The following is a 57,671-nucleotide window of genomic DNA, read 5'->3' as shown; positions in this document are numbered from 1 at the left end:
CATGTCCAGCCTCAATCACCCGACGACACTGCCCTTGCCCGGCGGCCGTCGCCTCGGCGCCGATGAAACCGAACGCCACCTGAGCCTGATGCTCGAAGGCGCGCCGCTGATCCGGCTGCGCCTTGCGCGCGGTCCCGAGTTGCACGTGCACTTGCAGGAAATCAACGACCGCCCGGTGGGCCCGGCGCTGTGGGCGGCCTGCTATTGGCTGTTTGCTCGTGATCCCGACTGCCAGCGCCTGACCTGGCACCTCGACGAGCGCCCCGGCGAAGCCTTGCTCAGTGGTTTGTTGACGGCCACTGAGCGTGCCGGTGAATACGTTTGCGAGCGCACGATGTTCTGGCAACTGCCGCAGCCCTGGCTGGGAGTGTCGTTCAACGGCAGTTACCCGCAACACATGGTCATCACCGATGGCCAGCGCCATCCGCGCCGGCCGACGAAGCCGCGTGGCGAGGTGTACCGGCGTTTCGATGCGCGGCTGGGGGCCTGGGTGTCCTTGCGCACCTTGGAAATCGAGCAGGACCTTACGCGTTTCAACCGCTGGCAGAACAGCCCGCGGGTGGCGAGTTTCTGGCAGGAGGAGGGCAGCCTGGAACAGCATCGCGAGTACCTGGGCAAGCTGCAGGCCGACCCCCGGGTCTTGACCCTGATCGGCTGTTTCGATGACCAGCCGTTCGCTTACTTCGAAGCCTATTGGGCCAAGGAGGATCGGATCGCGCCGTTCTATGACGCCGGCAACTACGATCGCGGCATCCACATGCTGGTGGGTGAAGAGCAACACCGGGGACCGCACAAGGTGGCCAGTTGGCTGTCGGCGCTGGTGCATTACCTGTTCCTGGACGATCCGCGCACCCAGCGCGTGGTCGCCGAGCCCCGGGCCGACAATGCCCGGATGATCGGGCACCTGCACAACCAGTGCTTCCATTGTGAAAAGGAATTCGATTTCCCCCACAAGCGCGCGGCGCTGATGATCCTGGGGCGTGAGCGGTTTTTTGATCGGTGTGGGTTGATGTAAGGTTTGACATGGGGCAGGTGGTGGTCATCAGGCCGCCATCGCGGGCAAGCCTTGCTCCCACAGGCCCCGGGCTTCATACACTATTTGCCCGCCAGAAAAATCTTTGGGAGCAAGGCCTTGCTCCCATAGGCTCTGGGCTTCACAAGCTATCTGCCTGCCAGAAAAACCTGTGGGAGCAAGGCTTGCCCGCGATGGGGCCGGAACTGACATTTCATATCACCGCCGGGCGAAGGTATCTCCTCGAACCCCCGACACCTTGCGGCAATGCACCAGGGCATCGCGGATCATGAAGTTCACCAGCGTCGGCGAAACGCCCAGCTCCTTGGCGATGTCCTTCTGTGGCACGCCATGCAGGCGGTACATCTCGAAGGCATAGCGGGTGCGGCTGGGCAATTCGGTCAGCGCGTCGGCGATGTGCTCCAGCGTGGAGAAGTTGATATGGGAGGTTTCTGGCGAAGCACCCTGTATCACCACGTTCAACCCTTCCTCTTCCGGCCCCGAGTATTTCTGTTCCAGCGCCTGCTTGCGGTAGTGGTCGATCGCCAGGTTGCGCACGATCTGGAACAGGTAGCTGAGCTGGGCCTTGAACGAGGAGGTGATCTGCGGCGCCGATTGCAGCCGGAAAAACGCGTCCTGCACCACATCTTCCGCGCGGGACCGGCAGCCGGTAATGCGCGCCGCGATCTTGACCAGGATCAATCGGTTGTCCACGAATGCCTGGAGTAACGGTGAGTCGCACCTGCTTGTGGATACTTGTTCCGTCATGGAATTCACCTTGCTGCAAAAAGTTAGCAGGGCGTCCGGATGCCGGCCCCGTCCTGCACATCGAGCGCCAAATTAGGCTTAATGATAATGATTGTCAATTGAGAAAAAGAATTATTGCTGTAATAAAGCCCAGCCTCGGCCCTGCGACCCATTGCCGCGGCGCTGGGCTGTCGGCTGCTTCGGTGCGCAGGCTTCGCGACTAATTATTTGCCGCTGCTATCCGTTCCCATGGGTGACAACTTGCAAGCCGAATCCAGGCAGGAAACCCCATGACCGACGCGTTCGAACTCCCCAGCACCCTGGCTCATGCCCTCCAGCGCCGCGCCGCGTTGACGCCGGACCGGGTGGCCCTGCGCTTCCTTGCCGACACCCCGGAGCAGGGGGTGGTGTTGAGTTATCGCGACCTGGACCTGCGCGCCCGGACCATCGCCGCCGCCTTGCAGGCCGAAGCGGAGCTGGGTGATCGCGCCGTGCTGCTGTTCCCCAGCGGCCCGGATTACGTCGCGGCATTCTTTGGCTGCCTCTACGCCGGGGTGATTGCCGTGCCGGCCTATCCGCCGGAGTCTGCCCGCCGCCATCATCAGGAGCGCTTGCTGTCGATCATTGCCGACGCCGAACCGCGCCTGTTGCTCACCAGTAGCGATCTGTGCGAGCCGTTGCAGGCTATCGAATCGGCACCGCCGGTGTTGTGCGTCGATACCCTCGACCTGGCCCGCGCCGGGCAATGGCGGATGCCGACGCTGCTGGACGATGACATTGCCTTCCTGCAATACACCTCCGGCTCCACCGCGCTGCCCAAGGGCGTGCAGGTCAGCCACGGCAACCTGGTGGCCAACGAATTGCTGATCCGTCATGGCTTCGGCATCGACCTGAATCCCGATGACGTCATCGTCAGCTGGCTGCCGCTGTACCACGACATGGGCTTGATTGGCGGCTTGCTGCAGCCGGTGTTCAGCGGCGTCCCCTGCGTATTGATGTCGCCGGCCTACTTCCTGGCCCGGCCCCTGCGTTGGCTTGAAGCGATCAGCGAATACGGCGGCACCATCAGCGGTGGCCCGGACTTCGCCTATCGGCTGTGCAGCGAACGGGTCAGCGACTCGGCCCTGCAGCGTCTCGACCTGAGCGGCTGGCGCGTGGCCTATTCCGGTTCCGAGCCGATCCGCCTCGACACGCTGGAGCGGTTTGCCGAGAAGTTCGCTCCGTGCGGCTTCACACCGGACAATTTCATGGCCTCCTACGGCCTGGCCGAAGCGACCCTGTTCGTCGCCGGCACGCCACGCCGCCACGGTATTCCTTCGCTGCGGGTGGATGATGGGGCACTGGCGCAAAACCGAGCCGAGCCGGGGCAGGGCAGTGCGGTGATGAGTTGCGGTGTCAGTCAGCCTGGGCACGCGGTGCTGGTCGTCGAGCCCGCTACGGTGCAGCCGTTGGCCGACAATCAGGTCGGTGAAGTCTGGGCTGCTGGCCCGAGCATCGCTCTGGGTTACTGGCGCAACCCTGAAGCCAGCGCCAAGACCTTTGTCCAGCACGATGGCCGGACCTGGCTGCGTACCGGTGACCTGGGTTTCCTGCGCGACGGCGAGCTGTTCATCACCGGTCGTCTGAAAGACTTGCTGATCGTGCGCGGGCATAACCTCTATCCCCAGGACATCGAGCAAACCATCGAGCGTGAAGTGGAGGTGGTGCGCAAGGGCCGCGTGGCCGCGTTCGCGGTCAACGATAACGGCGAGGAAGGCATCGGCATCGCTGCGGAAATCAGCCGCAGCGTGCAGAAAATCCTGCCGTCCGAAGCCTTGATCAAAGCCATTCGCCAGGCCGTGGCCGAGGCCTGCCAGCAAGCCCCGAGCGTGGTGGTGCTGCTCAATCCCGGCGCGTTGCCCAAGACCTCCAGCGGCAAGTTGCAGCGCTCGGCGTGCCGCAGTCGATTGGCCGACGGCAGCTTGGACAGTTATGCGCAGTTCCCATCAGCCGAGGCAGAAGTCGCTGACGAGTCTGTGCCGTCCTCCGAGCTGCAAACACTCATCGGCCAAATCTGGCGGGAGCAGTTGCAGGTCGAACACGTCCAGGCTGACGATCACTTCTTCCTGCTGGGCGGTAATTCCATCGCCGCCACCCAGGTGATCGCACGGCTACGGGAAAGCCTGGGGCTGGAGTTGAACCTGCGCCTGCTGTTCGAAGCCCCGACCCTGGCCGCGTTTGCCGCAGCGGTGGCGAACCAGCAACAGGACGGCGGCCAGCCTCAAGGCGCGATCAGCGCATTGTCGCGCGACGATGCGTTGCCGCAATCCCTGGCCCAGAACCGTTTGTGGATCACCTGGCAGCTCGACCCGGCGAGCCATGCCTACAATATTCCCGGCGCCTTGCACCTGCGCGGCGAGCTGGACGAAGACGCGCTGCGCGCCAGTTTCCAGCAACTGATCGAACGCCATGAGTCCCTGCGCACGCGGTTCCTGGAGCGGGATGGCGTGCCCCTGCAACAGATTGATCCGGCCGGTGAATTCAAGCTGCGTGTCATCGATCTCGGCGACCTGCCTGCCGACTCGCGCGAAGCCCGGGCGCGGCAGGTTCGAGAAGACGAAGCGGCCACGCCGTTCGATCTGGAGAAGGGGTCGCTGCTGCGGGTCAGCCTGTTGCGTCTCGACGAGGATGACCATCAGCTGCTAGTGACACTGCACCACATCATCGCCGACGGCTGGTCGATGAATGTATTGATCGAAGAGTTCTCCCGGGTGTACGCCGCAGCCTCCCAAGGCCAGGTCGCTGAGCTGGCGCCGTTGCCCTTGCAATACGCCGACTACGGCAGTTGGCAGCGCCAGTGGCTCGCCCAGGGTGAGGCCGAGCGCCAACTGAGCTACTGGAAGCAGCAACTGGGCGCGGAACATTCGGCTCTGGTGCTGGGCACGGATCACCCGCGCAGCGCTCAACGCCAGCGCAGTGCCACGCGGCATAGCCTGCGCCTGGACAAGGGCCTCGGCGAGGCCCTGCGCCACGTGGCCCAGGCCCATGACGCGACGCCGTTCATGCTGTTGCTGGCAGCCTTCCAGGCGCTGTTGCAGCGTTACACCGGCCAATCCGACCTCCGCATCGGCGTGCCCAACGCCAACCGTCCGCGCCTGGAAACCCAGGGACTGATCGGCTTCTTCATCAACACCCAGGTGCTGCGCGGGCAGGTCGATTCACGTCAGCCATTCGCTGCGCTGCTGGCCCAGGCCCGGGAAGCCACGCTCGGTGCCCAGGCCCATCAGGACCTGCCGTTCGAACAACTGCTCGAAGCGTTTCCCGAGGCGCGTGAGCAAGGCCTGTTCCAGGTGATGTTCAACCATCAGCAGCGTGACTTGAGCGCCTTGCGGCGCCTGCCGGGGTTGCTGGCCGAGGCGTTGCCGTGGCACAGCCGCGAAGCCAAGTTCGACCTGCAACTGCACAGCGAAGAAGATCGCAACGGCCGTTTGACGCTGTCGTTCGACTACGCCGACGAACTGTTCGAGGCGGCGACCATTGAGCGGCTGGCAGCGCATTACTGCAACCTGTTGCGGGCGGTCTGTACCGATCCGCAACAAGCCATCGGCGATGTGCCGTTATTGGGCGCCGATGAGCACAGCCAACAGCAGCAATGGAGCGCAGCCCCGTGCGAGCCGGCCAGCCAATGGCTGCCGGAGCTGTTGAACGAACAGGCCCGCGGCACGCCGCAACGCACTGCGTTGCGCTGGGACGGTGGTCAACTCGATTATGCCGAGCTGCACACCCAGGCCAATCGCCTGGCCCATTACCTGCGGGACAAGGGCGTTGGCCCGGACGTATGCGTGGCGATTGCCGCCGAGCGTTCGCCGCAGTTGCTCATCGGTGTGCTGGCCATCATCAAGGCCGGCGGTGCCTATGTGCCGCTGGATGCGGACTACCCGGCCGAACGCCTGGCCTACATGCTCCACGACAGTGGCGTCGATCTGCTGCTGACTCAAACCGCGCTGCTCGAACGTTTGCCGGCGTGCGACGGCGTCAGTGTCATCGCCATGGACGCCCTGCACCTGGAGCAATGGCCAAGCAATCCACCGGGCCTGCACCTGCACGGCGAACACCTGGCCTACGTGATCTACACATCTGGCTCCACCGGCCAGCCCAAAGGCGTCGGCAATACTCACGCGGCCCTGGCCGAGCGCCTGCAATGGATGCAAGCGACCTACGGGCTGGATGCCAGCGATGTGCTGATGCAAAAAGCACCGATCAGTTTCGACGTGTCGGTCTGGGAGTGCTTCTGGCCGCTGATCACCGGCAGCCAACTGGTACTGGCTGGCCCCGGAGAGCACCGTGACCCGCACCGCATCGCCCAGTTGGTGCAGCAGTTTGGCGTGACCACGCTGCACTTCGTGCCGCCGTTGCTCAGCCTGTTTGTCGATGAGCCGCTCAGCGCCCGCTGCAGCAGCCTGCGCCGGCTGTTCTCCGGTGGCGAAGCCTTGCCCGCCGAACTGCGCAACCGGGTGTTGGCGCAACTGCCGGCGGTGCAATTGCACAACCGCTACGGCCCGACTGAAACCGCGATCAACGTCACCCATTGGCATTGCACCGAGGCCGATGGCGAGCGCTCGCCGATCGGCCGTCCCCTGGGCAACGTCCTGTGCCGGGTACTCGACAGCGAGCTCAATCCCGTGCCGGCCGGTGTGCCGGGCGAGCTGTGCATCGGCGGCCTGGGCCTGGCCCGGGGTTACCTCGGCCGCCCGGGCCTGAGCGCCGAGCGCTTCGTCGCCGACCCATTGGGGCCGGCCGGTGCGCGGTTATACCGCACCGGCGACTGCGCGCGTTGGAACGCTGACGGCGTGATCGAATACCTCGGCCGCCTCGACCAGCAGGTCAAGCTGCGCGGTTTCCGGATCGAACCGCAGGAAATCGAAGCGCGCCTGCTGGCCCAGGACGGCGTCGCCCAAGTGGCGGTGCTGGTGCGCGACACCTCGGCCGGCCCGCAGTTGATCGGCTATTACACCGCCCCGGATGTCGCTCAGGACCAGGACGAGTTGAACATTCGACTCAAAACCGCCCTGGCCGCCGAGCTGCCCGACTACATGGTGCCCACCCAACTGCTGCGCCTGGACACCATGCCCCTGGGCCCGAGCGGCAAGCTCGACCGCCGCGCCTTGCCCGAACCGCAGTGGCAGGTGCGCGAGCACGTCGAGCCGGCCAGCGCCCTGGAGCAGCAAATCGCTGGCATCTGGCGCGACGTGCTGGGCCTTGCGCGCATCGGCCTGCGGGACGATTTCTTTGCCCTCGGCGGCCATTCGCTGCTGGCGACCCAGATCATTTCCCGCACCCGCCAAACCTGTGACGTCGAACTGCCGCTGCGCACTTTGTTCGAAGCCAGTGAACTGGGCGCCTTCGCCGAACAAGTGCGCTTGATCCAGGCCAGCGGCCAGACCAACCGCCAGCCGCCCATCGAGAAGGTCGACCGCAGCCAACCAGTGCCGCTGTCCTATTCCCAGCAGCGCATGTGGTTTCTCTGGCAGATGGAGCCGGACAGCCCGGCCTACAACGTCGGTGGCATGGCGCGCTTGCGCGGGGTGCTGGATGTCGGGCGCTTCGAGGCGGCCTTGCAGGCGTTGATCCTGCGCCACGAAACCCTGCGCACCACGTTCCCGAGCGTCGACGGCGTCGCCCGTCAGCAGGTGCACGGCGAGACGGGCCTGCGCATGGGCTGGAAGGACTTTTCGCTGCTGGCCGCCGACATTCGCCAGCAGCGGGTGCAACAACTGGCCGACAGTGAGGCCCACCAGCCTTTCGACCTGGAAACCGGGCCGCTGCTGCGGGCTTGTCTGGTCAAGACCGCCGAGCATGAGCATTACTTCGTGCTGACGCTGCACCACATCGTCACCGAAGGCTGGGCGATGGACATTTTCGCCCGTGAATTGAGTGCGCTGTACGAAGCCTTTATAGACGACCGTGAATCCCCGCTGGAACCGTTGCCGGTGCAGTACCTGGACTACAGCGTCTGGCAACGTCAGTGGCTGGAGTCCGGCGAGCGTCAGCGACAACTCGACTATTGGACCGCGCAACTGGGCCGCGAACACCCGCTGCTGGAGCTGCCCGGTGACCGTCCGCGTCCATCGGTGCAAAGCCATCGCGGCGAACTGTTCCGTTTCGATCTCAGCGATGAATTGGCGGCGCGGGTCCGCGCCTTCAACGCACAACAGGGCCTGACCCTGTTCATGACCATGACCGCCGCCCTGGCCGTGTTGCTCTATCGCTACAGCGGCCAGACCGACCTGCGCATCGGCGCGCCGGTGGCCAACCGTATCCGCCCGGAAAGCGAAGGGCTGATCGGGGCGTTCCTCAACACCCAGGTGTTGCGTTGTCAGCTCGACGGGCAGATGTCGGTGGGCGAACTGTTCGAGCAGGTGCGCCACACCGTCATCGAAGGCCAGTCCCATCAGGATTTACCGTTCGATCATCTGGTGGAAGCCTTGCAACCACCGCGCAGTGCGGCCTACAACCCACTGTTCCAGGTGATGTGCAACGTGCAGCGCTGGGAATTCCAGCAGAGCCGCACGCTGGCCGGCATGAGCGTCGAATACCTGGTCAACGACGCCCGGGCCACCAAGTTCGACCTCAACCTGGAAGTCACCGACCTGGATCAGCGCCTGGGTTGCTGCCTGACCTATAGCACCGACCTGTTCGACGAACCGCGCATCGCGCGCATGGCCGGGCACTGGCGCAATCTGCTGGAAGCGTTGCTGGTCGATCCGGCCCGACGCCTGAGCGAACTGCCGTTGCTGGACACCCGCGAGCAGCAACAGCTGCTCGACAGCCTGGGCGTCGAGCCCGGTGAGCATCGCCTAAACCAATGCCTCCACGAACTGTTCGACGAACAGGCGCGGGCGCGTCCCGACGCACCGGCCCTGACTTTCGCCGGGCAGACCCTGACGTATGCGCAACTGGACAGCGGCGCCAATCGCCTGGCCTGGATGTTGCGCGAGCGAGGCGTCGGGCCGCAGGTGCGGGTGGGCCTGGCCCTGGAGCGTTCGCTGGAAATGGTCATCGGCCTGCTGGCGATCCTCAAGGCCGGCGGCGCCTACGTGCCGCTGGACCCGGAATACCCGCTGGACCGCTTGAGCTACATGATCGAGGACAGCGGCGTCAGTCTGCTGCTCAGTGACCGGGCGATGTTCCAGGCCCTCGGTGCGTTACCCGAGGGCGTGGGCTGCTGGTGCCTGGAAGATGATTCGGCGGCCCTGGCCCAATACCCGGATCACTCGCTGCCGTTGATCAACCTGCCGCAGCACCAGGCGTACCTGATCTACACCTCCGGCTCCACCGGCAAGCCCAAGGGCGTGGTGGTGTCCCACGGTGAAATCGCCATGCATTGCCAGGCAGTGATCCAGCGCTTCGGCATGCGTCCAGACGACTGCGAGCTGCATTTCTACTCCATCAACTTCGACGCGGCCACCGAACGTCTGCTGGTGCCGTTGCTCAGTGGCGCCCACGTGGTGCTGCGGGCCCAGGGCCAATGGGACGCCGAGGAAATCTGCGGGCTGATTCGCCAGCATCGCATCAATATTCTTGGCTTCACCCCCAGCTATGGCAGCCAGTTGGCGCAGTGGCTGGCGACTCAGGGCCAGACCTTGCCGGTGCGCATGTGCATCACCGGCGGCGAGGCCCTGACGGGCGAGCATTTGCAGCGCATTCGCGCGGCGTTCAGCCCGAGCCTGTTCTTCAACGCCTATGGCCCGACCGAAACCGTGGTCATGCCGTTGGCGAGCCTGGCTCCGGAGCGATTGGAAGAGGGCGCGGCCAGTGTGCCGATTGGCAGCGTGATTGGCGCCCGCGTGGCGTACATTCTCGACGCCGACCTGGCGTTGGTGCCGCAAGGCGCCACGGGTGAGTTGTATGTGGGCGGCGCCGGTCTGGCCCAGGGTTATCACCAGCGTCCGGGCATGACCGCCGAGCGTTTCGTCGCCGACCCGTTCGCCACCGAGGGTGGACGCCTCTATCGCACCGGCGACCTGGTGCGCCAGCGTGCCGACGGTCTGGTTGAGTATCTGGGACGGATCGACCATCAGGTGAAAATCCGCGGCTTCCGCATCGAATTGGGAGAAATCGAAAACCGCCTGCTGGAACATGACGCGGTGCGCGAGGCCGTGGTAGTGGCCCTCGACACGCCCGGCGGCAAGCAACTGGCCGGCTACTTGGTGAGCGACCTCGCCAGCCAGGACGGCGAGCAACAAGCGACCCTGCGCGAAGCCTTGAAAAATCACCTCAAGGCCCAGCTGCCGGACTACATGGTGCCCACACACCTGATCCTGCTGGCGAGCATGCCGCTGACCGCCAACGGCAAGCTCGACCGCCGCGCCTTGCCGATGCCCGATCCTGAACTCAATCGCCAACACTACGTGGCGCCGAGCAATGCCCTGGAGCAGACCCTGGCGGCGATCTGGTGCGACGTGCTGAACGTGGCGCAGGTAGGCCTCAACGATAACTTCTTCGAGCTGGGCGGCGACTCGATCCTGTCCATCCAGGTGGTCAGTCGCGCCCGGCAGCAGGGCATTCATTTCACGCCCCGGGACTTGTTCCAGCACCAGACCGTACAGACCTTGGCTGCCGTTGCCACGCGTAGCCAGCAGGTGCTTGCCGAGCAGGGCCTGTTACAGGGTGAGTCCGGGCTGACGCCGATCCAGCACTGGTTCTTCGAGCGCCAGATCCCCAACCAGCACCACTGGAACCAGGCGCTGGTGCTGGCGCCGACCACGGTCCTGGCGCCGCAACCGCTGGAACAGGCACTGCGCAGCGTCTTCCAGCACCACGATGCCTTGCGCCTGGGCTTCGACGAAAGCACCGGGCACTGGCGGGCCGAGCACCAGCCGTTGTCTGACGCGGCGCTGTTGCAGCACGTGTCCGTGGACACCGCGCAGGATTGCGAAGCGTTGTTTGCCGAGACGCAGAGCCGTTTCAATCTATCAACCGGGCCATTGCTGCGCGCAGTGCTGGCGCAGTTACCCGATGGCCGGCAACGGTTGCTGATCGTCATCCATCACCTGGTGGTCGACGGTGTGTCGTGGCGGGTGCTGATGGACGATTTGCAAACCGTCTACCGCCAGCTCACCACTGGGCAGGAGGTACAACTGCCGGCCAAGACCAGCCCATTGCGGGACTGGGCCGCGCGCTTGCAGGCTTACGCCGGCAGCGAATCCCTGCGCGAAGAACTGCAGTGGTGGCAAGCGCAGTTGAGTGGCGCGCAGGTGCAACTGTCGTGCGCGAATCCCGAGGGCGGGCTGCAGGAGCGTCATGCTGAAACTGTCAGCGTGCGCCTGGACGTCGAGCGCTCCCGGCAACTGTTGCAACAGGCGCCGAGCGCCTATCGCACCCAGGTCAACGACCTGCTGCTTACCGCGCTGGCCCGGGTACTGTGCCGTTGGAGCGGCCATGCCTCGGCCCTGGTCCAGCTTGAAGGCCACGGCCGCGAAGCGCTGTTCGACGACATCGACCTGACCCGCACCGTCGGTTGGTTCACCAGCGTCTACCCCGTGCGCTTGAGTCCAGTGGGTGACGACTTCAGCGCGTCGATCAAGGCGATCAAGGAACAACTGCGCGCGGTGCCCCACAAGGGCCTCGGCCATGGCGTATTGCGCTACCTGACGGACGCGACGACTCGCCAGACGATGGCCAGCCTGCCGCACGCGGCGATCACCTTCAACTACTTGGGTCAGCTCGACCAGACCCTGGGCCAGGATGCATTGTTCCAGGCGCTGGATGCGCCGTTGGGGGCGATCCACGATCTCGATGCGCCGCTGCCCAATGAGCTGAGCGTCGACAGCCAGGTCAGCGGTGGCGAACTGGTGCTGCGCTGGACGTTCAGCCGTGAACGTCATGATCGTCAGGCTATCGCCACCCTGGCCGAGGCCTACCTCGATGAGTTGCAACGTCTGATCGAGCACTGCCTGACAGACGAGGCGGGCGGGCTGACGCCATCGGACTTCCCCCTGGCGAAGCTGACCCAGGGTCAACTCGACAGCCTGCCGGTGCCGGCCGGGCAGATCGAAGACGTCTACCCGCTGACGCCCATGCAGGAAGGCATGCTGTTGCACACCTTGCTGGAACCGGGCACCGGCTTGTACTACATGCAGGACCGCTATCGCATCAACAGCGAACTGGACCCGCAGCGTTTTGCCCAGGCCTGGCAAGCGGTTATCGCCCGGCATGAAGCCTTGCGCGCGTCGTTCTGCTGGAACGTCGGCGAAGACATGCTGCAAATCATCCACAAGCCCGGCAGCACCCCGGTGGATTACCTCGACTGGTCCGAGGTGCCCGAAGACGCCCAGGAAACCAAGCTCCAGGCGCTGCTCAAGAACGAGCGCGAGGCCGGTTTCGATCTGTTGAACCAGGCGCCGTTTCACCTGCGACTGATTCGGGTCGGCGCGGCGCGCTACTGGTTCATGATGAGTAACCACCACATCCTCATCGATGCGTGGTGCCGTTCGCTGCTGATGGACGACTTCTTCGAGATCTACACCGCCCTGGGTGAAAACCGCGAACCGCAGTTGGCCGTGCCACCGCGTTATCGCGACTACATCGGCTGGCTGCAGCACCAGAGCCTGGCCGAAGCCCGCCAGTGGTGGCAGCGCAACCTGCAAGGCTTCGAGCGGACCACGCCGATCCCGGGCGACCGGCCATTCCTGCGCGAGCACGCCGGTGACAGCGGCGGCATGATCGTCGGCGACTGCTACACCCGTCTCGATGCCCGGGACGGTGCACGGCTGCGGGAATTGGCCCAGGCCCATCAACTGACGGTCAACACCTTCGCCCAGGCGGCGTGGGCCCTGGTGCTGCGGCGGGTCAGCGGCGACCGCGACGTGCTGTTCGGCGTCACCGTGGCCGGGCGCCCGGTGGAGCTGCCGCAGATGCAACGCACTGTGGGGCTGTTCATCAACAGCATCGCCTTGCGCGTGCAGATGCCTGAGGACCATCAGCGTTGCAGCGTGCGCCAGTGGCTCAGCGATTTGCTGGACAGCAACATGCAACTGCGCGAGTACGAATACCTGCCGCTGGTGAGCATCCAGGAGGTCAGCGAATTGCCCAAGGGCCAGCCGCTGTTCGACAGTTTGTTCGTGTTCGAGAACGCGCCGGTGGAGGTCTCGGTGCTGGACCGCGCCCAAAGCCTCAACGCCACTTCGGATTCGGGCCGGACCCACACCAACTTCCCGCTGACGGCGGTCTGCTACCCGGGAGATGACCTGGGACTGCACCTTTCGTACGACCAGCGCTACTTTGATGAAAGCACCGTCCAGGGGCTGTTGGGCGAGTTCAAACGGTTGCTGCTGGCGTTGATGGAGGGCTTGCACGGCGACATGAGCGAGCTGCCGCTGATCGGTGCCGAAGAACAGGACTTCCTCATCGAGGGCTGCAACCAGAGCGAGCATGCCTATCCGCTGGAGCAGAGCTACGCTGAGTTGTTCGAGGCGCGGGTCGCGACCCATCCCCACCGCCCTGCGGTCAGTTGCCTGGACGCGAGCTACAGCTACGCCGAGTTGAATGCGCGCAGCAACCGCCTCGGCCACGCCCTGATCGCGTCCGGTGTCGGCCTGGATCAGCCAGTGGCGCTGCTGGCCGAACGGGATGCCGAGTTGCTGGGCATGATCATCGGCAGCTTCAAGGCCGGTGCCGGCTATCTGCCGCTGGATCCCGGCCTGCCGAGCCAGCGCCTGAGCCGCATCATCGAATTGAGCCGCACGCCGTTGCTGGTTTGCACCCAGGCCTGCGAGGCTCAGGCGCAGGCCCTGTTGGACGAGTTCGCCTGCTCTGGGCGGCCAAAGTTGCTGGTGTGGGAAACCGTCCAGGCCAGCGCTCTTTCGCTGGAAAACCCAGGGGTCTACAGCGGGCCGGATAACCTCGCCTACGTGATCTACACCTCCGGCTCCACCGGCCTGCCCAAAGGCGTGATGGTGGAGCAGCGAGGCATGCTCAATAACCAACTGAGCAAAGTGCCGTACCTGGCGCTGAGCGAGGCGGATGTGATCGCCCAGACGGCTTCCCAAAGCTTCGATATTTCGGTCTGGCAGTTCCTGGCCGCGCCGTTGTTCGGTGCTCGGGTCGACATCGTGCCCAACGCCATTGCCCACGACCCGCAAGGGCTGCTGGAGCATGTACAGCAGCAGGGCATTAGCGTGCTGGAAAGCGTGCCGTCGCTGATCCAGGGCATGCTTGCCCAGGAACGCATCGCTCTGGACGGCTTGCGCTGGATGCTGCCCACCGGCGAAGCGATGCCGCCGGAACTGGCGCACCAGTGGTTGTTGCGTTACCCGGACATTGGCCTGGTCAACGCCTACGGTCCTGCGGAATGCTCGGATGACGTGGCGTTCTTCCGGGTCGACAAGGCGTCGACCCGCGGCGCTTACCTGCCGATTGGCACGCCCACCGACAACAACCGTCTGTACCTGCTCGACGGCGCGCTGGACCTGGTGCCGCTGGGCGCGGTGGGTGAGTTGTGCGTGGCGGGCACCGGGGTCGGGCGTGGTTATGTCAGCGATCCGTTGCGCACTGCCCCGGTCTTTGTGCCGAACCCGTTCGGCGCGCCGGGGGAGCGGCTGTACCGTACCGGCGACCTGGCGCGGCGGCGCAGCGATGGAGTGTTGGAGTACGTCGGGCGCATCGACCATCAGGTGAAGATCCGCGGCTACCGCATCGAACTGGGGGAAATCGAAGCACGCTTGCATGAACAGCCGCAAGTGCGCGATGGGGCGGTGGGTGTGCAGGAGGGCGCCAATGGCAAGCATCTGGTCGGCTACCTCGTGGCCACCGACTCGGCGCTCAAACCCGCCGAGCGCCTGGAGCGCATCAAGCAGCGCCTGCGGGCCGAACTGCCGGAATACATGGTGCCGCTGCACTGGTTGTGGCTCGAGCGCCTGCCTCTCAACGCCAACGGCAAGCTCGACCGCAAGGCCTTGCCGGCCCTGGAGATCGGCCAGTTGCAAAGCCAGGACTACCAGGCTCCCGGCAATGAGCTGGAACAGACCCTGGCAGACATCTGGGCCCAGGTGCTGAAAGTCGAGCGGGTGGGGGTGCGGGACAACTTCTTCGAACTGGGCGGGCATTCCCTGCTGGCGACGCAAATCGCCTCACGGGTGCAAAAGGCCCTGCAACGCAACGTGCCGCTGCGGGCGATGTTCGAATGCAGCACGGTGCAGGAACTGGCCGACTACATCGATGGGCTGGCGGCCAGCGAAATCACCGAGGAGAAGGTGGATCGGTTGAATGATTTGATGGCGGAGTTGGAAGGAATGTAGTTTTGCGGCGTCTATAAGGACCCCTTCGCGGGCAAGCCTTGCTCCCACAGGGATCGGTTGCGAGCAGATTATCTGTGTTCGAGCTTCTCAACCCTGTGGGAGCAAGGCTTGCCCGCGATGGCGTCAGCCCTGACATCGCTAAGCCCAAGGTTGACGCCTAGCGCTTCGCGGCTCAGTCTCCCAAGGCTTTTTCCAGACTCAAACAAGGAGGTCACCCATGCCCTTTGCAATCATTGACGGACAACCGCTTCACTACCTGGACCAAGGCCAGGGCCCGGTGGTGCTGCTGGGCAGCAGCTATCTGTGGGACCACACCATGTGGGCGCCGCAGATCGAGGTGTTGTCCCGGCATTATCGGGTCATCGCCCTGGACTTGTGGGGCCACGGCCAGTCCGGGCGTTTGCCTGAGGGCATGACCTCCCTGGACGACCTGGCTCGCCAGGCATTGGCATTGATGGATCACCTGGACATCGACTGCTTCAACCTGGTCGGGCTTTCGGTGGGCGGGATGTGGGGCGCTCGGTTGGCGCTGGCGGCGCCTGAGCGCGTGCAATCGCTGGTGTTGATGGACACCTACGTCGGCGTCGAGCCGGAACCGACCCGCCTGTACTACTTCTCGTTGTTCGACAAGATCGAGGCCAGCGGCAGCATTCCCGAGCCCTTGCTGGACATCGTCGTGCCGATTTTCTTCCGGCCGGGTATCGACCCGCAGTCGGCGCTCTATCAGCAGTTGCGCGCCACATTGGCCGCGCTGCCGACCGACCGCCTGCGCGACAGTATCGTACCGCTGGGGCGGATCATTTTCGGTCGGGACGACATCCTGCCGCGCCTGCATGAACTGGACGCCAAGCGCACGACGGTGATGTTTGGCGACCAGGACAAACCGCGGCCGCCGTCCGAGTCGCTGGAAATGGCCGAGTTGATCGGTTGCCCCCATGTGTCGATTCCGGAGGCGGGGCATATCTCCAATCTGGAGAATCCGGAATTCGTGACCGGGGCGTTGCTGGAGTTCCTGACGCGCAAGCACTGAAATTGTGGCGAGGGGATTTATCCCCGCTGGGCTGCGAAGCAGCCCTGAAACCTGACACCTCGGTGAGCCTGACAAACCAAGTCGACAGCATTGGGGCCGCTTCGCGCCCCAGCGGGGATAAATCCCCTCGCCACAGGTGTTTGTCCAGGGCTTTACTTCGGCCCGAGAATCTTCACCAGTTTGTCCGGCGACGGCGCGCCTTGCTGCTGTTGCAGGTCGCCTTTTTCATCCAGATAGAAAATCGCCGGGGTGGCGGACAGTTCCAGTTCGTCCATCAACTGCTGGTTGGCGTCCAGTTTTGCCTGGATGGCCGGCGGTATGGCCTTGAGCGGTTTGAGCGGGCTGCCCTTGCCGGCCTTTTCATGCTCGGCCAGGGTTTTTTCCGGGTCCTTGGCCGCCAGCAAGGCGGCGGATTTACCCGGGCTGTCTTCGCGGATGATGCCCACCATGATATGGCGCAACTGCACCTTGCCGGCCTTGACCCAAGGCCGTGCCTGTTCCCAGAACATGTTGCAGTACGGGCAGTTCGGATCGCTGAACAGGTACACCGTGCGCGGTGAGTCCTTGTTGCCGTCGGCGATCCAGTTGCTGGCTTCCATCTTCGCCCAGATGGCCTTGGCCATCGGTGCATAGACCAGTTTCTGCAGCGGCTCGGCGCTCAGGTCCTTGCCGTCGGCGTCGTACAGGTTGCCCAGCAGGACGTGCTGCCCATCCGGGGTCAGGTACAGCGCCATGCCACGGTTCTGGTATTGCGCCGCGTAACCACGCAAGCCGTCCGGCGCGTCGAAGGTGCCAATGATTTTCGCGCCCTTGGCTTCGATCTTCTTGATGGCTGCGGGCAATTCTTCGGCCTGGAGCAGCGGGGCCTGCGACAGTGCGGCGGCGACGGCCAGGGTCAGCAGGTGGCGGAGGCGGGGCATGGCGGTTTCCTTGTGGCGGAGTGGGGCGTCGTGGACGAGTCCGGCGTTTCGAAGTGTTCCAGGGCACGAGCCAGGCTCGCTTCCGACAATTCACCCAGGTGACTGCCCTGCAGGCGGCCGTCGGCGCTGTAGAACAGAGTAGTCGGCAGGGCCATGGAACCCACGGCCTGGCCGAGGCGGCCACTGCCATCGAACAACACGTTGTCCAGGCTCAGGCCTTGGGTGGCAAGGTAGGTGCTGACGCTTTGCATGCTTTCGGCCTGATTGACGAACAGGAACGTCAGGTCCGGACGCTGTTGCTGGGCTTCTTCGAGCACCGGCATTTCACGCCGGCAGGGCGGGCACCAGGTGGCCCATAGATTGATCACCAGGGGACCGCCCTGGTAATCGGTGAGTTTCACGGTCTCGCCGTCGGCGGTGCGCAGGGTGATGTCCGGCAGCCGGGTGCCTTGTTCATAAATCGTCAACGACAGGGTCGCCACCAGCCAGAACAGCAAGCCGCTGCCGACGCCGAAGCCCAATGGCCGGCGCAGGGGCGGACGGCGGCGGGCCCACAACAAGGCGCCAATCAGCAGCGCCACGATGCCAGGCCAAGCCAGGAAGCCACCGTCGCGCAGGTCGACGATCTGCCATGGGTCGTCCCGGTAATGTTGCCAATAGGCGACGACGAAGCCGATCCGTGCGGCCAGCAGGCCCAGCAAAAACAGCACGAACAGCACCGACTCGGGGTTTTCGCCACCGCGCTTGGCCACCCGCCAGCCGACGAAGGTCGCCAACGCCAGGGCGCTGATGAGCAACAGGTGGTTAAGGGCGATGGCAAAGGTGCCCAAGGTAAACGTCAGCATCAGCGCGCGTCCCGGGTGAGGTTCCAGCGCTCCAGGAACGCCTTGGCGTCGACTTCCCCGGTGATCCGCTGGCTGCGGCGCTCTTCACCGTCGGCGCCGATCCACAGCAGGCTCGGCGGCCCCGGCACCTGGTAACGGCTCAGCAGCTCGCGACTGGCGGGGCTGTCGGCGGTGACATCCAGGCGCAGCAGGCGCACGCCTTTCAGGGCGTCGAGCACTTCGCTGCGGCCGAAGACCTGTTTTTCCATGATCTTGCAGGACACGCACCAGTCGGCGTAGTAGTCCAGCAGCACCCACTGGCCCTGGGCCTTGGCGGCGTCCAGTTCCCGTTGCAGGGCGGCGGGCTCGCTGACCGTGACGAACGCGTCATGGGCGCTGACGGTCGCACTGCCCTCGCTGCCGGCGTAGACCTTCAGGGGCTGGAAGAAATCATCGCCACCGCCCGCCGCGCCAATCACCAGCAGGCTGCCCCACAGGCCGAACAGCAACGAAGCGCTGCCGCAGATATAGGCGATGCGGCCGAACCCTTCGGTCTGGCGCCAGGCGCTGTAGGCGGCGATCAACAACAGCACGCCCCACAGGCCGACCCACAACGAACCGTCGATGATCGGGCGAATCATCAGCAGCGCGGTGCCCAGGAACAGGAAGCCGAATACGCCCTTGAGCAGGTTCATCCAGGCGCCGGGCTTGGGCAGGAAGCGGTTGCCCACGGTCACCAACAGCAACAGTGGCAAGCCCATGCCGATGCCCATGGTGAACAGGATCAGCCCGCCGTGCAGGGCATTGCCGCTCTGGGCGATGTACAGCAGCGCGCCTGCCAGCGGCGCGGTCATGCACGGGCCCACCAACAGGCCGGACAGCGCCCCGAGAACGCCGGCACCCACCAGGCTGCCACCGCGCTGCTGGCGCCCGGCGTTTTCCAGGTGGTCACGCAGGGCGGCCGGCAATTGCAATTCGAAGAAGCCGAACATGGGCAGCGCCAGCAACACGAATACGGCCGCGAAGCTGCCCAGCAGCCACGGTTGTTGCAGCAGCGCCTGGAGGTTGGCGCCCAGTAGCGCGGCGAGCACGCCCATGGCGGCGTATACCAGGGCCATGCTGATCACGTAGCTGCCAGCCAAGGCCAGGCCGCGTCTCGGTCCGGCGCCGCTGCCCACCACCAGCCCGGCCAGGATCGGCAGCATCGGCAGCGAACAGGGGGTGAACGCCAGCAGCAGGCCCAGGCCGAAGAACACCAGCAGGCTCCAGCCCAAGGCCCGTTGTTGCAGGCCGCTGGCCAGGGCCTGGTCCGGCGCCTCGCCGGTGGCCGCCACCGGTGCGCTGCCACCCAGGTCGACCACTTGGGTCTGGGGTGGATAGCACAGGCCGGCGTCGGCGCAGCCCTGGAAGCCGACCTTGATCTTGCCCGTGGCACCGACGGGTATCTTCAGTTCCAGCGCCTGGCGATAAACTTGCTGGTCGCCGAAAAACTCGTCGCTGTGGGCCTCGCCCTCCGGCAATTTCGGTTTCTGCGCCTCGGCCAGGCCATCGAACTTGAGCCGCTGCTGATACAGGTAGTACCCATCGGCGATCTGCCAGAACAGCTGGGTTTCACCGGAGTCCAGGCGTTCGGAGGTAAACACGAACGCCTTTTCCACCGGCAGGAAATCGGGTTTGGTTTCGAAGGGATTGGCGGCCTGGGCCAGGCCCGAGATCAGGAACAGCCACAGCAAAAACAATCGACGCATGGATAAAGCCTTAGAACGAAGCAAGTGGAAAACACAATGGCGGCTGGCGATTAACCGTCGATTAACCCGGCGACGACCGGCAGGCAGCAATGATCGCCCATGTTTGCCGTACTCGTCGCATAATGTCGGCTTAATCGGCCGGCGGCCTAATGTACCTTTTTCCACGGGGCTTACCATGCGCGTACTGGTCTGCGAAGACGATGAGTTGATTGCCAGCGGGATCGTTGCCGGCCTTACGGCGCAGGGCCTGACTGTCGAGCACGTCGCCACCGCATCGGCGGCGCGGGCGATGGTCGGCGTGGCGGAATTCGACGTCATGGTGCTGGACTTGGGATTGCCCGACGAGGACGGTCTCAAGCTGCTCAGGCAGTTGCGTCAGCAGGGGCTGGAGACGCCGGTGCTGATCCTCACCGCCCGGGACTCGGTAACCGACCGGGTCGACGGCTTGCAGGCCGGCGCCGATGACTACCTGCTCAAACCCTTCGACCTGCGCGAACTCGCGGCGCGCCTGCACACGTTGCTGCGTCGCGTAGCGGGGCGCAGCGTCAACCTGATCGAGCACGGTCGCCTGACCTACGACCCCAGCAGTCGGGAAACCACCCTGGACGGCCAGCCGGTGGATCTGTCCCGTCGCGAACAGTCGCTGTTGCAGGCGCTCTTGCACAGTCGTGGGCGGGTGCTGTCCACCGAACAACTCAAGGACAGCGTCTACGGCTTCAACGACGAGCTGGAGAGTAACGCCCTCAACGTCCATATCCATCACCTGCGGCGCAAGTTGGGTAACGGGATTGTCGAAACCGTGCGTGGCCTGGGCTATCGCCTGGGGCCGGCCGAAGGTGGAGAGGCTTCCAAGTGATGAGCCTGCGACTGCGCCTGAGCCTGACCCTCGGCGCGGCCTTTGCCCTGATCTGGGCCCTGGCTGCGGCGTGGATGCTCAGCGACCTGCGCAACCAGATGATGTTTTCCCTCGACCAGCGCCTGGTGGCTTCGGCGCGAATGGTCGCCGGGTTGCTGGAACAGATGCCACCGTTGCCCAGCAAGGGCGACGGCACGCATTTGAGCTCCGAGCAATTGAGCATTCCTGGCGGCATGGCCTGTCAGGTCAGTTCTTTGCGCGGCGAGATTCTGGCTCGCAGCCACGGCACTCCGGAACAAACCCTGGAAGCCGAGAAGATGGGTTTCCACGACCAGATGATCGACGGCGCGCCTTGGCGCAGCTTCACCCTGGCCCGGGGTGACTTGCGCATCACCACTGCCGATCGCCAGATCGAACGGGAAGCCTTGAACATGTCGATACTGCTGGCCGCCTCGGTGCCGGTGGGCGTGGCGTTGCTCGGTTGCCTGTGCCTGTTGTGGCTCGGCATCGGCCAGGGCCTGGCACCGCTCAATCGCATGCGCGATGCGCTGATGCGGCGCAATGCCGACTCCCTGGAACCCTTGCAGATCCATCCGCTGCCCAGCGAACTGCGGCCGTTGCTGGAGACCCAGAACCAGTTGTTCCAGCGCATCGGCAAGACCATCGAGCGCGAGCGACGGCTGACCGGTGACGCCGCCCACGAGCTGCGCAGCCCGCTGACCGCCATCAAGACGCACCTGCAAGTGGCGCGCATGACCGAGGGCGCCGCCCGCGATCAATCCCTGGCCCGGGCCGAGGAGGGCGCCGACCGCATGCATCGCACGCTCGAACAGTTGCTGCTGCTGGCGCGGGTCGAAGGCAGCCTGTCGTTCGACGATGGCGTGCAATGCAACGCCGAACAGGTCGCCCGACTGGCGATCCAGGATGCCGCCAGCAGTGATTCCCGGCGGATCAGGCTGCACGTATCCCCGGGGTTGTCCGATGCACCGGTGCAGATGCCGGCGGTGCTCTCTATCGCCGCCTTGCGCAACCTGCTGGATAACGCCCTGCGCCATACCCCGGACGATACCGATGTGGAGCTGAGCCTGGAGATGGTCGGCCAGCGCGTGCGCTTCCAGGTCCGCGATCACGGCCCCGGCATCGCTGCCGACGACATCCAGCACCTGACCCAGCGTTTCTGGCGCAACGGCCAGAGCACCGGCTGCGGGCTGGGGCTGGCGATCGTCCAGGCCATCGTCCAGCGCTGCGGCTGCGGCCTGCATTTCGACAGTCGCTCGGATGGCCTGCGGGTCGAGTTGACGATGCCGGTGCAGGTGTTACCGGCCTGATTCACTTTAGCAATGGCCTGTAGGAAGGCTTTGCTCCCACAGGCTTCAAGGACAAACCACTGATCGCGCTGACGGAGAAAGTTCTGCCCGAGAGTAAATCCCTTCGTGGCTGATGCGTTTCCACAACAGGAAACCTGCATGTGCGCTCCGACCGGAGATGCACCTGTGCGGTGTGTCGTTGGGTCATTACTTCAGTGTATTGCGGGGTCGAGGGATGTCAGTCGCCAACAGTCTTATCGAAGCACAGCCGGCCCGGGTCAGTCCTGCGCCGGCCGAGACGCTCTACCAGTTCAATGAGTCGCCGCTGCTGGCCCGTCAGAGTCGGCAGGAGTCCAATGCCCGCAGCTACCCACGGCGGATTCCCCTGGCCCTCAAGCGTGCCAAGGGGCTGTATGTCGAGGATGTCGAGGGCCGCACCTTCATCGATTGCCTGGCCGGCGCTGGCACACTGGCGCTGGGGCATAACCACCCAGTGGTGATCGAAGCGATCCAGCAGGTGCTGGCCGATGAGCTGCCGTTGCATACCCTGGACCTGACCACGCCGGTCAAGGACCGTTTCGTCCAGGACCTGTTCGGCCTGTTGCCGGCAGAGCTGGCCGCCGAGGCGAAGATCCAGTTCTGCGGCCCCACCGGTACCGACGCCGTGGAAGCCGCCCTCAAGCTGGTGCGCACCGCCACCGGCCGCAGCACCGTGCTGTCATTCCAGGGCGGTTATCACGGCATGAGCCAGGGAGCGTTGAGCCTGATGGGCAGCCTGGGGCCGAAGAAACCCTTGGGCGCCTTGCTCAGCAGCGGCGTGCAGTTCATGCCATACCCCTACGATTACCGCTGCCCATTCGGGCTGGGCGGTGTGGCGGGCGTGAAGGCCAATCTGCATTACCTGGAAAACCTGTTGAATGACCCCGAGGCCGGCGTGCAATTACCGGCAGCCGTCATCGTCGAAGTGGTGCAGGGCGAGGGTGGGGTCATTCCTGCCGACCTGGACTGGCTGCGCGGCTTGCGGCGGATCACCGAGCAGGCGGGGGTGGCGTTGATCGTCGACGAAATCCAGAGCGGCTTCGGCCGGACCGGCAAAATGTTTGCGTTCGAGCACGCCGGGATCATCCCGGACGTGGTCGTGCTGTCCAAGGCCATCGGTGGCAGCCTGCCGCTGGCGGTGGTGGTTTATCGCGACTGGCTCGACACCTGGCTGCCGGGTGCTCACGCCGGGACCTTCCGTGGCAATCAGATGGCCATGGCCGCCGGTTCCGCAGTGATGCGCTATCTGCAGGAACACGACCTGCCGGCCCACGCCGCCGCCATGGGCGAACGCTTGAGCGAGCACCTGCGCATCCTGCAGCGAGACTTCCCACAACTGGGCGATATCCGCGGTCGCGGGTTGATGCTCGGCGTCGAACTGGTAGACCCGGCGGGTAAACCCGACGCCCTGGGCCATCCGCCGGTGCACGCATGGTTGGCGCCACGGCTGCAACGTGAATGCCTCAAGCGCGGGCTGATCCTTGAGCTGGGTGGCCGGCAGGGCGGCGTGGTGCGGTTCCTGCCGCCGCTGATTATCACAAGGGCGGAAATCGACCGGGTCGCCGAAATTTTCGGGCGAGCCCTGCATGCGGCGGTCTCTGACCGCTAATTTTCACCCGGCCCCGTACGTTCCTTTCATATCCTGGCTGCGCATGCGACGCAGCGAACCTCGAGCAAAGATGGAGAGACACCCATGACTTCAGTATTCGACCGCGAGGACATCGTCTTTCAGGTCGTGGTCAACCACGAAGAACAGTATTCGATCTGGCCAGACTACAAGGCCGTTCCCGAAGGCTGGCGTACCGTCGGCAAAAGCGGGTTCAAGAAGGAATGCCTGGCCTACATCGAAGAAGTCTGGACCGACATGCGCCCGCTGAGCCTGCGCAAGAAGATGGAAGAGCAGGCGGCTGTGGCTCATTGAGGTAGAACCTGTGGGAGCAAGCTTTCCACAGGAGGAAAGCAGGGGAATACAAATCCTGCAGTCATACCGGAACCAATGTGGGAGCGAGCTTGCTCGCGATTGGGGAGTGTCAGCCAACATTCATGCAGCTGACGCACCGCTATCGCGAGCAAGCTCGCTCCCACAGATTTGGCTTTAGGCCTCTACCTTACTTGAACCGCCGCTCCACCCCTTTCTCCACCAGGATCTTCGCCGAAATCTCTTCCACGGAAAAATGCGTGGAATTGATGTGCGGAATATTCTCCCGCCGGAACAGGTTTTCCACCTCGCGCACTTCGAACTCGCACTGGGCATAGCTCGAATAGCGGCTGTTGGGCTTGCGCTCGTTGCGGATCGCGGTGAGGCGGTCCGGGTCGATGGTCAGGCCGAACAGCTTGTGCTGGTGGGCGCGCAGGGCGCTGGGCAGTTGCAGGCGCTCCATGTCGTCTTCGGTCAGCGGATAGTTGGCCGCGCGGATGCCGAACTGCATCGCCATGTACAGGCACGTCGGCGTCTTGCCACAGCGCGACACGCCCACCAGGATCAGGTCGGCCTTGTCGTAATAATGCGTGCGGGCGCCGTCATCGTTGTCCAGCGCGAAGTTGACCGCCTCGATCCGCTCCATGTAGTTGGAGTTGTGGCCAATGGAATGGGACTTGCCGACCGAGTAGGAGGAGTGCTCGCTCAGTTCCTGTTCCAGGGGCGCCAGGAACGTGGAAAAAATGTCGATCATGAAACCATTGGACGTTGCGAGAATCTCACGGATGTCTTGATTGACGATGGTATCGAAGATAATCGGGCGGAAACCGTCGGTTTCGGCGGCTTTATTGATTTGCTGTACCATGGCCCGCGCCTTGTCGACGTTGTCGATGTACGGACGTATGAACTTGGCGAAGGTAATGTTTTCGAATTGTGCCAACAGGCTTTGGCCTAGCGTTTCGGCCGTGATGCCGGTGCCGTCGGAGATAAAGAAAGCAGATCGTTTCATTTGCGCCTTGGGCCTTAAGCTAGTGAGCTAGTGACGATTCTTGGATATGATAGGCGCGATTTGCCGGCCGCCAGTGGCTCGCATTCTCACTTATTTTCCAGGTCCAGGCCATATCGCCGGTCATCGCTCCCCTGGAGCCACCGGTGCCTTGAGCTTTTCCAACACAGTTAGTGGAGAGATCACCTTGGTAGAGTACGTAGTTTCCCTCGATAAGCTCGGCGTCCATGATGTGGAGCATGTGGGGGGCAAGAACGCATCCCTGGGCGAGATGATCAGCAACCTCGCCGGTGCCGGTGTATCGGTGCCAGGTGGCTTCGCCACGACCGCCCAGGCTTATCGTGATTTCCTGGAACTGAGCGGCCTGAACAAGCAGATCCACGATGCGCTCGATGCCCTGGACGTCGATGACGTCAATGCCCTGGCCAAGACTGGTGCCCAGATCCGCCAATGGATCATGGACGCCGAGTTCCCCGAGAAACTGAACGCCGAGATCCGCACCGCGTTCGCCAAGTTGTCCGAAGGCAATCCGGACATCGCCGTCGCCGTGCGTTCCTCGGCCACCGCCGAAGACCTGCCGGATGCCTCCTTCGCCGGCCAGCAGGAAACCTTCCTGAACATCCGTGGCGTGGAAAACGTCATCCGTGCCGCCAAGGAAGTCTTCGCCTCCCTTTTCAACGACCGTGCCATTTCCTACCGCGTGCACCAGGGCTTCGACCACAAGCTGGTCGCCCTGTCCGCCGGTGTGCAGCGCATGGTCCGCTCCGAAACCGGCACCGCCGGCGTGATGTTCACCCTCGACACCGAGTCGGGTTTCCGTGACGTGGTGTTCATCACCGGCGCCTACGGCCTGGGTGAAACCGTCGTGCAGGGCGCGGTGAACCCGGATGAGTTCTACGTCCACAAAGGCACGCTGCAAGCCGGTCGTCCAGCCATCCTGCGCCGCAACCTGGGCAGCAAGGCCATCAAGATGATCTACGGCGACGAAGCCAAGGCCGGCCGTTCGGTGAAGACCGTCGATGTGGACAAGGCCGAGCGCGCGCGTTTTTGCCTCAGCGATGCCGAAGTCAGCGAGCTGGCCAAGCAGGCGATGATCATCGAGCAGCACTACAAGTGCCCGATGGACATCGAGTGGGCCAAGGACGGTGACGACGGCAAGCTGTACATCGTGCAGGCCCGTCCGGAAACCGTGAAGAGCCGCACCCAGGCCAACGTCATGGAGCGCTACCTGCTCAAGGAAACCGGCACTGTGCTGGTGGAAGGCCGTGCCATCGGCCAGCGCATCGGCGCGGGCAAGGTGCGGATCATCAAGGACGTCTCGGAGATGGACAAGGTCCAGGCCGGCGACGTATTGGTCTCCGACATGACCGACCCGGACTGGGAACCGGTGATGAAGCGCGCCAGCGCCATCGTCACCAACCGCGGCGGGCGTACCTGCCACGCGGCGATCATCGCCCGTGAACTGGGGATCCCGGCCGTGGTGGGTTGCGGCAACGCCACCCAACTGCTCAAGGACGGCCAGGGCGTGACCGTTTCCTGCGCCGAAGGCGATACCGGCTACATCTTTGAGGGCGAACTGGGCTTCGACATCAAGAAGAACTCCGTGGACGCCATGCCGGACCTGCCGTTCAAGATCATGATGAACGTCGGCAACCCGGATCGCGCCTTCGACTTCGCGCAGTTGCCCAATGCCGGTGTGGGCCTGGCCCGCCTGGAATTCATCATCAACCGCATGATCGGCGTACACCCCAAGGCATTGCTGAACTACGACGGCCTGCCGCAGGAAATCAAGGACAGCGTCGACAAGCGCATTGCCGGTTACAACGATCCGGTCGGTTTCTACGTCGAGAAGCTGGTGGAAGGCATCAGCACCCTGGCGGCGGCGTTCTGGCCGAAAAAGGTCATCGTGCGCCTGTCGGACTTCAAGTCCAATGAATACGCCAACCTGATCGGCGGCAAGCTCTACGAACCGGAAGAAGAAAACCCGATGCTGGGCTTCCGTGGTGCTTCGCGCTACATCAGCGAATCGTTCCGCGACTGCTTCGAACTCGAATGCCGCGCCCTCAAGCGCGTGCGTAACGAGATGGGCCTGACCAACGTCGAGATCATGGTGCCGTTCGTGCGGACCCTGGGCGAAGCGAGCCAGGTCGTCGACCTGCTGGCGGAAAACGGCCTGGCCCGTGGCGACAATGGCCTGCGCGTGATCATGATGTGCGAGCTGCCGTCCAACGCCATCCTGGCTGAAGAATTCCTCGAGTTCTTCGACGGTTTCTCCATTGGTTCCAACGACCTGACCCAGCTGACCCTGGGCCTGGACCGTGACTCCGGGATCATCGCGCACCTGTTCGACGAGCGGAACCCGGCGGTCAAGAAGCTGCTGGCCAACGCCATTGCCGCCTGCAACAAGGCTGGCAAGTACATCGGCATCTGCGGCCAGGGCCCTTCGGACCACCCGGACCTGGCCAAATGGCTGATGGAGCAGGGCATCGAAAGCGTTTCGTTGAATCCGGACTCCGTGTTGGAAACCTGGTTCTTCCTGGCTGAGGGTCAGGCGGCGGTCTGATCGAGTGAAGGGGCCTCACCGGTAATGTAAGCCGGGTAACCTTTGTGGGAGCGAGCCTGCTCGCGATAGCGGAGTGTCAGCCAAGATTATTGTGCTGATCCACCGCCATCGCGAGCAAGCTCGCTCCCACAGTCGTCTTTTTTTTGTGCAAGAAAATCATGCAAAGCAGCAGCAACCTCTTTCCTGTCGCCCTGATCAGCGCCGAGCGGCGCGGTGATCTGAGCGAAGACGTCTATCGCTTGAAACCCGGCAACAGCCCGGACGCCAGCGTTGAACTGGCCGTCACCCGGCTGGGCATGGCCGACGCCTGCGAAACCCGTGGGGTCCCGGTGATCCTGTTGCACGGCAGTTTTTCCAACCGGCGTTTCTGGTATTCGCCCAAGGGTCTGGGCCTGGGGGCATACCTGGCACGCCTGGGGTTCGATGTCTGGATTCCCGAAATGCGCGGCCATGGCTTATCCCAGCGCAACCAGGGCTATCGCAACAATCGGGTGGCCGACTACGCCCGTTACGACTTGCCGGCCATTGGCGCCTTCGTGCGTGAGCAGAGCGGGCAAGTGCCCCACTGGATCGGTCATTCCCTGGGTGGCATCACCCTGGCGGCAGCCTTGGGCGGCCACTACCTGGGCGAGCCTGCGGTGGCTTCGGCGGCGTTTTTTGGCACCCAGGTCAGCCGCACCTACTGGCCGCTGAAGTTTCCGCCAGTGGAGTGGAGCGGTCGCTTCATTCTCAAGCGTTTTGCCCAATTGTCCGGTTCAAGGCTCAAGCGCGGCCCCGAGGATGAACCCATCGGCCTGGCCCTGGAAAGCATGCGCTGGTACGGCCTGTTCGGGCGTTTCGGCGATGCCGAGAAGAACTGGTGGGCCGGGTTGGCCGATGTCCGGTTGCCGGTGCTGGCGGTGAGCGCCGCGGGCGATCATCAGGACCCCACCTGGGCGTGCCGCAAGCTCTTCGATCAGATTGGTTCCGAGCACAAGCAGTTTGTTTGCCTGGGCCGGGGACAGGGTTTCAAAGGCGATTTCGGTCACGTCGAGATGCTGGTCAGCAAGGCGGCACAGGCTGAGGTCTGGCCTCTGGTGGCGCTTTGGCTGCAAGATCAGCGGGCACCGTTGCTGGAAAACCCGCCCGCCCTGGCCGAGGCGGTTTAAGCGAAAGGCTCTGACATGGGCATTTCGCTCTGGTCGGCTTGCGGCTAAGATATGACGCTTCAAGCGGTTCCAGTCACAAACGGTTGCTCATTCAGTCTGACGTTCCAGCCTTTCAGGAGTTGTTCGATGAACCATTACCTCACGCCCGACCTGTGCGACGCCTACCCGGAACTGGTGCAGGTGTTGGAGCCGATGTTCAGCAATTTCGGCGGCCGCGATTCCTTCGGCGGCGAAATCGTGACCATCAAGTGCTTCGAGGACAACTCGCGGGTCAAGGAGCAGGTTGAACTCAAGGGCAACGGCAAGGTGCTGGTCGTCGACGGCGGCGGTTCCCTGCGTCGGGCGTTGCTGGGGGACGTGCTGGCGGAAAAAGCCGCTAAGAACGGCTGGGAAGGGCTGGTGGTCTACGGATGCATCCGCGACGTCGACATCATTGCCCAGACCGACCTCGGGGTTCAGGCCCTGGCCAGCCACCCGATGAAAACCGACCGGCGTGGTGTCGGTGAGCTCAATGTGCCGGTGACCTTTGCCGGCGTGACGTTTCGCCCGGGCGAGTATGTCTATGCGGACAATAATGGCGTGATCGTCTCGCCAAGCCCGCTAAAAATGCCTGAATGAAGCACCAAAGCCATAAGGGATGAGGATGTTCGAGGAAGAAAACGCGCAATGGGGGCTGGTGCATGCCCTGGTGCTGGATGGTAAAGGTGGCGCGCGTTCCATAGCCCGGACCGAACTCGACGATTTGCAGTTGCAGGCCCATGAAAGCCTGTGGCTGCACTGGGATCGCAGTCATCCGCAAACCCACACCTGGCTGCGCAAATCCAGTGGCCTGAGCGAGTTCAACTGCGACCTGCTGCTCGAAGAGAACACCCGGCCGCGCCTGCTGCCTTTGCCCAATGCCGAGCTGCTGCTGTTCCTTCGGGGGATCAATCTCAACCCGGGCGCCGAACCTGAAGACATGGTCTCGGTACGGATCTTTGCGTCCGCCCAGCGGGTGATCTCCCTGCGCCTGCGTCCGTTGCGGGCCACCGATGAGCTGTTGGCGCAACTGGCCGAGGGCAAGGGGCCTGAGAACGCCTCTGAACTCATCCTTTATATGGCGCAATACCTCACCGACAAGGTGCAGGACCTGGTCACTTGCCTCTCGGAAATCGTCGATGGCGAGGAAGAAAAGCTCGACGCCGACGAACGGTATGCCCCCGAGCATGACGCCATCTTGCACATCCGTCGCCGGGCGGCTGGACTGAAGCGTTTCCTGGCGCCACAACGGGATATTTTTGGCCAGATGTCGCGGATCAAACTGCCATGGTTTCTGGAGGATGACGGCGACTATTGGAACGAATTGAACAACAGCCTGACCCGTTATCTCGAGGAGCTGGAATTGACCCGAGAGCGCGTGGGGCTTGTGCTGGAGGCCGAAGACCGGCGCCTTTCGGTGCGCATGAACCGCACCATGTACCGCTTTGGCATCGTCACCGGGATTTTCCTGCCGATGAGTTTTCTCACCGGCCTTTTGGGCATCAACGTCGGCGGCATTCCGTTTTCCGAAAGCCCCTACGGTTTCATGGTCGCCTGCCTGCTGATGATCTGCGTGGCGCTGGGGCAGTGGTGGTTATTCCGCCGCTTGCGCTGGGTGTGATGGGGTTTCATGTGACCCGACGAAATTTGATCGCGTCTTCCACAGACATCACGAGAGGTGCGTATGCACGATCCGTTTGAACAGTCTTTGCGCGACATGCTCAAGGCTTCGCCGTCCAGCCGGGACGACGATGCATGCCTGGGACGTGTACTGAAAACCGCCAACCGCCAGGTCGGCGCAGGCGATCTGTTCAGCCTGCTGGGCCGCTGGTTGCCCGCGCTGATGATCGCCCTGAATAATGGATCGGCCCATGTCTCGCCGGTTTCCCGCCGTAAACCTGTTACTCGCACCGCTGATAAGGCTGATTGAATATGGAACTTGATCTCTGGACCCAGAGCCTCGTCACGGCAATGACTGCGTTGTGGACCAAGGTGGCTAACTTCATCCCCAACCTCTTCGGCGCGCTGGTGGTGCTGTTGCTGGGCTTTGTCGTGGCCAAGCTGCTGGACACGCTGCTGTCCAAGTTGCTCGCCAAACTGGGCCTCGATCGCCTGATGGGCGGCACCGGCCTGACCAAGCTGTTGTCCCGAGGTGGCATCCAGGTACCGATCTCTACCCTGGTCGGCAAGATTGTGTATTGGTTCGTGCTGCTGATTTTCCTGGTTTCCGCAGCAGAATCCCTTGGCCTTGAGCGAGTTTCGGCTACGCTTGATATGCTTGCGCTGTATTTGCCGAAGGTTTTTGGTGCTGCGCTGGTGTTGCTGGTCGGCGTTCTGCTGGCGCAACTGGCCAACGGGCTGGTGCGCGGTGCGGCCGAGGGCGTTGGGCTGGACTACGCCGCTGGCGTGGGGCGAATTGCCCAGGGCCTGGTGATCATCATCAGTATTTCGGTGGCGATCAGTCAGTTGGAGGTCAAGACTGACCTGCTCAACCACGTGATCGTGATCGTATTGATTACCGTTGGTCTGGCGGTTGCGCTGGCCATGGGATTGGGAAGTCGTGAAATCGCCGGTCAGATCCTGGCGGGAATCTATGTGCGTGAATTGTACGAGGTTGGGCAACAAGTGCGTGTTGGCGAGGTCGAAGGCCAGATCGAAGAGATCGGCACGGTGAAGACCACATTGCTGACCGAGGAGGGCGAGTTGGTGTCGCTTTCCAATCGGATCCTGCTGGAACAGCATGTGAGTAGCCGCTAACCCGGCAAACCCTGCTAATGTATGCCGCCGCAAAATGCCCGATATCGCAGGCTGCGGCGCACATTGACCTAGACTGTCGGCCCGACTTGTTTTGAACAAACCCCAATCGCTATCCACGCGCTACGACCCCCGTGATCTCTCCGATGAGGAGTTGGTCGCGCGCGCGCATACGGAGCTGTTTCACGTAACGCGCGCCTATGAAGAGTTGATGCGTCGTTACCAGAGAACTTTATTTAACGTTTGTGCGCGTTATCTCGGGAACGATCGTGATGCTGACGATGTCTGTCAGGAGGTGATGTTGAAGGTGCTGTATGGCCTGAAGAACTTCGAGGGGAAATCGAAGTTCAAGACATGGCTTTATAGCATCACGTACAACGAATGCATCACGCAGTATCGCAAGGAACGGCGAAAGCGTCGCTTGATGGACGCGCTGAGCCTGGACCCTCTCGAGGAAGCGTCGGAAGATAAGGCGCCCAAGCCCGAGGAAAAGGGTGGACTCGATCGCTGGCTGGTTTATGTGAACCCGATCGATCGGGAAATTCTGGTGCTACGATTTGTCGCAGAGCTGGAATTCCAGGAGATCGCAGACATAATGCATATGGGTTTGAGCGCGACAAAAATGCGTTACAAGCGTGCTCTTGACAAATTACGTGAGAAATTTGCAGGCATTGCTGAAACTTAGTTCGGCGCAAATATCTCTTACGTGTAGGCAAGTTCTGATAGACTTGCCGCCGAGTTGTCCCCCGGTTTGCGGGACTGCTTCACAATCACCAGATGGGGATTTAACGGATGAAACTGAAAAACACCTTGGGCTTTGCCATTGGTTCTTTGATTGCTGCCACTTCGTTCGGCGCTCTGGCACAAGGCCAAGGCGCAGTTGAAATCGAAGGCTTCGCCAAGAAAGAACAATTCGACAGCGCTCGTAACTTCAAGAACAACGGCAACCTGTTCGGCGGTTCGGTTGGTTACTTCCTGACCGACGACGTTGAACTGCGTCTGGCCTACGACGAAGTGCACAACGCCCGTACTGACGACGGCACCAACGTCAAAGGCGCCAACACCGCTCTGGACGCCCTGTACCACTTCAACAACCCAGGCGACATGCTGCGTCCTTACGTCTCTGCCGGTTTCTCCGACCAGAGCATCGACCAGAATGGCAGCAACGGCCGTAACCGTTCCACCTTCGCCAACGTTGGCGGCGGCGCCAAGCTGTACTTCACCGAGAACTTCTACGCCCGTGCCGGCGTTGAAGCTCAGTACAACATCGACCAGGGCGACACCGAGTGGGCTCCAAGCGTCGGTATCGGTGTGAACTTCGGTGGCGGCTCCAAGCCTGCTGCTGCTCCAGTTCCAGCTCCGGCTGAAGTCTGCTCCGACAGCGACAACGATGGCGTGTGCGACAACGTCGACAAGTGCCCTGACACCCCAGCCAACGTAACCGTTGACGCTGATGGCTGCCCAGCTGTTGCTGAAGTCGTACGTGTTGAGCTGGACGTCAAGTTCGACTTCGACAAGTCGGTCGTTAAAGAAAACAGCTATGGCGACATCAAGAACCTGGCTGATTTCATGAAGCAGTACCCATCCACCAGCACCACTGTTGAAGGTCACACTGACTCCGTCGGTCCTGACGCTTACAACCAGAAACTGTCTGAGCGTCGTGCAAACGCCGTTAAGCAAGTTCTGACCAACCAGTACGGTGTTGAATCGACTCGCGTTCAGTCTGTTGGCTACGGCGAATCCCGCCCAGTTGCTGACAACGCCACTGAAGCTGGTCGTGCAGTTAACCGTCGCGTAGAAGCGCAGGTTGAAGCCCAAGCTAAGTAATTAGCCCACAGCTTTGGAAAAGCCCGGCCTAGGCCGGGCTTTTCTTTGCCTGGGATTTATCAGTCAGTCTATGCCGGACGAAGCAAAACCTGTGGGAGCGAGCTTGCTCGCGATGGCGGCCTTGCAGCCGGCCAGGCTTTTGTTGACTGAGTACATATCCATTTTTTGCGTAACGGCCACTTAGGGTTCCGCCCTGACGGCGGCTCACTTTTGAGAAGCGCAAAAGTAAGCAAAACGCTTCTGCCCCACCACTCGGTGCCTCGCCTAGGCTCGGCATGCCCTCACTCCGGCATTGCTCCGTGGGCCCGCCGCGAAGGGCCATCCATGGCCCAGCGCGGCTATCCCGGCATCCATGCCGGGATGCCCACTACGCAATACCTGCGTTCGGCCATCGTGGTTAACGGGGCGCCCGAGATCAACGTCCACCGCGAGGCGGCCTTATAGCCGACCTGGTTCTGGGTGATCGCGTTCCTTCTGTGGGAGCGGGCTTGCTCGCGAAAGCGGCCTGACAGCCGACCTGGTTCTCCCGGACGTACTCCAATCCCATTGTGGGAGCGAGCTTGGTAGGGGTTGTATGTCAGAGGGCTGAAACCTGGGCCCAGGCCGGCGGGGAGGCGGCCAGTTCAGCCGCTCCCGCTACTGCGCCAATCACCAGGATCGCCGGGCTCTTGAGTTGAAAGGCGCTTGCATCGGCTTCCATCGAGGCCAGATCGCTACGGCAGTCACGCTGGTGGGGCAGGGAGGCGTTTTCGATCATGGCCACGGGTGTGTTCGCCGCCAGGCCACCGGCCAGCAATTGCTCACGAATCTCGCTCAGCTTCGCCACGCCCATGTACACCACCAGGGTGGTTCCGCTTTGCGCCAGGGCTTGCCAGTTCAGGCTGCTGCCATCCTGGGTGTGGGCCGTCACCAGCGTCACGCCCCGGGCAATCCCGCGCAGGGTCAGTGGAATATCGCACTGGGTCGCCCCCGCGAGGCCAGCGGTGATGCCATTGACCATCTCAACTTCGACACCGTGCTCGCGCAGCCACTGCGCTTCTTCTCCGCCGCGACCGAAGATGCATGGGTCGCCGCCCTTGAGACGCACCACGCATTTGCCCTGGCGGGCATAACGCAGCATCAGGCGATGGATAAAGGCCTGGGGCGTGGAGCGGCAGCCGCCGCGCTTGCCCACGGCAATGATGCGTGCGTCGGGGCAGTGCTCCAGCACCGCGACATTGACCAGATCGTCGATCAGCACCACGTCGGCCTCGCCCAGGGCGCGCACGGCTTTGAGGGTCAGCAACTCAGGGTCACCGGGACCTGCACCCACCAGCCAGACTTTTGCGTTCATAGTGTTTTCCTCACGAGATAGCTGCCAGCGGTTGCGCAGTGGCAACCAGCAGGCGCTTGATTTCCGGTACGCAGGAGCCGCATTGCGTGCCACAGCCCAGTTCCTGTTTGAGCCCCTGCAAGTCCAGGCCGCGTTCGATGCCTGCGCAGATCGCACGCTGGCTGACGTTCATGCAGTTGCACAGCGTTTTACTGCCACCCGTTGCGGCGCCGACGTTGCCTGGCGGCGCGCTCAGAGGCGCCAGCAGCCAGCGCCGCAGTTGTTCATCGGCACGACCTTCCAGCCACAGGTTCTGCAGCCAGTGGCGGGCCAGGGTTTCGCCGGCCAGGCGAATGGCGGTGATGCGGCCGTTTTCGATGCGCACCCGTTTACCGATGGAGCGACGCGGATCGTCATAGGCCAGCACCGGCCCATCGATCAGGCCCAATTGTTCGTCGATGGCCTGGAGCAGTTGCGGTTCGGGAGCGATGGCGCTAGCAGCGCGAATCAGCAACGCGGGACGCTCACGGCCAGTCAGGCTCAGACTGACGTAGGAAAACGCCTCACACAGGGGCCGTAGAACCTCCAGATGCTGTTGAACATCGCCTTCGATCAAGGCGAAAAGCTGCCAAGGCAGGTCCACCGGTTCCAGGCGCACGCCGCTGTGCTTGAGTTCCGGTTGTTTCGACAAGGGGTCGAAGGCCGGTTGCGTCAGGGTATTCACGCCACCCTTGAGGAACCGGTCGCCCCAGTGCATGGGCAGGAAGGCCTGGCCGGGGCGCACACTGTCGTCGCTGTCCACGGCCACGATCACGCTGCCGCGACGGCTCTTGAGGCTGACCAGGTCGCCCGCTTGCAGGCGATGCCGGAGCAGTTCGTCGGGGTGCAGGCTGAGTACCGCTTCGTTCACATGACCAAACAACTGCGCGGCGGTACCGGTACGGCTCATGCCGTGCCACTGGTCACGCAAGCGGCCGGTGTTCAGGGTCAATGGGTAGCGGGCGTCACGCACTTCCTTGGCGGCGCGATAGGGGTCGGCCACAAAACGCGCCCGGCCGTTGTCGGTAGGAAAAATCCCGTCCACGTACAGGCGCGCCGTCCCGACCGTGGCGCCGTCCGGGAAGGGCCATTGCTGAGGGCCGAGTTGATCGATCAGGGCATGGCTGATGCCGGACAAGTCCAGGTCGCGGCCACGGGTCAGCTGTTTGTATTCATCGAACAGTTGGGCCGGGCTTTCAAAGGCGAACAGGCTCGGCAAGCTCGGGCGCAGGTGTTTTTCCAGGCGTTGTGCGAAATCTACCGTGATTGCCCAGTCCGGCCGTGCTTCACCCGGTGCGCCGATGGCTCGACGGACGTGGGAAATGCGCCGTTCGGAGTTGGTCACCGAACCTTCTTTCTCGCCCCAACTGGCCGCTGGTAGCAGCAGGTCGGCAAACGCGGCGGTTTCGGTGGTCCGGAAAGCTTCCTGCAAGACCACGAATGGGCAGGCTTGCAGGGCTTCACGTACCGCAGTCTGGTCCGGCATCGATTGCGCAGGGTTGGTGCAGGCGATCCACAAGGCCTTGATCTTGCCGCTGCGCACCTGTTCGAACAGCTCGATGGCGCTCAAGCCAGTGGTGGCGGGCAGTTGCTCGACGCCCCAGTAGTGGGCGACTTCGGCACGATGCTCCGGGTTGGCGGCTTCGCGATGGCCCGGCAGCAGGTTCGACAGGCTGCCGGTTTCCCGCCCGCCCATGGCATTGGGTTGGCCGGTCAGCGAGAAAGGCCCCGCCCCCGGCCGGCCGATTTGCCCCGTGGCCAGGTGGAGGTTGATCAGTGCGCTGTTTTTCGCGCTGCCGGCGGTGGACTGGTTCAGGCCCATGCACCACAAGGACAGGAAAGTCGGCGACGTGCCGACCCACTCGGCGCACTGCTGCAGTTGTTCGACACTGATGCCGCACAACTGCGCGACCATGGTCGGGGTGTGATCACGTACCAGGTTTTTCAGGTCCGCCAGCCCTTCGGTATGGGCCTTGATGAAGTCGCGGTCGACCCAGTCTTCCCACAGCAGCAGGTGCAAGATCCCATGGAACAAGGCGACGTCGGTGCCGGGCAGGATCGCCAGGTGCAGGTCCGCCAGATCGCAAGTGTCGGTGCGCCGGGGGTCGATGACGATGATTTTCATCTGCGGCCGGCGGGATTTAGCCTCTTCGAGACGGCGAAAGAGGATTGGATGGGCGTAGGCCATGTTACTGCCGACGATCATCACGCAATCGCTCAGTTCCAGGTCTTCGTAGCTGCAGGGCGGGGCGTCGGCGCCGAGGCTGCGCTTGTAACCCACCACGGCGGAGGACATGCACAACCGCGAATTGCTGTCGATGTTATTGGTGCCCACCAATGCCCGGGCGAGCTTGTTGAAGGCGTAGTAGTCCTCGGTCAGCAATTGGCCGGAGATGTAGAACGCCACGCTGTCGGGGCCGTGCTCGGCGATGGTCTCGGCGAAGACACTGGCGGCGTGATCCAGGGCGCTGTCCCAATCGGTGCGGGCGCGGGCCAGGCCTTTGCCCAGGCGCAACTCAGGATAGAGGGCGCGGGCGGCGAGGTCGCCGGTCAGGTGCAGTGTCGAGCCCTTGCTGCACAGTTTGCCAAAGTTGGCCGGATGGGCGGGATCGCCGCTGACGCCGAGGATGCGCTCGCCATCATGCTCGATCAAGACGCCGCAACCGACCCCGCAATAACAGCAGGTCGAGGCCGTGATCTGGCGGTTCATCAGCTTGCGTCCCGCAGGGCCAACTGCACCCGGCCATTTTCGACCCGGGCCGAATGATGATGGGCGCAACCTACGTCGGGGGCTTGGGCCTGACCGCTTTCCAGGTCGATCTGCCAGTTGTGCAGCGGGCAGGCCACGCGCTTGCCGTAGACCAACCCTTGGGACAATGGGCCACCCTTGTGTGGGCAACGGTCATCGAGGGCGAACACTTCATCGTCGCTGGTACGAAAAATCGCGATATCGCCTTTCGGGCCATTGATGATGCGCGAACCCAGGATATTGATCTCTTCCAGTGCGCAGATATCCAGCCAGTTCATGCCGGCACCTCCAGGTTTTTCACGGGGATGACCTCAAACTCTTTTTTCAACTGAGGCTGTTCCAGGCGTTGTTTCCAGGGGTCTTGCTCCAGCGACAGGGAAAACTTCAACCGCTCATGGAGCGCTTTGCGCCGTTCCGAGTCTTCCAGCACGGCTTTCTTGATGTGCTCCATGCCGACCCGCTGCATGTAGTGCACGGTGCGTTCGAGGTAGAAGGCTTCTTCGCGGTACAGCTGCAGGAAGGCGCCGTTGTATTCACGCACTTCTTCGGCAGTCTTGAGCTTGACGAAAAACTCGGCGACCTCGGTCTTGATCCCGCCGTTGCCGCCGATGTACATCTCCCAGCCGGAGTCGACGCCGATGATGCCGACGTCCTTGATCCCGGCTTCCGAGCAGTTGCGTGGGCAACCGGAGACGGCCAGTTTCACTTTGTGCGGCGACCACATGTTGAACAGGTCGTGCTCCAGCTCGATACCCAGTTGGGTGGAATTCTGCGTGCCGAAGCGGCAGAACTCGCTGCCCACGCAGGTCTTCACGGTGCGGATGGACTTGCCGTAGGCGTGGCCGGACGGCATGTCGAGGTCTTTCCACACACCGGGCAGGTCCTGTTTCTTGATGCCCAGCAAATCGATGCGCTGACCGCCGGTGACCTTGACCATGGGCACGTTGTACTTGTCGGCCACGTCGGCGATGCGCCGCAGTTCCGAAGGGTTGGTCACGCCACCCCACATCCGCGGGACCACGGAGTAGGTGCCGTCTTTCTGGATGTTGGCGTGGGCGCGTTCGTTGATCAGGCGCGACTGTGGGTCGTCCTGGGCTTCGCCAGGCCAGGTGGAAATCAGGTAGTAGTTCAACGCCGGGCGGCAGGTGGCGCAGCCGTTGGGGGTGCGCCAGTTCAGGTAGCTCATGGCCCCGGCGATGGTCAGCAGGTGCTGGTCGCGGATCGCCTGGCGGATCTGGCCGTGGTTGAGGTCGCTGCAACCGCAGATGGCTTTTTCGCTTTTCGGCTTGACGTCCGCCGCGCCGCCGACGGTGTTGATCAGGATCTGCTCCACCAGGCCGGCGCAGGAACCGCAGGAACTGGCGGCCTTGGTGTGTTTTTTCACGTCATCGACGCTGAACAGCCCGTGTTCCTGGATCGCCTTGACGATGGTGCCCTTGCATACGCCGTTGCAGCCGCAGACTTCGGCGGTGTCGGCCATGCTCATGGCTTTGTCCTGGCCCTGGTGGCCTACGTCGCCGAGGGCGTTTTCCCCGAACATGAGGTGGTCGCGAATTTCGCTGATGCCGTGGTTTTCACGGATCTGGCGGAAATACCAGCCACCGTCTGCGGTGTCGCCGTACAGGCAGGCGCCGACCAGCACGTCATCCTTGATCACCAGTTTTTTGTAGACGCCGCCGATGGGGTCGGAAAGGGTGATGGTTTCGGTGCCTTCGCCGCCCATGAAGTCGCCGGCGGAGAACAGGTCGATGCCGGTGACCTTCAACTTGGTCGAGGTGACCGAACCCTTGTAAGTGGCGAAGCCCAGTTGCGCGAGGTGGTTGGCGCAGACCTTGGCCTGTTCGAACAACGGCGCCACCAGGCCGTAGGCCGTGCCGCGGTGGCTGGCGCATTCACCGATTGCGTAGATACGCGGGTCGTAGGTTTGCATCGTGTCGTTGACCAGGATCCCGCGGTTGCACGGGATGCCGGATTTTTCCGCCAGTTCGGTGTTGGGACGGATGCCGGCGGCCATCACCACCAGGTCGGCGGGGATGATGTCGCCGTTCTTGAACTGGACCGAGCCGACCCGGCCATTGCCGGCGTCGTGCAAGGCCTGGGTCTGTTCGCAGAGGCGGAATTTCAGACCACGGTTTTCCAGGGCGGTCTGCAGCAGTTGGCCGCTGGTCTTGTCCAGTTGCCGTTCCAACAGCCATTCACCGATGTGGACGACGGTCACGTCCATGCCCCGCAGTTTCAAGCCGTTGGCCGCTTCCAGCCCGAGCAGGCCGCCGCCGATGACCACGGCGTGCTTGTGGGTCTTGGCGGTGTTGATCATCGCCTGGGTGTCGGCGATGTCGCGGTAGCCGATCACGCCTTCCAGGGTGTTGCCAGGAATCGGCAGGATGAAGGGCGTGGAGCCGGTGGCGATCAGCAGGCGGTCGTATTCGGCTTCGCTGCCGTCTTCGGCGATGACCCGGCGCTTGACCCGGTCGATCTCCACCACTTTGCGGTTGAGCAGCAGCTTGATGTTGTTGTCCAGGTACCAGCTCAGGTCGTTGAGCACGATCTCTTCGAACGTCTGCTCACCGGCCAGCACCGGCGAGAGCAGGATGCGGTTGTAGTTGGTGTGGGGCTCGGCGCCGAACACCGTGATGTCGTACAGCTCGTTGCTCAGCTTGAGCAGTTCCTCGAGGGTTCGAACCCCGGCCATGCCGTTGCCGATCATCACCAGTTTGAGTTTCTTCATCAGGGTTCTCCGCAAGCTCAGGTCCGCTTTATCACGGCGATCGGACTGGCTCGGTCATTTTTACGAAAACAAAAAAAGGCGTCCCGCTAGCAAGCTAGCGAGGACGCCTTTGTCCTGGTCCCGTTCTCTCGGGAAGCACCGCCTTCATCGTTGGAGGCGTTGCTTTATGTATGGTGAAAGAGGTTATGCAGTGGTTGTGCCAACTGGCTCGAAGGCGCGAATTTATTGAGCAACGGGCTGGTTGAGCGGATTGGGGAGGGATTTATTGCACCGAATCAAAGCGTGTTGCCCGGTAATGGAGCGTGGAAGGGCTGGCGAGAAAGCTTTTGTGGCGAGGGAGCTTGCTCCCGCTCAAGCGCGCAGCGGTTGCCTGTTTTTTGGGTCTGCTTCGCAGCCCAGCGGGAGCAAGCTCCCTCGCCACGGTTGTCATGAGTGAAACACCAGGAACAGCAACACAATATTCACCACCAACGACACCAGCGCCAACGTCCGCCAGACCTTCAGTGGTTCCCTTTCCAGCAGCGGCCTGGGCCTTACGCTCAAGCTGCGGCGCTCGCCCTGTTCCAGCAGCAACAACCATTCCTCGGCCGTCTCAAAACGCTGCTCCGGATCCGCCGCGACGGCACGTTCCAGGCTCTGCCCGAGCCATTCGGCCAAGTCCGGCCGATAGCGACTGGCACTGACCGGCACGCCAAAGCGCGGGCGTTGAAAGGCTTCGATTTCGCCGTAGGGATAGTGCCCGGTCAGCAGGAAATACAAGGTCACGCCGACGGCATACAAATCCTGCTGCGCCGTGGGCGCGGTGCCGCCGAAGGCTTCCGGGGCAATGTAGCTGGGGGTGCCGGGCAAGACGTTGGCCTGGTCCTCGGACAGGCCCGGGCAGTACGCCAGGCCGAAATCCAGCAAGCGCAACTCGCCGTCGTCGCCCAGGTGCAGGTTTTCCGGCTTGATGTCGCGGTGGTAGATCTGCCTTCGATGCAACAGGCCTACCGCCCGTACCAGCCGCTGCGCCAGGTCCTGCCATTGAGCCAGGGGCAGCGGACCGCCCTGGTTGAACAGCTCGGCCAGGGTCGCACCTGGATACTCACGCATCACGTAGTACAAATGCTGACGCTGGGGAGCGCCATGGACCTCGGGAAACTGCCGCCCGGCGACGCGCTTGAGAAACCACTCCTCCGAGAGCAATGCCTGCCCAGCCCGGCTATCGTCCCGTAGCTGCACGGGTAAGGTTTTCAGCAGCCAGGGTTGGCCCTGGCCGTCGCGTACCCGGTAGAGCAACGATTGCTGACTCTGGCCGAGCAGGCTTTCGATCTGCCAGCCCTCGAACACCTGGCCCGGTTTCAGCGCAGGCGGCAGGGGCCATTGCTGCAACTGGATCAGGGCATCGCCAATGCTGGCTTCGCCCACGGCATCGACCCGCACCAACAAGGCGCTGGCGTTGTCCTGGCTACCGGCCAGGTGCGCGGCGTTGACCAGCGTCTGGGCCGCAAGGTCCAGGTCCGGTTGGTCGCGCAGGATGCCGGCGATGGCCGTGTCCCCCAGGACTGCCCAGACGCCATCGCTGAGCAATACGAAGGTTTCGTCGGTGCGCAGTTCCCCGTCGAGGAAGTCGAGGATCAGGTGTTGGTCCAGCCCCAGGGCCCGCTTGAGCACATGTTGCATGCCTTGCTGTTCCCAGACGTGATCTTCACTGACCCGTTGCAGATGATCGGCGTGCCAGCGGTAGACCCGGCAATCACCGACATGCGCGAGGGTGAAGCGCCGGCCCCGCAGGACCAGGGCGCTGACGGTGGTGAGCAGCGGTTGCCCGCCACCGTTGGCTTGCAGCCAGCGATTCTGGGCCAGCAACAGCCGGTCCAGCGCCTGGGCCACGCCCCAGGTTTGCGGCGTGGAATAGTAGTCCAGGGCCAACGCCTGCAAGGTCGAGCGGGCGGCCAATCCGCCATCGGCGCATTGGCTCACGCCGTCGGCGATGGCGAACAGGTAACCCTTGCTAGCGGCCAGGGCCGGGGCGGGGGTGACCAGGCGCAGGGCGTCCTGGTTTTCCTCCCGTGGGCCGATGGCGCTGGCTTCGGCGAAACTCAATTGCAGGCTCATGGTTGCAGGTTATACCCGAGCAGCGGTGACAGCTGCCGAACCCCAAGTGGTTCTCCAGCGACGCTTGACGCCGTACAGGCCGAACCAGGCCAGGACACCGAGGCTGGCAAACAACCACAGGGCCAGTTGATAGCTGCCGGTGCTCTGCTTGATTGCACCCATGCCCGCCGCCAGGGCGAAGCCGCCGATACCGCCGGCCATGCCGATCAGCCCGGTCATCACGCCGATTTCGCGACGGAAGCGTTGTGGCACCAGTTGGAACACCGCGCCGTTGCCTGCACCCAAACCGAGCATGGTGCAGACGAACAGGGCCAGGGCTGCGTAGGAGCTCGGCAGGTTGAAGCCCACTGCGGCGATGCAGACGGCCGCTACGGTGTACATGCCCAGCAAGGTGCGGATGCCGCCGAAACGGTCCGCCAGCGCGCCGCCCAATGGACGCATCAGGCTGCCACCGAAGACGCAGGCGGCGGTGTAGTAGCCGGCCGTGACGGGGCTCAGGCCATACTGGTCGTTGAAGTAGCCGGGCAGGGCGCTGGCCAGGCCGATGAAGCCGCCGAAGGTCACGCTGTAGAAGAACATGAACCACCAGCTGTCACGGTCGCCCAGGGCCTTGAGGTAGTCGGCCATGGATTTGGCTTTCGGCCGCTCGGGGGCGTTCTTGGCCAACCAGGCGAAGAGCACCAGGGTCAGCACCAGCGGGATCAGCGCGAAGCCGAACACGTTGCTCCAACCGAAGGCCACCGCCATCACCGGTGCGATCAACGCCGCGAGCACGGTGCCCGAGTTACCGGCGCCGGCAATGCCCATGGCCTTGCCTTGATGCTGTGGCGGATACCACTGGGAGGCCAGCGGCAGGGCTACGGCGAACGAAGCGCCGGCCACGCCCAGGAACAGGCCGAGCAGCAGGGCTTGTTCGTAGCTGTGGATGCCCAGTTTCCAGGCGCAGAACAGCGCTCCGATCACGATCACCTGGCCCACCATGCCTGCGGTTTTTGGTGAGATCCGGTCGGCCAGCAGGCCCATGAACAAACGCAGCACGGCGCCAGCCAGGATCGGCGTCGCGACCATCAGGCCGCGTTGCTGGGTGGTCAGGTGCAGGTCGGCAGAGATCTGTACCGCCAGTGGACCGAGCAGGTACCAGACCATGAAGCTCAGGTCGAAGTAGAGGAAGGCCGCGAACAGTGTCGGGGTATGGCCGGATTTCCAGAAGCTTGAATTCATCGCGCACCTCAGCTGTAAAAGTCTCGAGAAATGAGTCAGTGCTTTGAGCAGTGCGCCGTCTGTGGTCGCACCACCGGTCCCGAAGGACCAAAACAAAAAAACGCCGCAACCCGGATCGCCAGAGAGGCAAGAAGGGTGTGCGACGTCTTTGTCGTAGGTGGGGCAACCGCCGTTGGTTACCTGTGGGTTTGCTTAAGCGAGATCTGTGCCAGGTCTGTCATGATCGTTCCTACGCTCTGCGTGGGAATGCATCCCGTGACGCTCTGCGTCACCTTGTGAAGCGGAACGCGGAGCGTCCCTGGCGGCATTCCCACGCAGAGCGTGGGAACGATCATTAGTAGGGGGCAAGGCAGGCGCTACAAGGCTTTCAGCCCAGCAGCTCATTCATGGCAATGATCTGTTCCGCCACCTGGATCAGCTTCTGCTGGCGGCTCATGGCCTGGCGGCGCATCAGGGTGTAGGCCTGTTCCTCGTTGCACTCCTTCATCTTCATCAGCATGCCCTTGGCCAGTTCGATGCGCTTGCGCTCAGCCAATTGCTGGTCCCGGGCCAGGAGTTGGGCGCGCAGGGCCTGGTCGCTTTCGAAGCGGGCCATGGCCACGTCGAGGATCGGTTGCAGGCGCGCGGCGTGGATGCCTTCGACGATGTAGGCGCTGACGCCCGACTTGATCGCCTGGCGCATCACATTGGGGTCGTGCTCGTCGGTAAACATGACGATCGGTCGTGGCTGGTCGCGACTGACCAGCACCACTTGCTCCATCACATCGCGCCCGGGTGACTCGGTATCGATCAGGATCACGTCCGGACGCACCGTTTCGACGCGCGCTGGCAGGTCGATGGTCAGGCCGGATTCGTCGATGACTTCGAACCCGGCTTCGATCAGGGCGGCCTTGAGGCGACCGACTTTTTTCGCGGTGTCGTTGATCAGCAGGATACGCAGCATGGTCGTGGCTCCTGTCAGCGGCTGGCGAGAAGGGGAGCCGCATCGCTCAAGGCGTGCAGTTTGAAGCTGCGGGCGTACCCGGCCGGGTCCGAGCCGTCCCAGGTGGTGCCGTCGATCAGTAGGCTGCTGCGCATGTCCTGGCGCGGGGACGCGATGTCCAGTGCCGCGCAGGCTTCGCGGTAGAGCTTGAGTTGCTGGACGCCCTGGGCCACGGCCAGGTAATCCGGGTCTTCGCGCAGCAGGCCCCAGCGGCGGAACTGGGTCATGAACCACATGCCGTCGGACAGGTACGGCAGGTTCACCTCGCCGTTGCCATGAAAGCGCATGGCGTGGGGATCCTGCCAACTGTTGCCCAAGCCGTCGGCATAGATGCCCAGCAGGCGCGGCTCGATGCAGTCCAGCGGAGCGTCGAGGTATTCGGGCGCACTTAACAGTTGCGCGGTGCTGCGACGGTTTTCGCTGCTTTGTTCGATGAAGCGGCTGGCTTCGAGGATCGCCATCACCAGGGCCCGGGCGGTATTGGGGTATTGCTCGACGAACGCGCGGGTGCAGCCCAGGACTTTTTCCGGGTGATCGGGCCAGATGGTCTGGGTCGTCGCCAGGGTAAAACCGAGGTTCTGCTTCACCGCGCTGGCGCACCAGGGCTCGCCGACGCAAAACCCGTCGATACGCCCGGCTTGCAGGTGCGCGATCATTTGCGGCGGAGGTACGACCACGCTGTCGACATCCGACAACGGGTGGATGCCCTGGGCGGCGAGCCAGTAATAGAGCCACATGGCGTGGGTGCCGGTGGGGAAAGTCTGGGCGAAGGTCAGTTTCGGGCGAGTTTGGTGCACGTGCCGTTCCAGTGCCTCAGGACTGGTCACGCCCTGGGCTTGCAGGCCATGGGACAGGTTGATGCTTTGGCCATTCTGGTTCAGCCCCATCAGCACGGCCATGTCGCTCGCCGCGACCCCGCCGATGTCCAGGTGCACCGCGTAGATCAGGCCATACAGGCTGTGGGCTGCATCGATTTCACCGCTGACCAGCTTGTCGCGCAGGTTGGCCCAGGACGCCTGGCGCTTGAGGTTCAGGGTCAGGCCGTAGGGCTGGGCGAAGCCCTGGGTAGCGGCCACGACGACCGGGGCGCAGTCGCTCAAGGCCATGAACCCGAGGTTGACCGCGCTCTTTTCCGGGGCATCGCTGCCGTTGACCCAGGCCAGGGGGTTGGCTGGAACTTCATTCATCGCGCTTCACCTTCCACTTAATCAGTTTGGCACTCATTTGGCCTTTGGCACCGGCGCCGATGAGCAGTAATGGTGCAAGGCATATGCCAGCCGAGCCCTCATCACCTTCCCATCAAGATTCCAGGCGTCGTGTCTTTCATCCTGTCGGTCCTTCCAACGCCACTTAGCAAAGGAGACGGCATGCAGGACACATCCATTCGCGCCACAGCATTGCCTGATCTGGGCGAACGCGTGCTGCACCTGCGCGTGGCCCGGGCCCCGGTTCAACTGAGCGCCGGGCGGTTGGGCCGCAGCCACTGCCTGCCCGTCGGTTGGGAGGGGTTGGTGGTACAGAGCGATTCGCTGCGCTTCTGTGGCGGCGAGTTGCATGTCACGCCGGTTTGCGAAGCGACGCTGGTCAAGCTGCAGGCGTTCCTGGACATGAGCGATGCCCTGGTGGATGCCGGGCAAAGACTGGACGCCGGGCCATGGGCCCTGTTGCCGGTGGCGGGGGAAACCGTCCGCTCGCCGCAACGGTTCGAACGCTGGTACATCGGCCAGGCGATGAGCGGAACGCCGGCCTATCACGCGGTCGCCCACCTGCTGCGTCATCACGAGAGCTACGGGCTCGTGCGTTTCCTTCTGGAGCAAGGCACCCGCAGCGAAAAACTGAACACGCTGGCGCAACGCTACGGCGTATCGGTTTCGCATTTTCGCAGGCTTTGTCGCCAAGCCCTGGGCTCTGCGGCCAAGCCGGCCTTGCGTGGTTGGCGCACGGCCCAGGCGCTGTTGAACATGAGCCTTCAGGACGGCTCGTTGACTGATGTCGCGCTGGAGTTCGGCTTTGCTTCGTCGTCACATTTTTCCAAGGAGATCCGCGAACTGGTGGGTTTCGCGCCCAGCAGCCTGGCGGATATCACCTACCTTCCGGGCAAATGAGCCGATGAGCCGCCAACCGTTATCCCCATCCCTTTTATCCGTCTGCCTTAGCGCTGTGATGCTGCTCGCATCCGGTGCCGCAAGGGCCGATGTCTATACCTTCGAAGCCCGCGAACAGAGCGCGCGGACTTTTTTCAGCGAGCTGTCCGGGTCCTTGGGCAAGCCGGTCATCGTCAGCAAGGCCGCGGCGGCCAAGCGCATTGGCGGTACGTTCGACCTGCGCATGCCGCAACGGACCTTCGAGCGAGTCAGCGCACAGATGGGGTTGATCTGGTACAGCGATGGCCAGGCGATCTATCTGTATGACGCCTCGGAAATCAAGAGCGCGATGATGTCGCTGCAGACCCTGACCGTCGCCAAGCTCCAGGCGTTCCTGGGGCGTTCGGGCTTGCACGATGCGCGTTATCCGCTGCGTCACGACGGTTTGCGGACCTTCCATGTGTCGGGTCCGCCGATGTATGTCGACCTGGTGGTGCAAGCGGCCGGGCTGATGGACAACCAGCGTTCGGAGCTGTTGCTGGGCAAGCAGCAGATTGGCGTCATCCATGTGCGCAATACCTTCGTCAGCGACCGCCGCTATGAACTGCGCGACGACAAGGTGACCATCCCCGGGCTGGCCACCGTGATCGAAGCGCTGTTGCGCGGCGAGAAGCAACAGGTCGAGCCATCGCTGGCCCAACCCGCCACCCAGCGGCCACGAGGCGCGATGCCGGTGTTTCCCCTCGAAGGCCTGGCGAACAGCTCTTCGGACCAGGATCCGACGGCACCGCGAATCATTGCGCGCGAGGTGGCCGCCGGCAACATTCGGGTGGTGGCCTACCCGGACACCAACAGCCTGTTGGTCAAGGGGCTGCCCGAGCAGGTGCGCTTTATCGAGAATCTGGTCAATGCCCTGGACACGCCGAAACGCCATGTCGAGTTGTCGTTGTGGATCATCGATCTGCACAAGGACGAACTCAATCAGTTGGGTATCAACTGGCAAGGCGCGGTGAAGTCAGGCGGGCAATTCAGCGCCTCGCTCAACGCCGGTTCGGCCACCACCCTCGACGGCGCCTCGTTCGTGACCCAGGTCATGGCGCTGGAGCGCACCCACCGGGCGAACGTGGTCTCGCGACCGGTGATCCTGACGCAAGAAAACGTGCCGGCGATCTTCGACAACAACCGCACGTTCTACGCCCCGCTGGTGGGGGAGCGCAGTGTCGATCTGCAGCACATCACCTACGGCACGCTGGTCAGCGTACTGCCGCGCTTCGCCCAGGCGGACGAGATCGAGATGTCGCTCAATATCGAAGACGGCAACGAAGTCGAGAACCCCGGCCGGGGTGAGCAACAGAGTGCGTTGCCGACGGTCGGACGCACGCGCATCAGTACCGTGGCGCGGGTGCCCCAGGGCAAGAGCCTGCTGGTGGGCGGCTTCACCCGTGACGATCATGGCGAGCAGGTTGGACGCGTGCCAGTGTTGGGATCGATTCCGTGGATCGGCCGCTTGTTCAGCTATCGCCAGAACCGCTCGGCCAACACGGTGCGGGTGTTCCTGATCCAGCCCAAGGAAATCCGCGACGCTCTTGAACCCGTGGAGACGGGCATGCCGTTGCTCAGTCCTGAGCAGCACGAACGTGTGCGTCGAATGTACTTCCGGATGTCAGAGCGATGATCCTGCCCCCGGTTTCCCTGGGTGGCCGGGCCGCCCAGGCGCGGCTGAACGCCGAGAAGGCCGCCGAACATCCACAACCGCAAGTCGACGCCGAGGCGGGGCTGGACGACAGCGCAACGGCGGCGGTGGCGCAGCGCATCGTGCAGATCAGCGACGAGCTGTCGGCGGCGCTGACGCAGTTCCGTGGTCGGCGCTTGTTCGAACTCAAGTCCGAGACGCTGACCGACACCTTCGAACGCGTGCTTGAGGATGACACCGTGCCCAAGGCACGACAGGTGCTGAGCCTGGCGCGGCTGGCGGACAAGCCCGTGGCCTGGTTGCTGCAGATGGCGCGTAGCTTGTTCCCCGATGACAGCGACCTGGCGCTGGTGCTGCGGGCGTTGTTGCGCCGTCGGAATCTGGAAACCCGCACCCGCCAGCGGCTCGAAACGCTCTTGCAGACGGTGGTTGCCCAAGGCTCGCCCAAGCGCATGAACGCCGGGATCAACGCGGCGCTCAAGGCCAGGATGTTCGGCAGGAGCATGGCGGTGCGGGCCGGCCTGCTGCGCGAGACCTACCGGGATTTTCTCGAGTCCGACGAAGGCCCGCTCAGTTGCTACCAGGACTGGATTGCCCTGTACGGCCCGGCACAGCGCACGAATGTGTTGGCCTTCATTGAAGCCGCATTGCTTACCGACATCAGCGCCCAGGACCCCAGTTGCTCGCGCATCGAGTTCGGCCAACTGTTGACCCGGGTCACCGACCTCAAGCGCCTGCGCTCGGCCGATGCGTTGTTTATCGGCGCCGTGCTCGGCGATGCACTGCTCTGCCGGCACAACCCCCATGAGGCCGACTGGCTGGTGTTCCTGCTCGGCGTGTTGACCTACCCCGATGACCTCGACCAGCTGTTGCTCGGGGCGTTGGGGGAGGGGGTGCTGCTCAGTGCCCACCGGGAGCGCTCGACGGTGTTGCAGGCCGTGCGTCGCCTCAGCCTGCAATTGCCGCCGCCGCTGTTTGCCGATGAAGAGGCGCCGCAACGCCTGGCCATTCAATTCACGCGCCTGGCCGACGTGGCCTATGCCCACGAATGCATCGAACAGCACCAGTCCGGCGGTCGCCCATGATCTTGTCCCGGAGCCAGGCCTGAATGCTCAATGTGTTCTTGCGCAATGTCGGCGCGCGCCCGGAGCTGCTGATCCTCACCTTGATGGTGATGATCATCGCCATGCTGATCATCCCCTTGCCGACAGTGCTGGTGGACTTTCTCATCGGCCTGAACATCGTCATCTCGCTGTTGGTGTTCATGGGCTCGTTCTACATCGAACGCATCCTCAGCTATTCGACGTTCCCGGCACTGCTGCTGTTGACGACCTTGTTCCGGCTGGCGCTGTCGATCAGCACCAGCCGGCTGATTCTCAGCCAGGCCGATGCCGGCGAGATCATCGCGTCGTTCGGCGACTTCGTGATCGGCGAAAGCCTGGTGGTGGGTTTCGTGATTTTTTCCATCGTCACCATTGTCCAGTTCATCGTGATTACCAAAGGCTCGGAACGGGTCGCCGAAGTGGCGGCGCGCTTTTCCCTGGACGGCATGCCCGGCAAGCAGATGAGCATCGACGGCGACCTCAAGGCCGGTGCCATCGATGCGGCCCAGGCGCGGGAAAAACGCAGCGTGCTGGAGCGTGAAAGCCAGTTGTACGGCTCTTTTGATGGGGCGATGAAATTCATCAAGGGCGATGCCATCGCCGGCATCATCATTATCTTCGTCAACTTCATCGGCGGCATGGCCATCGGTATCGGGCAATTGGGCATGGACCTGTCCACGGCCTTGTCCACCTACACGCTGTTGACCATCGGCGATGGCCTGGTCGCCCAGATCCCCGCGTTGCTGATCGCCATCGGCGCCGGCTTCATCGTCACCCGAGTCAACGGTGATGACAGCAACCTGGGGCGCAACATGCTCACCCAGATGCTGGGCAATCCGTTCGTGCTCGGTGTCACCGCGTTGCTGGCGGTGGGCGTGGGCCTGTTGCCCGGTTTTCCGCTGCTGACCTTTCTCTCGATTGCCAGTGTGCTGGGGCTGGTGGTGTTTGTGCGCCATCGCAAGTCCTTGCGCCAGGCCAGCCCGGGCGAAAGCCGCAACGAACCTGCCGAGCCAGGCGCGGGGCAGGGTGAGTCGGGGTTGCTCGATGACGTCGACAACATTGCCACCGAAACCATCGCCCTGATGCTGCTGGTGCCCACGGTGCGCTTGCAAGCGCTGGAGAAGGAGCGTTGGGCAGCGCGCTTTCGCAGCCAGTTCTTCGTCGATTACGGGCTGCGCATTCCCGAACCGCGGCTACGGGCCAGCGAGGCGTTGCCGGCCCATCAAGTGGCGGTGCTGATCAATGAAGTGCGCGCCGAGCAGTTCGATATTCATTTCGATCACTGGCGCCTGCTGGACTATTCGCCGGAGCTGGAGCCGTTGGGCTTTGCCCTGGTGCGTGGCAACGACAGCAATCGCCTCGGTGGTGTCTGGGTCACCGCCGCCGACCGCGAGCGCGTGCAGCAGTTGGGCTATCACCTGCGACCTGCCGACGAAGAATGCTATCGCTGCCTGGTCACGCTGCTGGCGCGCAACATCCAGGAGTTTTTCGGCGTGCAGGAAACCAAGCAGTTGCTCGATGAAATGGAAGCGCGCTACCCCGACCTGCTCAAGGAAGTCTATCGCCATGTCACGGTGCAGAAGATCGCCGAAGTGCTGCAGCGCTTGATCGGCGAGCGCATCTCCGTGCGCAACATGAAGCTGATCCTCGAGTCCCTCGCCCATTGGGCCTCCCGGGAAAAGGATGTGCTGGCGCTGGTCGAGCATGTTCGTGGCGCCATGGCCCGCTACATCAGCAACAAGTTTGCCCAGGGCAACGACCTGCGGGTGCTGCTGTTGTCGGCGGAGTTCGAAGACGTGGTGCGCCGGGGCATCCGGCAAACCTCGGGCGGCAGTTTCCTCAACCTGGAACCGGCCGAGTCGGAAGAGCTGATGGACCGCCTCAGCGTCGGCCTGGACAGCGTGCACATCGCCCACAAGGACATGGTGCTGCTGTGTTCGGTCGATGTGCGGCGCTACATCAAAAAATTGGTCGAGGGACGTTTCCGGGAGCTGGACGTGATGTCGTTCGGCGAAGTCTCCGAGACCGTCTCGGTCAATGTCATCAAGACGCTTTGAGGAGATCTGCCCATGCTCGACACCTTGGTACTGGCCACCGAAACGCTGCTGCGAAGCCTACGTCGATGAGCCTGCGTCTGGAAAGACTGGCGGCCCACCCCCTGCGTTTGAGCGGCCCATTGATCGAAGCCGCACTGAGCGAGGTGGTGGTGGGCGAAATCTGTGAGGTGCGCCGGCATTGGCGTTCGCCCCACGTCGCCGCCAGGGCGCAGGTCATCGGCTTCAAGCCTGGCGCGGTGCTGCTCAGTTTGCTGGGCGAGGCGAAAGGCTTGTCCCGGGAGTCGATGATCGTGCCCACCGGCTCGACCCTGCAACTGACCTGCAGTGATGCCTTGCTCGGCAGTGTGGTTGATCCCCAAGGCGTTATCGTCGAACGCCTGGCGCCGTCGACGGCGGTCGCCCAACGGGACTGTCCGGTGGATGCCGACCCGCCGTCGTATCAGCAACGGCGGCCGGTGGTGGAGCCGTTGCGCACCGGCATTCGCGTCATCGACGGTTTGCTGACCTGCGGTGTCGGCCAGCGCATCGGCATTTTTGCCGCCGCCGGCTCCGGTAAAACCACCCTGATCAACATGCTGATCGAGCACACGGACGCGGAGGTTTTTGTCATTGGCCTGATTGGCGAGCGCGGGCGCGAAGTGACCGAGTTCATCGAGCATTTGCGCCAATCGCCCATGTGCAACCGTTGCGTGGTGGTGTACGCCACGTCGGACTTTTCCTCGGTGGATCGCTGCAACTCGGCGCTGCAAGCCACCACCATTGCTGAGTATTTTCGCGACCAGGGCCGGCGCGTGGTGCTGTTGCTGGACTCGTTGACGCGCTACGCCCGCGCTCGCCGCGACCTGGCCTTGGCGGCCGGTGAAGCACCGGCGCGGCGTGGTTATCCAGCCTCGGTGTTCGATGCCTTGCCGCGCCTGCTCGAACGTCCGGGCGTGACCGCGTCGGGCAGCATCACCGCCTGGTACACGGTGCTGTTGGAAAGTGACGACGAGCCGGACCCGATTGCCGAGGAGATTCGCTCCATTCTCGACGGCCACGTCTACCTCAGCCGGGCCCTGGCCGCCAAGGGGCACTACCCGGCCATCGATGTCTTGCGCAGCGTCAGCCGGGTGGCGACGCAAGTCACCTCGCCACAGCTTCGGCAACTGGCGGCCGCGACTCGCGACACTCTGGCACGCCTTGAACAATTGCAGGTGTTTCTCGACATGGGCGAGTACAGCCCGGGCGTGGACGCGGCCAATGACCACGCGCTGCAACGTCGCGAAGCCCTCAGCCAGTGGCTGCGCCAGCCGACGGATCAATGCGTTGAACCGGATGAAACCTTGCGGAGCCTGCATGAACTCATTGCTTGATCGACGGCGCCTGCTGGCCTTCAGTCAGTTTCGTCGGCAACGCGGCGAGCAGGCGCTGTTGCGTGTCCAGCGTCAGTTGCAGCCGCTGTTGCAGGAACAGTCCGGTTTCGAGGAACAGGAGGCTGCGCTGCAACGTTTGTTGAGCAGCCATCGGGCCAATGACTGTGTGCTGGATCACGGGCAGTTGGTGGCGCTGTTGCGAACCCAGGCGGTCATCCGCCGGCGCATTGATCTGCTGCGAGTCGAACGTGACCGCGTGGATCAGCAGCGCCGGCAGGTCGAGCAACAGCTGCAGGTGCAGCGCGAACAACTGCGCGGGCTGCAACGCAAACACGACAAGTATGAGCGCTCTGTTCAGCAGCTGTTGCGTGGACAACGGTTGGAGGCGGTGCGCCGCGAAGAACGAGAGCTGGAAGAGTTGATTGGAGTTCGGCGATGAAAGAGGTCTGTGTGCCGCCAACCCGTCCGATTCACGCTCTGGAGCCGGTCGACGAAGGCCCGCTGGATGAGCTGCAAGATCTGCTCGTCCCGGTGCCGGAGGATGAGCTGCCGCAAGGCGTGCTGGACCTTGTGGTTGCGCTGGTTGGGCAACAGCGGCCCCTGATGGAAACCGCCCGTGTGCTGGCCTGGCAGGCGATGAGCGTGGGGGAGGAAACGCAGGCGCTCGATCGTGATGAGGCGCAGCCGATTGCCCGGGAAACGCGGGCGGTTGAAGCCGATGGCAGGCGATTGGCGGCCCGGGAAACGATGGCTTTTCCTCAGGCAGGACCGCTGTTCAGCGAGCCCACACAGCGTCCGTTACCGCAACGTCCGTCACCGCAACGCCTGGAGCCTGTTGTTGCTGTCATCGATAAAGCCACAGCGCCGAGGGATGGGGTGTCGATCGAGCCGCTGCCACTGGACCCTGTCATTGTTCCCCATGCACGGTCGGCCCCCCGTATCGACGAACAGTTGTCCTCAGCGCCGTTGAGCTTTCAGGGCACGCGTCATGGGGCACCGATTGCACCGGCGGCCCTGCCTGCACCAGCGCTGTCGCCAGCACTTGAGTGCATGGTCGAGGCCTTGCCGGACACGGGCCGGGGCTTGCTGCAAATACCGTTCAGTCGAGGGGCCGCCAGTGGACAGATCACGATCAGCCGGCTGCCTGAAGAGCCCACTCGGAACCTGACGCTCAGCCCAAGCAATGCCCTGGTGTTCGAGCAACTCAAGGCACCTTTCGAGCTGGCCCGGGAGCCCGCCTGGCGCTTGACTGACAGTGGCGGTGAGCAGCCGCGCCAGGGTTCGCAGCAGGCGCCGGATGAGGAGCAGGACGAACAGGGCGAGCGTCCGGCATGAGCGCGTTGCAGCTACGCCGGGTCGACCCTCTGGCGCATGCCCAGGCCCAGGCGATTCAACGCTGGCGGCGTGCCGGGCGCGATGCGGGGTTGGGTCGGGTGCCAGAGCGCTCCGGCTATTTGCGGTTTTGCGCCCAGGGTGACGGCGGCGACTGGCAAGGGCTGATCGCGGCCCATGACTGGCTGCATTGCGCGCTTCCACAGTTGCGGTCTTTGCTGACGAGCGAAACGTCGTGGACGAATGTCCTCGGATTGTTTCGCGCCGCGCCGCGCCCCTTGTTGCTGGAAGTGGATGAGCTGCACTACCGGGCGCTGTCCGACATCGAAGGCGTCGCCCCAGAGCGATTGCCGACCCACGACCTGCCATGGCTCGACACCCCTCGGGGACGGGTGTGGTTGCTGCAATTGCCGCCGGTATCCGTTGCCGGCGAACGCTGGGGCGTCGGCTCATGGCTGGATGCATTGCCATTGCGCCTGGAACTGCTCCTCGGCTTCAGCCACTTGAGTCTTGCCAGTCGACTGCGCCTGGATGAGGGCGATGTCCTGCGCATCGTCCAGCGAACTCAGTGGTGCTGTCTGGCCGACCGTTGTCTTGGCACTTTTACCTTTACCCAAGAGGGGCTACACATGCAACCGACCGTGACCGATGCCGATCCAGAGCAGCCGCCGGAGTCCGGCGCGGCCATCGACCTGGGCGCGCTGCCGGTGCGCCTGGAATTCCTGCTCGCCACCCACCAAACCGACCTGGCAACCCTGTCGCGCATCATCGAGGGGCAACTGATCCCGTTGGCCGAAGATGCCGCGCGGCACATCGAGGTGCGCGCCAACGGCAAGCCGGTGGCCCGGGGGGAACTGGTGCAGTTGGACGGCCAGTTGGGGGTCGAAGTGTTCAAGGTCTATCGAGCCAGCCTCGATGAATGACGTCTCGCTGATTGCGCTGCTGGCGTTCGCTTCGCTGCTGCCGTTCCTGGTGGCGGCGGGCACCTGCTACATCAAGTTCTCCATCGTCTTCGTCATCGTGCGCAACGCATTGGGCCTGCAGCAGGTGCCATCGAACATGGCGCTCAATGCGATTGCCCTGATGCTGGCGATTTTCGTCATGACGCCGGTCATGAAGCAGGGCCATGACTACTACAAGCGCGAGGCGGTGACCTTTACCGACATCGAGTCGGTGGTGGACTTCGCCGAGAACGGCCTGGGCAGCTACAAGGAGTACCTGCGCAAGTACACCGATCCGGAGCTGGCGCAGTTTTTCGAGCGGGCCCAGGCGTTCCAGGATGAAACCGACGCGGGCTTGCCTGCCGATGAAGAGGTTGAGGCCTCGCTGTTTTCGCTGTTGCCGGCCTATGCGCTGAGTGAAATCAAAAGTGCCTTCAAGATCGGCTTCTATCTGTACCTGCCCTTTGTGATCATCGACCTGGTGATCTCCAGCATCCTGCTGGCGCTGGGCATGATGATGATGAGCCCGGTGATCATTTCCGTGCCGATCAAACTGGTGTTGTTTGTCGCACTGGACGGCTGGGCGTTGCTGTCGACCGGGCTGGCCAAGCAATACCTGACCTTGCTGGCCTAGGTGCGCCGATGAACGATCTGGTCTATGCCGGCAACAAAACCCTGTACCTGATTCTGCTGATGGTGGCCTGGCCGATCATCGTCGCCACGGTGGTCGGTCTGGTGGTCGGGTTGATCCAGACCGTGACGCAGCTGCAGGAGCAGACGCTGCCGTTCGGCTTCAAGCTGTTGGCGGTGGCGGCGTGCCTGTTCCTGCTTTCGGGCTGGTACGGCGAAACCTTGCTGGATTTCAGTCGTGAAGTCATTCGCCTGGCGTTGAGTTAGGCCGATGTCGGTGGCGTTGTTTTTCGAGCTGTACGCCTGGTTCGCTGCGGCGGTGTTGGGCGTGGCGCGTCTGGCGCCGATTTTTTTCATGTTGCCGTTTCTCAATAGCAGCGTGTTGACCGGCGTCGCGCGCCAGGCGGTGATTGTGCTGGTGGCGCTGGGCTTCTGGCGCTACGTCGGCGTGCCTACGCCAGCCCTCGACAGCGTGGCGTTCCTCGGTCTGGTGCTGCGTGAGGCGGGTATCGGTGTGCTGCTGGGCGTGCTGCTGGGCTGGCCGTTCTGGGTGCTGCATGCCATGGGCAACCTGATCGACAACCAGCGCGGGGCCATGCTCAGTAGCACGGTGGACCCGGCCAACGGTGTCGACACCTCGGAGTTGGCGAATTTTCTCCAGTTGTTTGCCGCGGCGGTTTATCTCGAAGGTGGCGGCCTGGTGTTGATGCTCGAAACCGTCGGCCACAGTTATCGCCTTTGCGCGCCAGCGAGCAGTTGTGAGCTGCACCTGCCTGCACTCTATTCATTGCTCGATGCACTGGTGAGCAAGACCCTGGTCATCAGTGCGCCGGTGGTGGCGACCTTGCTGGTCAGCGAGGCGCTGCTTGGGTTGCTCTCGCGGTATGCGCCGCAAATGAATGCTTTTTCGGTGTCGCTGACGGTCAAGAGCCTGGTGGCGCTGGTGGTCTTGATGCTGTATTTCGGCGTGCATCTGCCGGACGAAGTGCTGCGCATGGGCATGTTGTCCGACGGCTTGGCGCAGTATCTGGATGGCGGGGAGGGCGGAGATGTCATCCAGCGCCTCGAAGACTGAAAAACCCACCGCCAAGCGCCTCAGGGATGCCGCGCGCAAAGGACAGACGTTCAAGGCCAAGGACTTGGTCATCACCTGCCTGACCCTGTGCGGTATCACCTACATGGTCTTCAACAGCTCGTTGAGCGAGATCATGGAGGTCTACCGGCGCATCATCGCCAGCGATTTCGACGCTGAACTGCAAGCCTACTCGGCGATGCTGGTGCTGCTTGGCCTCAAGGTGTTGCTGCCGCTGTTGCTGGTGTGCGTGCTGACCAGTGCGTTGCCGGCCTTGCTGCAAAGCGGTTTTGCCTTGGCCAGCGAAGCCTTGAAACTGAATCTGGGCGCCTTGAACCCGGTCAATGGCTTCAAGAAACTGTTCAGCCTGCGCACCGTCAAGGACACGTTCAAGGCGCTGTTGTACCTGGGCAGTTTCGCCATGGCACTGTGGATTGTCTGGCTTACCCAGCGGCAATTGCTGTTCGCCCAACTGTTCGCCCAGGCGCCGGCGTTGTTCGCGATCTGGGGGCATTTGTTGCTGGTGCTGGTGCTGGCGTTCCTGGCCTGCGTCCTGTTGATCGTCGTGCTCGATGCCCTCAGCGAATACTGGCTGTTCATGAAAGACCAGATGATGGACAAGGATTCGGTCAAGCGTGAACACAAGGAGCAGGACGGCAACCCGCAGATCAAGGGCCGTCGCCGCGACTTGCACATGGAGCTGTTGTCGGAGCAGGTCAAGTCCGATGTGCGTAGCTCGCGCATGATCATCGCCAACCCCACCCACATTGCCATCGGCGTGTATTTCCGCCCGGAGATCACCTTGCTGCCGTTTATCTCCCTGATGGAAACCAACCAGCGCGCCCAGGCGGTTCGGGCCTACGCCAAGGAAGTGGGGGTGCCGGTGATCAACGACATCGCCTTGGCCCGCCGCATCTTCAAGACCCACCAGCGCTACAGCTTCCTCCAAGTGCAGGAAGTCGAGGAGGTGCTGCGGTTGCTGATCTGGCTTGAGCAGGTTGAGCAGGCGTGAAGCCAAGCAAAGCCAGGCACAGCCCTTGTGGCGAGGGAGCTTGCTCCCGCTGGGGCGCGAAGCGGCCCCAAAGCCTGGCGACGCGATGTTTCAGGTGGATTGAGTGGCCTTTTGGAGGGGCTGCTGCGCAGCCCAGCGGGAGCAAGCTCCCTCGCCACAAGGGCGATCTGGTTTTTTCGTTGCACCGCAGCATGAGCGCAATTTGGCAGCGTGCCTGTCGGCGTTTTGGCTCAATGCATCGGTCAGCGACGCTGGCGTTTTTTCAGGAGTGTG

General features: G+C 63.2%; 40 protein-coding genes. 27 read left to right on the top strand and 13 right to left on the bottom strand.

Annotated features, from left to right (window positions below):
* The first annotated feature begins 1 nt into the window (after position 1).
* A complete protein-coding gene (locus Q7F16_RS23060) occupies positions 2-1,015 on the top strand; it encodes a GNAT family N-acetyltransferase (protein WP_409556942.1) in 1,014 nt (337 codons plus the stop codon).
* A gap of 216 nt (positions 1,016-1,231) precedes the next feature.
* Here Q7F16_RS23060 and Q7F16_RS23055 read toward each other — a convergent pair whose 3' ends face one another.
* Complete coding sequence (locus Q7F16_RS23055; RefSeq protein WP_024619408.1) at positions 1,232-1,780, bottom strand: RNA polymerase factor sigma-70; 549 nt, start codon at positions 1,778-1,780, stop codon at positions 1,232-1,234.
* 269 nt (positions 1,781-2,049) lie between these two features.
* Between Q7F16_RS23055 and Q7F16_RS23050 the strand changes: the two genes are divergently transcribed.
* Positions 2,050-15,036, top strand: coding sequence for a non-ribosomal peptide synthetase (locus Q7F16_RS23050; protein ID WP_409556941.1), 12,987 nt, complete (start codon positions 2,050-2,052; stop codon positions 15,034-15,036).
* A gap of 217 nt (positions 15,037-15,253) precedes the next feature.
* Positions 15,254-16,066 carry an alpha/beta fold hydrolase gene (locus tag Q7F16_RS23045; protein WP_409556940.1) on the top strand — a complete coding sequence of 271 codons (813 nt, stop codon included), beginning with the start codon at positions 15,254-15,256 and terminating at the stop codon, positions 16,064-16,066.
* A 152-nt stretch (positions 16,067-16,218) separates the two neighbouring features.
* Here Q7F16_RS23045 and dsbG read toward each other — a convergent pair whose 3' ends face one another.
* Genes dsbG through dsbD form a run of 3 tightly spaced genes read right to left on the bottom strand, consistent with a single transcriptional unit; the run spans position 16,219 to position 19,558 of the window.
* Positions 16,219-16,986: a thiol:disulfide interchange protein DsbG gene (gene dsbG, locus Q7F16_RS23040; RefSeq protein WP_409556939.1), complete on the bottom strand. Its 768-nt coding sequence runs from the start codon at positions 16,984-16,986 to the stop codon at positions 16,219-16,221.
* Positions 16,962-17,831 carry a TlpA family protein disulfide reductase gene (locus Q7F16_RS23035; protein ID WP_409556938.1) on the bottom strand — a complete coding sequence of 290 codons (870 nt, stop codon included), beginning with the start codon at positions 17,829-17,831 and terminating at the stop codon, positions 16,962-16,964. Before Q7F16_RS23035 ends, dsbG begins: the two co-directional genes overlap by 25 nt.
* Positions 17,831-19,558, bottom strand: a complete 1,728-nt coding sequence (gene dsbD / locus Q7F16_RS23030) for a protein-disulfide reductase DsbD (RefSeq protein ID WP_409556937.1) — start codon at positions 19,556-19,558, stop codon at positions 17,831-17,833. The genes Q7F16_RS23035 and dsbD overlap by 1 nt, the downstream gene beginning before the upstream one ends.
* A gap of 175 nt (positions 19,559-19,733) precedes the next feature.
* Between dsbD and Q7F16_RS23025 the strand changes: the two genes are divergently transcribed.
* The 4 genes from Q7F16_RS23025 to Q7F16_RS23010 all read left to right on the top strand — a co-directional run bounded on the left by Q7F16_RS23025 (position 19,734) and on the right by Q7F16_RS23010 (position 23,681).
* Complete coding sequence (locus Q7F16_RS23025; protein ID WP_046063795.1) at positions 19,734-20,414, top strand: response regulator; 681 nt, start codon at positions 19,734-19,736, stop codon at positions 20,412-20,414.
* Positions 20,411-21,742, top strand: coding sequence for an ATP-binding protein (locus Q7F16_RS23020; RefSeq protein ID WP_409556936.1), 1,332 nt, complete (start codon positions 20,411-20,413; stop codon positions 21,740-21,742). Before Q7F16_RS23025 ends, Q7F16_RS23020 begins: the two co-directional genes overlap by 4 nt.
* A 214-nt stretch (positions 21,743-21,956) precedes the next feature.
* A complete protein-coding gene (locus Q7F16_RS23015; RefSeq protein ID WP_409556935.1) occupies positions 21,957-23,369 on the top strand; it encodes an aspartate aminotransferase family protein in 1,413 nt (470 codons plus the stop codon).
* Between the two features lie 84 nt (positions 23,370-23,453).
* Positions 23,454-23,681: an MbtH family protein gene (locus tag Q7F16_RS23010; RefSeq protein WP_028237696.1), complete on the top strand. Its 228-nt coding sequence runs from the start codon at positions 23,454-23,456 to the stop codon at positions 23,679-23,681.
* A gap of 187 nt (positions 23,682-23,868) precedes the next feature.
* On the opposite strand, the gene ppsR is transcribed toward Q7F16_RS23010, so the two are convergent.
* Entirely contained in the window at positions 23,869-24,687 is an 819-nt protein-coding gene (gene ppsR, locus Q7F16_RS23005) for a posphoenolpyruvate synthetase regulatory kinase/phosphorylase PpsR (protein ID WP_014337326.1), read from the bottom strand.
* A 184-nt stretch (positions 24,688-24,871) separates the two neighbouring features.
* On the opposite strand from ppsR, the gene ppsA reads away from it, so the two are divergent.
* From ppsA to Q7F16_RS22965, 8 genes are all read left to right on the top strand, one after another.
* Positions 24,872-27,247 carry a phosphoenolpyruvate synthase gene (gene ppsA, locus Q7F16_RS23000; RefSeq protein WP_018605647.1) on the top strand — a complete coding sequence of 792 codons (2,376 nt, stop codon included), beginning with the start codon at positions 24,872-24,874 and terminating at the stop codon, positions 27,245-27,247.
* A gap of 158 nt (positions 27,248-27,405) precedes the next feature.
* Positions 27,406-28,395, top strand: coding sequence for an alpha/beta fold hydrolase (locus Q7F16_RS22995; RefSeq protein ID WP_046063798.1), 990 nt, complete (start codon positions 27,406-27,408; stop codon positions 28,393-28,395).
* Positions 28,396-28,521: 126 nt separating this feature from the next.
* Positions 28,522-29,013, top strand: coding sequence for a ribonuclease E activity regulator RraA (gene rraA, locus Q7F16_RS22990; protein ID WP_046063799.1), 492 nt, complete (start codon positions 28,522-28,524; stop codon positions 29,011-29,013).
* Positions 29,014-29,038: 25 nt separating this feature from the next.
* Complete coding sequence (locus Q7F16_RS22985; protein WP_046063800.1) at positions 29,039-30,034, top strand: zinc transporter ZntB; 996 nt, start codon at positions 29,039-29,041, stop codon at positions 30,032-30,034.
* A 63-nt stretch (positions 30,035-30,097) separates the two neighbouring features.
* Positions 30,098-30,343, top strand: a complete 246-nt coding sequence (locus tag Q7F16_RS22980) for a hypothetical protein (protein ID WP_014337331.1) — start codon at positions 30,098-30,100, stop codon at positions 30,341-30,343.
* A 2-nt stretch (positions 30,344-30,345) separates the two neighbouring features.
* Positions 30,346-31,170, top strand: coding sequence for a mechanosensitive ion channel family protein (locus Q7F16_RS22975; RefSeq protein ID WP_003199523.1), 825 nt, complete (start codon positions 30,346-30,348; stop codon positions 31,168-31,170).
* A 91-nt stretch (positions 31,171-31,261) separates the two neighbouring features.
* Positions 31,262-31,852 (top strand): RNA polymerase sigma factor SigX, encoded by a 591-nt coding sequence (sigX, locus tag Q7F16_RS22970; protein ID WP_003183614.1) that lies wholly within the window; start codon positions 31,262-31,264, stop codon positions 31,850-31,852.
* A gap of 107 nt (positions 31,853-31,959) precedes the next feature.
* Positions 31,960-32,994, top strand: a complete 1,035-nt coding sequence (locus Q7F16_RS22965; RefSeq protein WP_046063801.1) for an OmpA family protein — start codon at positions 31,960-31,962, stop codon at positions 32,992-32,994.
* Positions 32,995-33,571: 577 nt separating this feature from the next.
* On the opposite strand, the gene cobA is transcribed toward Q7F16_RS22965, so the two are convergent.
* The 8 genes from cobA to Q7F16_RS22925 form a co-directional block, all read right to left on the bottom strand.
* The gene (gene cobA / locus Q7F16_RS22960) at positions 33,572-34,327 is read right to left on the bottom strand and encodes a uroporphyrinogen-III C-methyltransferase (protein WP_046063802.1); all 756 of its coding nucleotides are present in this window, start codon (positions 34,325-34,327) and stop codon (positions 33,572-33,574) included.
* A gap of 10 nt (positions 34,328-34,337) precedes the next feature.
* Positions 34,338-37,055, bottom strand: coding sequence for a nitrate reductase (locus tag Q7F16_RS22955; RefSeq protein ID WP_409556934.1), 2,718 nt, complete (start codon positions 37,053-37,055; stop codon positions 34,338-34,340).
* Entirely contained in the window at positions 37,055-37,372 is a 318-nt protein-coding gene (gene nirD / locus Q7F16_RS22950; RefSeq protein WP_018605256.1) for a nitrite reductase small subunit NirD, read from the bottom strand. Before nirD ends, Q7F16_RS22955 begins: the two co-directional genes overlap by 1 nt.
* Positions 37,369-39,822, bottom strand: a complete 2,454-nt coding sequence (gene nirB, locus Q7F16_RS22945) for a nitrite reductase large subunit NirB (protein WP_018605254.1) — start codon at positions 39,820-39,822, stop codon at positions 37,369-37,371. Before nirB ends, nirD begins: the two co-directional genes overlap by 4 nt.
* A 426-nt stretch (positions 39,823-40,248) precedes the next feature.
* Positions 40,249-41,919, bottom strand: a complete 1,671-nt coding sequence (locus Q7F16_RS22940; RefSeq protein ID WP_046063806.1) for a bifunctional protein-serine/threonine kinase/phosphatase — start codon at positions 41,917-41,919, stop codon at positions 40,249-40,251.
* 9 nt (positions 41,920-41,928) lie between these two features.
* Entirely contained in the window at positions 41,929-43,140 is a 1,212-nt protein-coding gene (locus Q7F16_RS22935; RefSeq protein ID WP_014337339.1) for a nitrate/nitrite transporter, read from the bottom strand.
* Between the two features lie 367 nt (positions 43,141-43,507).
* Positions 43,508-44,083: an ANTAR domain-containing response regulator gene (locus tag Q7F16_RS22930; protein ID WP_003199539.1), complete on the bottom strand. Its 576-nt coding sequence runs from the start codon at positions 44,081-44,083 to the stop codon at positions 43,508-43,510.
* Positions 44,084-44,097: 14 nt separating this feature from the next.
* The gene (locus Q7F16_RS22925; RefSeq protein WP_409556933.1) at positions 44,098-45,309 is read right to left on the bottom strand and encodes a CmpA/NrtA family ABC transporter substrate-binding protein; all 1,212 of its coding nucleotides are present in this window, start codon (positions 45,307-45,309) and stop codon (positions 44,098-44,100) included.
* 180 nt (positions 45,310-45,489) lie between these two features.
* On the opposite strand from Q7F16_RS22925, the gene Q7F16_RS22920 reads away from it, so the two are divergent.
* From Q7F16_RS22920 to Q7F16_RS22865, 12 genes are all read left to right on the top strand, one after another.
* Positions 45,490-46,227 carry a helix-turn-helix domain-containing protein gene (locus Q7F16_RS22920; RefSeq protein ID WP_046063808.1) on the top strand — a complete coding sequence of 246 codons (738 nt, stop codon included), beginning with the start codon at positions 45,490-45,492 and terminating at the stop codon, positions 46,225-46,227.
* Between the two features lie 58 nt (positions 46,228-46,285).
* Positions 46,286-47,881, top strand: coding sequence for a type III secretion system outer membrane ring subunit SctC (gene sctC / locus Q7F16_RS22915; protein WP_409556932.1), 1,596 nt, complete (start codon positions 46,286-46,288; stop codon positions 47,879-47,881).
* Positions 47,878-48,984, top strand: a complete 1,107-nt coding sequence (sctW, locus tag Q7F16_RS22910) for a type III secretion system gatekeeper subunit SctW (protein ID WP_046063810.1) — start codon at positions 47,878-47,880, stop codon at positions 48,982-48,984. Before sctC ends, sctW begins: the two co-directional genes overlap by 4 nt.
* 23 nt (positions 48,985-49,007) lie before the next feature.
* On the top strand, positions 49,008-51,059 hold the full coding sequence (locus tag Q7F16_RS22905; RefSeq protein WP_409556931.1) for an EscV/YscV/HrcV family type III secretion system export apparatus protein: 2,052 nt from the start codon (positions 49,008-49,010) through the stop codon (positions 51,057-51,059).
* Positions 51,060-51,124: 65 nt separating this feature from the next.
* The gene (gene sctN / locus Q7F16_RS22900; RefSeq protein ID WP_409556930.1) at positions 51,125-52,411 is read left to right on the top strand and encodes a type III secretion system ATPase SctN; all 1,287 of its coding nucleotides are present in this window, start codon (positions 51,125-51,127) and stop codon (positions 52,409-52,411) included.
* Positions 52,395-52,850, top strand: coding sequence for a type III secretion protein (locus tag Q7F16_RS22895; RefSeq protein WP_409556929.1), 456 nt, complete (start codon positions 52,395-52,397; stop codon positions 52,848-52,850). Before sctN ends, Q7F16_RS22895 begins: the two co-directional genes overlap by 17 nt.
* Complete coding sequence (locus Q7F16_RS22890) at positions 52,847-53,746, top strand: SpaN/EivJ family type III secretion system needle length determinant (protein ID WP_409556928.1); 900 nt, start codon at positions 52,847-52,849, stop codon at positions 53,744-53,746. Before Q7F16_RS22895 ends, Q7F16_RS22890 begins: the two co-directional genes overlap by 4 nt.
* Complete coding sequence (locus tag Q7F16_RS22885) at positions 53,743-54,666, top strand: FliM/FliN family flagellar motor switch protein (protein WP_409556927.1); 924 nt, start codon at positions 53,743-53,745, stop codon at positions 54,664-54,666. Before Q7F16_RS22890 ends, Q7F16_RS22885 begins: the two co-directional genes overlap by 4 nt.
* Positions 54,659-55,318, top strand: a complete 660-nt coding sequence (locus Q7F16_RS22880) for an EscR/YscR/HrcR family type III secretion system export apparatus protein (protein ID WP_409556926.1) — start codon at positions 54,659-54,661, stop codon at positions 55,316-55,318. Before Q7F16_RS22885 ends, Q7F16_RS22880 begins: the two co-directional genes overlap by 8 nt.
* Before the next feature lie 8 nt (positions 55,319-55,326).
* Entirely contained in the window at positions 55,327-55,581 is a 255-nt protein-coding gene (locus Q7F16_RS22875; protein ID WP_014337351.1) for an EscS/YscS/HrcS family type III secretion system export apparatus protein, read from the top strand.
* Positions 55,582-55,585: 4 nt separating this feature from the next.
* The gene (gene sctT / locus Q7F16_RS22870; RefSeq protein WP_409556925.1) at positions 55,586-56,389 is read left to right on the top strand and encodes a type III secretion system export apparatus subunit SctT; all 804 of its coding nucleotides are present in this window, start codon (positions 55,586-55,588) and stop codon (positions 56,387-56,389) included.
* Positions 56,364-57,398 (top strand): EscU/YscU/HrcU family type III secretion system export apparatus switch protein, encoded by a 1,035-nt coding sequence (locus Q7F16_RS22865; protein WP_409556924.1) that lies wholly within the window; start codon positions 56,364-56,366, stop codon positions 57,396-57,398. Before sctT ends, Q7F16_RS22865 begins: the two co-directional genes overlap by 26 nt.
* Positions 57,399-57,671: the final 273 nt, after the last annotated feature.

The organism is Pseudomonas sp. Lb2C2, from assembly GCF_052112205.1.
GTDB classification, from domain to species: domain Bacteria; phylum Pseudomonadota; class Gammaproteobacteria; order Pseudomonadales; family Pseudomonadaceae; genus Aquipseudomonas; species Aquipseudomonas kilonensis.
The sequence above is the reverse complement of the archived record's forward strand: the minus strand, read 5'-3'. Positions and strand labels throughout refer to the sequence as shown.

What these genes read in the sequence shown, in the direction of transcription:
- nirB (WP_018605254.1), bottom strand. Translation starts at nt 39,822, where the DNA reads ATGAAGAAACTCAAACTGGTGATGATCGGCAACGGCATGGCCGGGGTT.
- Q7F16_RS22890 (WP_409556928.1), top strand. Translation starts at nt 52,847, where the DNA reads ATGAAAGAGGTCTGTGTGCCGCCAACCCGTCCGATTCACGCTCTGGAG.
- sctC (WP_409556932.1), top strand. Translation starts at nt 46,286, where the DNA reads ATGCTGCTCGCATCCGGTGCCGCAAGGGCCGATGTCTATACCTTCGAA.
- Q7F16_RS22940 (WP_046063806.1), bottom strand. Translation starts at nt 41,919, where the DNA reads ATGAGCCTGCAATTGAGTTTCGCCGAAGCCAGCGCCATCGGCCCACGG.
- Q7F16_RS22880 (WP_409556926.1), top strand. Translation starts at nt 54,659, where the DNA reads ATGAATGACGTCTCGCTGATTGCGCTGCTGGCGTTCGCTTCGCTGCTG.
- Q7F16_RS22895 (WP_409556929.1), top strand. Translation starts at nt 52,395, where the DNA reads ATGAACTCATTGCTTGATCGACGGCGCCTGCTGGCCTTCAGTCAGTTT.
- Q7F16_RS22975 (WP_003199523.1), top strand. Translation starts at nt 30,346, where the DNA reads ATGGAACTTGATCTCTGGACCCAGAGCCTCGTCACGGCAATGACTGCG.
- rraA (WP_046063799.1), top strand. Translation starts at nt 28,522, where the DNA reads ATGAACCATTACCTCACGCCCGACCTGTGCGACGCCTACCCGGAACTG.
- Q7F16_RS23045 (WP_409556940.1), top strand. Translation starts at nt 15,254, where the DNA reads ATGCCCTTTGCAATCATTGACGGACAACCGCTTCACTACCTGGACCAA.
- Q7F16_RS23035 (WP_409556938.1), bottom strand. Translation starts at nt 17,831, where the DNA reads ATGCTGACGTTTACCTTGGGCACCTTTGCCATCGCCCTTAACCACCTG.
- Q7F16_RS22935 (WP_014337339.1), bottom strand. Translation starts at nt 43,140, where the DNA reads ATGAATTCAAGCTTCTGGAAATCCGGCCATACCCCGACACTGTTCGCG.
- Q7F16_RS22920 (WP_046063808.1), top strand. Translation starts at nt 45,490, where the DNA reads ATGCAGGACACATCCATTCGCGCCACAGCATTGCCTGATCTGGGCGAA.
- sctT (WP_409556925.1), top strand. Translation starts at nt 55,586, where the DNA reads ATGTCGGTGGCGTTGTTTTTCGAGCTGTACGCCTGGTTCGCTGCGGCG.
- nirD (WP_018605256.1), bottom strand. Translation starts at nt 37,372, where the DNA reads ATGAACTGGCTGGATATCTGCGCACTGGAAGAGATCAATATCCTGGGT.
- Q7F16_RS22965 (WP_046063801.1), top strand. Translation starts at nt 31,960, where the DNA reads ATGAAACTGAAAAACACCTTGGGCTTTGCCATTGGTTCTTTGATTGCT.
- dsbD (WP_409556937.1), bottom strand. Translation starts at nt 19,558, where the DNA reads ATGCGTCGATTGTTTTTGCTGTGGCTGTTCCTGATCTCGGGCCTGGCC.
- Q7F16_RS22985 (WP_046063800.1), top strand. Translation starts at nt 29,039, where the DNA reads ATGTTCGAGGAAGAAAACGCGCAATGGGGGCTGGTGCATGCCCTGGTG.
- Q7F16_RS22930 (WP_003199539.1), bottom strand. Translation starts at nt 44,083, where the DNA reads ATGCTGCGTATCCTGCTGATCAACGACACCGCGAAAAAAGTCGGTCGC.
- Q7F16_RS22885 (WP_409556927.1), top strand. Translation starts at nt 53,743, where the DNA reads ATGAGCGCGTTGCAGCTACGCCGGGTCGACCCTCTGGCGCATGCCCAG.
- sctN (WP_409556930.1), top strand. Translation starts at nt 51,125, where the DNA reads ATGAGCCTGCGTCTGGAAAGACTGGCGGCCCACCCCCTGCGTTTGAGC.
- Q7F16_RS22955 (WP_409556934.1), bottom strand. Translation starts at nt 37,055, where the DNA reads ATGAACCGCCAGATCACGGCCTCGACCTGCTGTTATTGCGGGGTCGGT.
- ppsR (WP_014337326.1), bottom strand. Translation starts at nt 24,687, where the DNA reads ATGAAACGATCTGCTTTCTTTATCTCCGACGGCACCGGCATCACGGCC.
- Q7F16_RS22925 (WP_409556933.1), bottom strand. Translation starts at nt 45,309, where the DNA reads ATGAATGAAGTTCCAGCCAACCCCCTGGCCTGGGTCAACGGCAGCGAT.
- Q7F16_RS23025 (WP_046063795.1), top strand. Translation starts at nt 19,734, where the DNA reads ATGCGCGTACTGGTCTGCGAAGACGATGAGTTGATTGCCAGCGGGATC.
- cobA (WP_046063802.1), bottom strand. Translation starts at nt 34,327, where the DNA reads ATGAACGCAAAAGTCTGGCTGGTGGGTGCAGGTCCCGGTGACCCTGAG.
- Q7F16_RS22905 (WP_409556931.1), top strand. Translation starts at nt 49,008, where the DNA reads ATGCTCAATGTGTTCTTGCGCAATGTCGGCGCGCGCCCGGAGCTGCTG.
- Q7F16_RS23050 (WP_409556941.1), top strand. Translation starts at nt 2,050, where the DNA reads ATGACCGACGCGTTCGAACTCCCCAGCACCCTGGCTCATGCCCTCCAG.
- sctW (WP_046063810.1), top strand. Translation starts at nt 47,878, where the DNA reads ATGATCCTGCCCCCGGTTTCCCTGGGTGGCCGGGCCGCCCAGGCGCGG.
- Q7F16_RS23010 (WP_028237696.1), top strand. Translation starts at nt 23,454, where the DNA reads ATGACTTCAGTATTCGACCGCGAGGACATCGTCTTTCAGGTCGTGGTC.
- dsbG (WP_409556939.1), bottom strand. Translation starts at nt 16,986, where the DNA reads ATGCCCCGCCTCCGCCACCTGCTGACCCTGGCCGTCGCCGCCGCACTG.
- Q7F16_RS23015 (WP_409556935.1), top strand. Translation starts at nt 21,957, where the DNA reads ATGTCAGTCGCCAACAGTCTTATCGAAGCACAGCCGGCCCGGGTCAGT.
- Q7F16_RS22865 (WP_409556924.1), top strand. Translation starts at nt 56,364, where the DNA reads ATGTCATCCAGCGCCTCGAAGACTGAAAAACCCACCGCCAAGCGCCTC.
- Q7F16_RS22980 (WP_014337331.1), top strand. Translation starts at nt 30,098, where the DNA reads ATGCACGATCCGTTTGAACAGTCTTTGCGCGACATGCTCAAGGCTTCG.
- Q7F16_RS22995 (WP_046063798.1), top strand. Translation starts at nt 27,406, where the DNA reads ATGCAAAGCAGCAGCAACCTCTTTCCTGTCGCCCTGATCAGCGCCGAG.
- Q7F16_RS23060 (WP_409556942.1), top strand. Translation starts at nt 2, where the DNA reads ATGTCCAGCCTCAATCACCCGACGACACTGCCCTTGCCCGGCGGCCGT.
- Q7F16_RS22875 (WP_014337351.1), top strand. Translation starts at nt 55,327, where the DNA reads ATGAACGATCTGGTCTATGCCGGCAACAAAACCCTGTACCTGATTCTG.
- Q7F16_RS23055 (WP_024619408.1), bottom strand. Translation starts at nt 1,780, where the DNA reads ATGACGGAACAAGTATCCACAAGCAGGTGCGACTCACCGTTACTCCAG.